The following is a 55,690-nucleotide window of genomic DNA, read 5'->3' on the forward strand; positions in this document are numbered from 1 at the left end:
AGACGGTCATCTCGGTGCGCGGGTCGGTGCCGTAGGCGAGGTGCCGGCCGAAGGGGGCCACATGGGCGCCGTCGACGGTCTCGGTGCCGGGGCGGCCGCTCGGGACGGCGGCCTGGGCGGTGGCGCCGGGCACGAACGCGCCACCCGTGACGGCGCCGAGCGTGACGGCGCCGCCTCTGATCATCGTGCGCCGGGAGAACCTGGCGCGCAGGTACTCGTGCTGCTCGGCCATGGTCATGCGCTCGGCGAGCCGCTCGGGTACGCCCATACGAGGAGTGTCCATGGCGTCCAAAAATCGACGCCTCGGGCAACGGGATTCCGGACGCCCGGTGGACGCATCACGAACAAGCCCTCATGACACGTTCAACGTTCCCCCAAAGGATCCCCTCAGACGCTTGCCCGAAATCGGGCAGAATTCTTGCGAAAGCGTCGCCGGTGCCCCAACATCTAGCGAGTGCACGACGAACTCGTTGATCATCTGACGCGGTCCACCGCCCTCGGGCGGGGCGAGGCGCTGCGCGTGATCCAGGACGTGCTCGCCTACTTCGACGAGACGACCGAGGAGTACGTCCGTCGCCGCCACCGCGAGCTCCAGGCCCAGGGCCTGGTCAACGCGGCGATCTTCGAGCGGATCGAGGCGGATCTCACATACCGCGCGGTGGCCCCGCCGGAGCTCTCGCTCCGGCAGCTGCGGCGCATCGTCTACGGCTAGGAATACGTATCCATGTGCGGAATCGTCGGTTACATCGGGAAGCGTGACGTCGCGCCCCTCCTCCTGGAGGGCCTGCAGCGTCTGGAGTACCGCGGCTACGACTCCGCGGGCATCGTGGTCACCACCCCTTCGAGCGGCCGCCTGAAGATGGTCAAGGCCAAGGGCCGCGTGCGTGACCTGGAGGCCAAGGTCCCGGCCCGCTTCAAGGGCACGACCGGTATCGCCCACACCCGCTGGGCGACCCACGGCGCCCCGTCCGACGTCAACGCCCACCCGCACATGTCGGCCGACAACAAGGTCGCCGTCGTGCACAACGGCATCATCGACAACGCCTCCGACCTGCGCCGCAAGCTGGAGGCGGACGGCGTCGAGTTCCTCTCCGAGACCGACACCGAGGTCCTCACCCACCTCATCGCCCGCTCGCAGGCGACCAAGCTGGAGGACAAGGTCCGCGAGACCATCCGGCTCGTCGAGGGCACGTACGGCATCGCCGTCATGCACGCCGACTTCCCCGACCGGATCGTCGTCGCCCGCAACGGCTCCCCGGTCGTCCTCGGCATCGGCGAGAAGGAGATGTTCGTCGCCTCGGACATCGCCGCGCTGGTCGCCCACACCCGCCAGATCGTCACCCTGGACGACGGCGAGATGGCCACCCTGAAGGCCGACGACTTCCGCACCTACACCACGGAGGGCACCCGCACCACGGCCGAGCCCACCACCGTGGAGTGGGAGGCCGCCTCCTACGACATGGGCGGCCATGACACCTACATGCACAAGGAGATCCACGAGCAGGCCGACGCCGTGGACCGCGTGCTGCGCGGCCGCATCGACGACCGCTTCTCCACCGTGCACCTGGGCGGCCTGAACCTTGACGCCCGCGAGGCCCGGCGGATCCGCCGCGTGAAGATCCTCGGCTGCGGCACCTCCTACCACGCGGGCATGATCGGCGCCCAGATGATCGAGGAGCTGGCGCGCATCCCCGCCGACGCCGAGCCCGCCTCGGAGTTCCGCTACCGCAACGCCGTCGTCGACCCCGACACCCTCTACGTCGCCGTCTCCCAGTCCGGTGAGACCTACGACGTCCTGGCCGCCGTGCAGGAGCTCAAGCGCAAGGGCGCCCGCGTCCTGGGCGTCGTGAACGTGGTCGGCTCGGCGATCGCCCGCGAGGCGGACGGCGGCATCTACGTGCACGCCGGGCCGGAGGTCTGCGTCGTCTCCACCAAGTGCTTCACCAACACCACGGTGGCCTTCGCCCTCCTCGCCCTCCACCTGGGCCGCACCCGTGACCTGTCGGTCCGGGACGGCAAGCGGATCATCGAGGGCCTGCGCAAGCTGCCCGCCCAGATCGCCGAGATCATGGAGCACGAGGACGAGGTCAAGAAGCTGGCCCAGCAGTTCGCCGAGGCCCGCTCGATGCTCTTCATCGGCCGCGTCCGTGGCTACCCCGTGGCCCGCGAGGCCTCCCTGAAGCTCAAGGAGGTCTCCTACATCCACGCCGAGGCCTACCCCGCCTCGGAGCTCAAGCACGGCCCGCTGGCCCTGATCGAGCCTGCCCTCCCGACGGTCGCCATCGTCCCCGACGACGATCTGCTGGAGAAGAACCGCGCCGCCATGGAGGAGATCAAGGCCCGCAGCGGCAGGATCCTCGCGGTGGCCCACCAGCCCCAGGAGAAGGCCGACGAGACGATCCTCGTCCCGAAGAACGAGGACGAGTTGGACCCGATCCTGATGGGCATCCCCCTCCAGCTCCTCGCCTACCACACGGCGCTGGCCCTGGGCAGGGACATCGACAAGCCGAGGAACCTGGCGAAGTCGGTAACGGTGGAGTAGAGGCCCTCTTTTCAGGGGCGCGGGGAACTGCGCGACAAGCCCCCACGCACCCGCACAGGCCGACGAAAGAGGACGGACCCCCACGTGCTGCCACCACGCACGGGGGGTCCGTTTTCATCGCCGGGAAGCCGCCCAACTCCCCAGCCGGCGCAGCTAACCGGTGGCCGTCACACCCCGGCCCGCAGCGCGTCGCGGAATCGCCGTGGGCCAGTGCGCCAGCGCCGCGGTCGCGGCGTACCAGGCCACCGCCCCCGCGGCGACGGCGAACCAGCCGCCCACCTTCACGAGCCCGTCGTTGCCGGCGAAACCGGCGATCGCCATGAGCAACAGGGCGACGAAGAACAGCCCGTACATGCCCTGACCGAGCCGGTCCCCGCCCGCGAGCGTCAGGGACAGCACCACCAGGGCGAACAACAGCAGGAACAGCCCCGCCTCGTTGCCGGAGGCACTGTCGGACACGGCCCAGGTGAACCACAGCGCCCCGAGCACCGAGAACGCCGTACCACCGGCGGCGTCACCCTCCCGCAGGGCCACCAGCCCCGCGACGAAGAGCGCAACGCCGCCCACGTACTGGGCGATTGACACGGCGTCAGCGGCCGACACGCCGTCGATCAGAGCGGTATGCCCCAGCCCGAAGGCCAACAGGGTGATTCCCAGGGCGAGTCGACCGACCACGGTCGTGATTCCGTTTCCCGCGGAGACGTCTTTGTCCACGGCGGGCTCCCTTCGTGCATGTGCAGTTGTGCGGTGTCCCGTATATGCCCTTCACAAGGGCACAAACACCTCTACGCGCGGGTAGATTTGCGCGGTGCACAAGGGAGTTGCCGCAGGAGGCCGCTCCTGCGTGAACGTCAGGGAATGACGATGACGGGCCGCTGCGCCCGCTTGGCGAGCCGCCCCGCGACCGAGCCGAAGATGCGCCCGACGATGCCGTGGGTGGAGCCGACGACGATCGCGTCGGCCTCGTACTCCCGGCCCACCTCTTCGAGTTCGTGGCAGATGTCGCCGCCGCGCTCGACCAGGATCCAGGGCACCTCGGCGAGGTAGTCCGCACAGGCCAGCTCAAGACCGAGCACCTCGGTGCGGTGGTCCGGCACGTCCACGAACACGGGCGGCTCGCAGCCCGCCCACACCGTGGTCGGCAGCCGGTTGGCGACGTGGACGATGATCAGGCCCGACCCGGAGCGATGGGCCATCCCGATCGCGTACGCCAGGGCGCGCTCACTGGACGTGGAGCCGTCGAAGCCGACGACGACCCCGTGCTTGAAGGCGGGATCGCAGGAATGGCGTAGCTCTTCCGCCGCCAGGGGCTCGGCCGCCGTGGGATCGGCGACGGGCCGCTTGCGGTCCGCGGGTTCGAAGAATTCGTGACCGGCCATGGCTGTCTCGGCGTCGTGATCCTTATATGGGGGACAACAGTGTGCGGCGGAGCTGTGTCCGGGAATGGTCTTCCCACCCCCATACCCTCAAGGGTACGGCGGCACGCCTCCTTAGCCCAGATCCCGCTCACGGTGCGTGCGGGTTCCAGGGAGCATGCACGAGGCACCGCCCGTAACGCAATGGTTGCTGCGCTGTACAGGCGGTTTGCACGGGATTCACTCAGCCGTGGGCACGTGCGGCGATCCAGGCCGCCAGTGACCGACGCCCCGGCCACGCGTTGAACTCCGTGAGTCACGCCACAGGGAGCCCCCATGTCCGCACCACGCGCCGCCGCCGAGGCGGACCGCGCGACCCCGCCGCCGCGGGACACCGCGACGGATGTGGTTCGCTGGGCTGCCTTCAGCTGCCTGCTCGTCCCCGTGGTGCTCCTCGGCTACGGCGCCTCTCTGGCCGGTGCCGCCGGCACCGCCCTCGGGCTCGCGGCCGTCACGGGCGCCTGCCGGGTGCTGCTGCGCCAGTCCGAGCGCGGTGCGGCCCGGCTCGCGGCCGAGGACCGGGCACCCCACCGGGGACGGCGCCACCGCACCGGAACGGGGTCGCACCGTGGCGGACGGCACACCGGAGGGGATACACCGGTCGGCTGACCGGTTTCCGCGCACGCGCACATCGGTTTTCAGCCAACTTCTCATAGTGGCGCATCCCCCGGTCCGACCACCCCCCAACCCCCGTTCGACCTGCACGGAAAGGGCCTCAGGGGGTCCGCGCACCCTACGTGGATTGGCCACCTCGACAAGGCGCACTTCCCTGCACGCCCCACGAGTGCAACGCTTCGTGATCGAATGCTTCACGCCAAGTTGCCAAGTCGACAATGTGCCGAGTGACTAACCGGCCACTTCGGCACGACGGCACACAGTAGATTCGATCTTGACTGTCTACGGCGGGGGACTCGTGCAGGACCGAGGGGAAACGTGCAGGAGCGACACAACCGAGGAGCCGCGACCACCGAGGGGGGCTTAGCAGTATGAGCCACGACTCCACTGCCGCGCCGGAAGCCGCGGCCCGGAAACTTTCCGGGCGACGCCGCAAGGAGATCGTCGCGGTGCTGCTGTTCAGCGGCGGCCCCATCTTCGAGAGTTCCATACCGCTGTCGGTGTTCGGGGTTGACCGCCAGGACGCCGGCGTACCGCGCTACCGACTGCTGGTGTGCGGGGGCGAGGACGGCCCGCTGCGGACCACAGGGGGCCTCGAACTCACCGCACCACATGGCCTGGAAGCGATCTCACGCGCGGGCACGGTCGTCGTACCGGCCTGGCGTTCGATCACTTCTCCGCCACCGGAGGAGGCGCTCGACGCGCTGCGCCGCGCCCACGAGGAGGGCGCCCGCATCGTCGGGCTGTGCACCGGCGCCTTCGTCCTCGCGGCGGCGGGCCTGCTGGACGGCCGCCCCGCGACCACCCACTGGATGTACGCACCGACGCTGGCCAAGCGCTATCCGTCGGTGCACGTGGACCCGCGTGAGCTGTTCGTCGACGACGGCGACGTGCTGACGTCGGCGGGCACGGCCGCGGGCATCGACCTGTGCCTGCACATCGTGCGCACGGACCACGGCAACGAGGCGGCCGGGGCCCTGGCCAGGCGGCTCGTCGTGCCGCCGCGCCGCAGCGGCGGGCAGGAGCGCTACCTCGACAGGTCTTTACCAGAGGAGATCGGCGCCGACCCGCTCGCCGAGGTCGTCGCCTGGGCGCTGGAGCACCTCCACGAACAGTTCGACGTGGAGACGCTGGCGGCACGCGCGTACATGAGCAGGCGTACGTTCGACCGCCGCTTCCGCTCGCTGACCGGGAGCGCTCCGCTGCAGTGGCTGATCACGCAGCGGGTCCTCCAGGCGCAGCGCCTGCTGGAGACGTCGGACTACTCGGTGGACGAGGTGGCGGGGCGCTGCGGCTTCCGGTCGCCGGTCGCCCTGCGCGGGCACTTCCGCCGCCAGCTGGGTTCGTCCCCGGCCGCGTACCGGGCGGCGTACCGGGCCCGGCGCCCGCAGGGCGAGCGGCCCCAGGAGACCGAGAACGCGCCGGGCGGTCCCGGGCCCGGCATGCCGGGCCATCCGGGCCACGCGGGGCACCACCCGGGCCAGCCCGGCCAGGTGCCCGCCCCGCTGCACCCGGACCACCCGGTCCCGCTGCAGTCCCGCCGTACGGCGGCGAGTGCGGTGGGCCAGTCGCCGGCCCTGTCGGCGAGCCTGCCCGGGCAGCGCAGCGCGCCGTGATCCGGTAGCCGGGGCCCGTGGGGAGCACGTCTGCCCGCGGGCCCTTCGGCTTTCCCGGCACGGGCGGCCCGGCCGGTGGCGGCGGGCCGTAAGGTTAGACACATGAACGATCGCATGGTGTGGATCGACTGCGAGATGACCGGCCTCTCGCTGTCGGACGACGCGCTCATCGAGGTGGCCGCCCTCGTGACCGACTCCGAGCTGAACGTGCTCGGCGAGGGCGTGGACATCGTCATCCGGCCGCCGGACCAGGCGCTGGAGACGATGCCGGACGTGGTGCGTCAGATGCACACGGCCTCCGGGCTGCTCGAGGAGCTCACCGGCGGCACGACGCTGAAGGACGCCGAGGACCAGGTCCTGACGTACGTGAGGGAGTTCGTCAAGGAGCCGGGCAAGGCCCCGCTGTGCGGGAACTCCGTCGGCACCGACCGCGGCTTCCTGCTGCGTGACATGGCGACGCTGGAGAGCTACCTCCACTACCGGATCGTCGACGTGTCGTCGATCAAGGAGCTGGCGCGCCGCTGGTACCCGCGGGCGTACTTCAACAGCCCGCAGAAGAACGGCAACCACCGCGCGCTCGCCGACATCCGCGAGTCCATCGCGGAGCTGCGGTACTACCGCGAGGCCCTGTTCGTCCCGCAGCCCGGACCGGACTCGGACACCGCGCGGACGATCGCCGCGAAGCACGTCCTGCCTGCTCAGTAGGCAGGACGGGGGGCCGTCGGGCGGCACGGAGAAAGCCGGGCGCGAGCACCCCTTCGGACCCTGTACACTTTTTCTCGGCCGGTCGGGGACATCACTGATCTCCTCCAAGCCGGTCATGGTGGGTGTAGCTCAGCTGGTAGAGCACCTGGTTGTGGTCCAGGATGCCGCGGGTTCGAGTCCCGTCACTCACCCTGAGTATTCAGCCGGTGGTCTCGGAAGAGGCCACCGGCTGAAGCGTTTCCAGGCCTGCGTGTTTCCAGCGCGCCGGTCGAGGGCGCGTCCGCGGGCCGCGGCTACCGTCGGCCCTATGGACGGTGGTCGCCCGGGATGGCGCGCGTGTGTGCTCGGCGGGGCGGTCTTCGCCGTCTGCATGGCCGGCACCACGCTGCCGACTCCCCTCTATCCCCTCTACCAGGCCGAGTTCGGCTTCTCCGAGCTGACGGTCACCGTGGTCTACGCCCTGTACGCGTTCGCGGTGATCGGTGTGCTGCTGCTGGTCGGCAACGCCTCGGACGCCGTGGGCCGGCGTCCGGTGCTGCTGTGCGGTCTGGGCTTCGCGGCGCTGAGTGCCGTCTGCTTCCTGTGCGCCACCGGGCTCGGCTGGCTCTACGTGGGACGGCTGCTGTCGGGACTGTCCGCCGGGCTGTTCACCGGAGCCGCCACGGCGTACGTGATGGAGCTGGCACCCGAGGGCGGTGCCCCCCGGGCCACGTTCGTGGCGACGGCCGCCAACATGGGCGGACTGGGCTGCGGTCCGCTGCTCTCCGGGCTTCTCGCGCAGTACGCGCCCTGGCCGCTGTACCTGCCGTTCGTCACCCACCTCGCGCTGGTGGCCGCCTCGGCCGCCGTCCTGCTGCGGCTCGCGGAGACGGTACGGGAACGGCAGCCGCTGCGCGCCGTACGCCCGCAGCGGCCCAAGCTGCCCGCGCAGGTGCGGGCGGTGTTCGGCCCCGCCGCCACCGCCTCCTTCGTCGGATTCGCCCTGTTCGGGGTGTTCACCTCGGTCAGCCCGGCCTTCCTCGTGGAGTCCCTGGACGTGGACGACCACGCCGTGAGCGGGCTGATCGTCGCGCTGGCCTTCTTCTCGTCGACGGCCGGGCAACTGGCGGTCGGCCGGGTCGGCGTACGGCGTTCCCTGCCGCTGGGCTGCGCGGGGCTCCTCGCCGGGCTCGCGCTGCTCGCCGGTGCGCTGCGGTGGGACCAGATGGGCCTGCTGGTCGCCAGCGCGCTCGTCGGCGGAATCGGTCAGGGCCTGGCGTTCCGCGGCGCCCTGTCCGACGTGGCCGAGGCCTCGCCGGAGCACCAGCGGGCGGCGGTGATCTCGACGCTGTTCGTGGTGGCCTACACGGGCATCTCCGTCCCGGTGATCGGCGTCGGCCTGCTGACCGGGCCGATCGGCCTGGAGGGGGCGGGGCTGGTGTTCATCGCCTGCATGGCCGTCCTGGTCGTGACGGCGGCGGTGTATCTGCTGCGCCGGCCGGAGCCGGCCCGGGTGTGAGGGCGTGGGACCGTGAAGCCCATGGGTGAGCGGGTGGAACGGGTCGACGAGCAGGACCGGGTGCTCGGGGTGGTCGACCGGGACGAGGCGATCCGCGAGGGCTGGCCGCACCGGGTCGCGACCACGGTGTGCCGTGATCCGCGAGGGCGCGTCCTGGTGTACCGCAGGCCGGAGCACGTGTCGCGGTTCCCCGGACACCACGACTGGCTGGTCGGCGGGGCCGTCGAGGTCGGCGAGTCCTACGAGGAGGCCGCGGCCCGGGAGCTGACGGAGGAGCTGGGCGTCCGGGCACGGGTGCGGTTCGTCGTCAAGTTCCTCTGCCGGGGGGCGATCAGCCCGTACTGGCTCGGGGTGCACGAGGCCGTCGTGACGGAGCCCCTGACCCCCGACCCGTCCGAGATCGCCTGGCACGGGTGGCTCGGCGAGGCGGATCTGCGGGAGGCGCTGCGGAACCGGCTGTTCGTGCCCGACGGCCTGGACGTCCTGCGGCGCCACCCCGGCCTCGGCCCGCGCACCGCCGTCACGCCGTAGCCGACTCCCCCGCGCCCGTGGGCCGTTCGCCGGGGCAGGCCCGAACGGCTCCGGAGCGGCGCGTCATGGGCGGGGAGCGTCACGCAGAAGAGGGGAGCGTCAGGAAGAGGACCGGGACACCAGCTCCGTGGCCAGGACCATCTGCCGGCGCTCCAGGCCCCGGGACGCCAGCGGACGGCGGTCGGCGACCTCGGTGAGCAGGAGGTCTATCATCCGGCGGCCCATCTCCTCTATGGGCTGGCGGACGCTGGTCAGCGGCGGTTCCATGTGGCGGGCGATGGCGGAGTCGTCGTAGCCGACGAGCGCCACGTCCTCCGGGATGCGGCGGCCCGCAGCGCGCAGCGCCCGGCGGGCGCCGGCCGCGGTGACGTCGGAGGCGGCGAAGACCGCGTCGATGTCGGGGTGGCGCTCCAGCAGGGCCGTCATGGCCCGGTGTCCGCCCTCCTCCGTGAAGTCCCCCGCCTCGATCAGCCCCTCGTCCACCCCGAGGCCGGCATCACTGATGGCTTCGCGGTAGCCGTCGACACGGCGCTGGGCACCATAGACGTCGAGGCGGCCGGTGATGTGGGCCACCCGGCTCCGGCCCCGGGACAGCAGGTGCTCGACGGCCTGGCGTGCGCCGCCGTAGTTGTCCGAGTCGACCGACGGCAGCGTCTCCGCCGACGAGCGCGGACCGCTGATCACCGCGGGGATCTCCAGCTGGGCCAGCAGGTCGGGCAGCGGGTCGTCCGCGTGCACCGAGACCAGCAGGACGCCGTCCACGCGGTGGGCCGCCAGGTACTGGGCGAGGCGGGCGCGTTCCCGGTCACTGCCCGCGAAGATCAGCAGCAGCTGCATCTCCGTGTCGGACAGCGCCGACCCGACACCCTTCAGCATGTCCGAGAAGTACGGCTCCGCGAAGAACCGGGTCTCCGGCTCGGGGACGACCAGCGCGATCGCGTCCGTACGGTTGGCGGCCAGGGCGCGGGCCGCGGTGTTGGGGACGTAGCCGAGCTCCGCGACCGCCGCCTCGACGGCCGCGCGGGTCGCGTCACTGACCCGGGGCGAGCCGTTGATCACCCGCGAGACGGTGCCGCGGCCGACACCGGCGCGCGCCGCCACCTCTTCGAGGGTGGGCCGGCCACCACTTCGCCCCCGCGCTCCGTGGGTTGCCATGGGCTCCGCCTTCCCGTCCACACCCGCACTCTGCGACTGGCCTGGAATTTAACAGGCTCGTCAGCCGGGTGACTGCCGCCGCGGGCTCGCTGCCCCCCGGCCTTCCGCTTCGGCCGTAGGAGCCGTTACGAGCGGCGTCCGACCGGCTTGATATCGCTGTCCCGGACCTCAATCGAGCCCGTTCCGGGTCCAGTTAACAGCCCGATAACTGAACGCATCTCTCCCTGTCCGGTCCCTTGACACCCCCGCCGCGACCGGGGACTCTTCAACACATCACCGGTGGGAGCGCTCCCACACTACCTGACACATACACAACCCGCACGTTCCCCGCCCGAGCCTGAAGCGCGTAAAACGGTCCGACAATGCAGTTGGCCGGGGGGTCGGCACGTCAGGGCAACAGGAGGACGACATGCGAGCACGCATCCGAACCGCCCGCAAGGCGATGGTCGTCGCGGCCGTCGCGTCGCTGGGCGCCGGGCTGCTGGCCGGCTGTGCCGACGACGGCGGAAGCGACGGCTCGTCGGGCGGCAGCGGCGACAGCGGTGGCAAGACCAAGATCACTCTGGGGCTCTTCGGCACCTTCGGGTTCGAGGAGGCCGGCCTCTACAAGGAGTACGAGAAGCTCCACCCGGACATCGACATCCAGCAGACGGTCGTCGAGCGGAACGAGAACTACTACCCCACGCTGGTCAACCACCTGACCACCAACAGCGGCCTGCAGGACATCCAGGGCGTCGAGGTCGGCAACATCGCCGAGATCGTCAAGACCCAGTCCGCCAAGCTGCTGGACCTCTCCAAGTACGGCAAGAAGAGCGACTACCTGGGGTGGAAGTGGCAGCAGGCCACCACCGAGGGCGGTGAGACCGTCGGCCTGGGCACGGACGTCGGCCCGATGGCCATCTGCTACCGCAAGGACCTCTTCGAGAAGGCCGGTCTGCCCACCGACCGCGAAGAGGTCGCCAAACTGTGGGCCGGTGACTGGAAGAAGCTGGTCGAGGTCGGCGAGGACTACAAGAAGAAGGCTCCGAAGGGCACCACCTTCCTGGACTCCCCCGGCGGTCTGCTCCAGGCGATCCTCAGCAGTGAGAAGGACCGCTTCTACGACTCCTCCGGCAAGGTCATCTACAAGTCGAACCCGGCTGTGAAGGACGCGTTCGACCTCACCGCGAAGGCCGCCGAGGACGGGCTGATAGGCAACCAGACTCAGTTCCAGCCCGCTTGGGACACCACGATCGCCAACAGCAAGTTCGCCGCGATGTCCTGCCCGCCGTGGATGCTCGGCTACATCAAGGGCAAGTCGAAGCCGGACGCCAAGGGCAAGTGGGACGTGGCCGCGTCGCCGAAGTCCGGCAACTGGGGCGGTTCCTTCCTGGCGGTTCCCAAGTCGGGCAAGAACGCCGAGGAGTCCGCGAAGCTGGCCGCCTGGCTGACCGCACCCGAGCAGCAGGCCAAGCTGTTCGCCGTGCAGGGCAGCTTCCCGAGCACCCCGGCGGCCTACGAGTCGGACGCGGTGAAGAGCGCCAAGAACGAGATGACCGGTGACGCACCGATCGGCACCATCTTCGCCGCGGCCGCCAAGAGCAGCCCGGTACAGACGATCGGCCCGAAGGACCAGATCATCCAGCAGGGTCTGACGGACAACGGCGTCATCCTCGTCACCCAGGGCAAGTCGCCCGAGGAGGCGTGGAACACGGCCGTCAAGACCATCGACAACAACCTGGACCAGTGACCGGAATGGCATCCAGGCACGACACCGCCGCGCCCCCCGTGAAGGAGGGGGGCGCGGCCCCGGCCCGCCCGCCGGCCGGCGCGGACACGGAGCGGGCGATGAAGAAGCGCGCCCGGCTCTCCCGTCGCTGGCAACGCGACATGCGGTGGAGCCCCTACGCGTTCGTCTCGCCCTTCTTCCTGCTCTTCCTCGCGTTCGGCCTGTTCCCGCTGCTGTACACCGGCTGGGCCTCGCTCCACCAGGTGGAGCTGACGGCACCCACGGACATGTCCTGGGTCGGTCTGCGCAACTACACCCGGATCTTCGACGACGACTTCTTCTGGAACGCGGCGAAGAACACCCTGACGATCGGCATCATCTCCACGGTTCCGCAGCTGCTGATGGCGATGGGCCTGGCGCACATCCTCAACTACAAGCTGCGCGGCTCCACCTTCTACCGCGTCGTCATGCTGGCCCCCTACGCCACGTCGATCGCCGCCGCCTCGCTGGTCTTCGTGCTGCTCTTCGGCCGCGACTACGGCATGATCAACTGGGCGCTGAACGCGGTCGGCATCGACCACGTCGACTGGCAGAACGACAAGTGGCCGTCCCAGATCGCCGTGTCCAGCATCATCGTCTGGCGCTGGACGGGGTACAACGCGCTGATCTACCTGGCCGCGATGCAGGCGATCCCGCAGGACCTCTACGAGTCGGCGGCACTGGACGGAGCCAGCCGCTGGCGGCAGTTCCTCCACGTCACCCTGCCCTCGCTGCGTCCGACGATCCTGTTCACGGTCGTGGTGTCGACCATCGGCGCCTCGCAGGTGTTCGGCGAGCCACTGCTCTTCGACGCGAACAAGGGCGCCTCCGGCGGATCCCAGCACCAGTTCCAGACGCTCGGCCTGTACCTGTACGAGCAGGGCTGGATCAACCAGCACCTGGGCCGCGCCTCCGCCATCGCCTGGACGATGTTCCTGATCCTCATCGTGATCGGGGTCGTCAACTACGTCATCTCGCGCCGGCTGCGCGCCAGTAGCTAAGGAGAACCGGCCGTGACGACGACCCTGACGAAACCCCCGGCCGACGCGGTCCCGGAGCCGCCGAAGCGCTCACGTGGCATGAAGGCGGCACGCGCGGGCGGGCAGCTGCACGCCGGCCCGCTGGCGTACGTCATCCTTGCCCTCTTCACCGTCATCTCGCTGTTCCCGCTGGTGTGGACAGCTATCGCCGCCTCGCGCGACAACCAGCGCCTGGCGCAGACCCCGCCGCCGTTCTGGTTCGGCTCCGGCCTCTTCGACAAGCTCGAAGTGGCCTGGACGGACGCCAACCTGGGCGAGGCGTTCCTCAACACCACGCTGGTGGCCGGCATCTCGTCGTTCACCATCGTCTTCCTGTCGACGATCGCCGGATTCGCCTTCGCCAAGCTGCGCTTCAAGGGCCGCGGCGCGGCGATGCTGGTGGTGATCGGCACGATGATGGTGCCGCCGCAGCTCAGCATCATCCCGCTGTACATGATGGTCGCGAAGCTCGACTGGACGGACCAGCTCCAAGCGGTGATCTTCCCGTCGCTGGTGAGCGCGTTCGGTGTGTTCTTCATGCGGCAGTACCTGATCCAGGCGCTGCCGGACGAGATCATCGAGGCGGCCCGGGTGGACGGCGCGAGCAGCTGGCGCGTGGTGTGGCACGTGGTGTTCCCGACCGCGCGGCCCGCGATGGCCGTCCTGGGCATGCTGATGTTCGTGCAGACCTGGAACGACTTCCTGTGGCCCTTCCTGGTCCTGACCCAGACCGGCAACCCGACCGTGCAGGTGGCGGTGGCGGGGCTGGGCCGCGGCTACACCCCCGACCAGTCGCTGATCATGGCCGGCGCCCTGCTGGGCACACTGCCGCTCCTGATCGTCTTCGCGATCTTCGGCAAGCAGATCGTCGGTGGCATCATGCAGGGCGCCGTCAAGGGCTGAGTCCTGCTTTCCCAGGGGCCGAGCCACAGCCGCCTCGGCCCCTTCCCCCCTCCCCCCTCCCCCCTCCCCCCTCCACTCGTCGGTCCATACGACCCCCTGGGAGCGCTTCCATGCCTGACTCCGAGTACCCGGCCACTCCGGTGACCTTTCCCCCCGCCTTCCTGTGGGGCGCGGCGACGTCCGCGTACCAGATCGAGGGTGCGGTGCGGGAGGACGGCCGTACGCCGTCGATCTGGGACACCTTCAGCCATACGCCGGGCAAGACCGTCGGCGGCGACCACGGTGACATCGCTGTCGACCACTACCACCGCTACCGCGACGACGTGGCGCTGATGGCGGAGCTGGGCCTGGGCGCCTACCGCTTCTCCATCTCGTGGTCGCGGGTGCAGCCGACCGGGCGGGGCCCGGCCGTGCAGAAGGGCCTGGACTTCTACCGGCGGCTGGTGGACGAGCTGCTGGCCAAGAACATCAAGCCGGCCGTGACCCTCTACCACTGGGACCTGCCGCAGGATCTGGAAGACGCGGGCGGCTGGCCGGAGCGCGACACGGCGTACCGGTTCGCGGAGTACGCGCAGATCGTCGGCGAGGCGCTGGGCGACCGGGTGGAGCAGTGGATCACGCTCAACGAGCCGTGGTGCAGCGCGTTCCTGGGCTACGCCTCCGGGGTGCACGCCCCGGGCCGTACGGACCCGGCGGCCTCGCTGCGTGCCGCGCACCATCTGAATCTGGCGCACGGGCTGGGCGCGTCCGCGCTGCGGTCGGTGATGCCGGCCCGCAACACGGTCGCGATCAGCCTCAACTCCTCGGTGGTGCGGCCGCTTTCGCAGAACCCGGCGGATCTGGACGCGGCCCGCAGGATCGACGACCTGGCCAACGGCGTGTTCCACGGGCCGATGCTGCACGGCGCCTACCCGGAGTCGCTGTACGTGGCGACGGCGTCCCTCACGGACTGGGACTTCGTCCTCGACGGCGACCTGGAGCTGATCAACCAGCCGCTGGACGCGCTGGGCCTCAACTACTACACGCCCTCGCTGGTCTCGGCGGCGGACGCGTCGGCGAAGGCGCCGCGCGCCGACGGTCACGGGTCGAGCGACCACTCGCCGTGGCCGGCCGCGGACGATGTCGCCTTCCACCAGACGCCCGGCGACCGCACGGAGATGGGCTGGACGATCGACCCGACCGGTCTGCACGAGCTGATCATGCGTTACACCCGGGAGGCGCCGGGCCTGCCGCTGTACATCACGGAGAACGGCGCGGCCTACGACGACAAGATCGACTCCGACGGCCGGGTGCACGATCCGGAGCGGGTCGCCTATCTGCACGGCCACCTGTCGGCGGTCCGCCGGGCCATCGCGGACGGCGCGGACGTCCGGGGCTACTTCCTGTGGTCCCTGATGGACAACTTCGAGTGGTCGTACGGCTACGGCAAGCGCTTCGGCGCGGTCTACGTGGACTACGCGACGCTGGAACGCACGCCGAAGACGAGCGCCCTGTGGTACGGCCGGGCGGCGCGGACCGGGGCGCTGCCCGAGGCCGAGGCGGTCTGACCGACGGGGGAACGGGGGTGGGGCGCGGCACGATTAGGGGAGTGCCGCGCCCCGGCCCGTCTCTCAGCGGCGGGCGCCCGACAGGAGCCGCCGCGTCGTCTCCACGCCCCACGGATCCAGGGACAGCAGCCGGTCGCTGGAGGCCATCAGGCCCCCGGTGGACTCCACGTGCGCCGCCCACTGTTCGCGGGTCTCGACCGCCGGGCGGGCCATCAGACAGTCCGGGTCGTTGATCCAGAGGCGGTGATGCTGCCACTGGCGGGCCGCTCCCGTGAACTCGGCCGGGTCCTGGCCGGGTTGGCTGTAGTCATCGGCCTCGGGGCGGCGGTGGGGTGCCGTGTCGGGGCTGACGCGCATCGCGTCGAACAGGCCGACGGAGGCGAGGAGGGGCGCGCCGCAGCCCAGGAGGTAGGCGTCCTCGCCGATGGCGTCGCGGATCAGGCCGATGCCGGCGCGGTAGGCCGTGAGGGCGTCGACGTCCGCGTGGCGTACGCCGTCCAGGGCGCCCGCGTAGAGGAAGTCGGTCTTGAAGTAGTCGTAGCCCTCCGCGCGCAGGGTCGTGAAGACCTCGGTCAGGTAGGCCGCCGCGTCGGGGTGGGTGGTGTCCAGGACGCGCAGGTCGTGGCCCCAGTTGCGGCCGGCGTGTGCGAAGCCGCCGGTGGTGTCGCGGACCAGCCAGTCGGGGTGCGCGGCGGCCAGGTCGCTCGCCGGGTCGACGAGGAACGGGGCCGTCCAGATGCCGGCGCGGCGGCCGCGGGAGCGGATCTTCTCGGCGATGCCGGCGCGGGAGCGGAAGCGGCCGGAGAGGGTGAGCCAGTCGCCGAGGGCCCGCTGGTAGCCGTCGTCGATCTGGACGACGTCGACGGGCAGGTCGAGGGTGTCCATCGCGCGGAGGTTCTCGTGGATGTCGTCCTCGGTGACGCCCGTGAAGTACTCGTACCAGGAGCACCAGACGGTCGGTGCCGGGCGGGGGGCGTCGAGGCCGAGGCCGGTGGCCCACTCGCCCAGGACCGTCTGGATGTCCGGGCCGGTCCACTCCTTCACCGGCCCGTCGGCGCTGATCTCGGCGACCCGGCCGTCCCCGGTGACCAGCCGGATCGACGGCACCTCACGTGTCGGCTCGGCCGCCGCCCACAGCCGGACCGGCGAGCCGTCGCCGGGGTCGAGGGCGAGCAGGCCCTCGCCCTGGAAGGTGCCGGCGGGGGCGGTGACGCCGGGGCGGTAGCAGACCGTGGCCCAGTTGGCGTTGGTCGGGCGGTAGGGCGTTGCGTCCAGGGCGTAGGCGCCGCTGGGGCTCCAGGACTGCCAGCCCTCCTCGTGGACGCGCGCCTTGCGGGGATCGACCGGCACGGAGGCGACCGGGGTGAAGGGGTGGTGCACGGAGGTTCTCTTTCGGGGAGGTGGGTGTCAGCCCTTGTTGGCGCCCAGGGTGAGGCCGCTGACGAACTGGCGCTGGAGTGCGAAGTACACGATCAGGGTCGGGATCGCGGTGAGCAGGGCTCCGGCGGCGACCAGGTTGGGGTCGGTGAAGTACTGGCCGGAGAGGTTGTTCAGCGCCGAGGTGATCGGCATGTTCTCGCCGGTGGAGATGAGGACGATCGCCCAGAAGAAGTCGTTGTAGATCCAGATGGAGAGCAGGGTGGCCAGGGCGGCCATGGCCGGCTTGCACAGGGGCAGCACGATCTGCCAGTACAGGCGCCAGACGGAGGCGCCGTCGACCAGGGCGGCCTCGGTGAGTTCGTGCGGCAGGGAGCGCATGTAGTTGCTCAGCACGAAGGCGCAGAAGCCGGACTGGAACGCCACGTGGATCAGCACCAGGCCGAGCGCGGAGTCGTAGAGCTTGCCGCTCATGGTGATGCCGGGCAGGTCGATCAGCAGGTACAGCCGGTACAGCGGCGTGATGATGACCTGCTGGGGCAGCAGGTTGCCGGCCGTGAACACCAGCAGCAGGAACAGGTTGACCCGGAAGTCGAAGCGGCTGACGTAGAAGGCGACCATCGACGACAGCAGCAGCGTCAGCAGCACGGCCGGGACGGCGATCAGCAGCGTGTTGCCGAAGTAGTGCAGCATGTCCGACTGCTGGAAGGCGTTCGTGAAGTTGTCGAAGGTGAGCTTGTCGGGCCAGGAGACATAGCCCCTGGTGCTGGTCTCCGCGTACGGCCGCATCGCCGCGAGCAGCGCCCACAGCAGGGGGGCGAGCCAGGCCAGGGCGGTGACGACGAGGAAGGTGTGCAGCAGGATCCGGGCGGGGCGGATCGGTGTGCGCTGCGCCCGCGGGCCGCCAGAGTTCGAAGGGGCGGCGCGAAGCGCCACGTGCAGGGTGGTGGGGGGCGACGGGTGGGAGCTCATGCGCGCCGCTCCTTCCGGAAGGTGGCGATCAGATACGGGATGATCACCGCGAGCGAGATCACCAGCAGGACGACGGCGATCGCGGAGCCGTATCCGATGCGGCTGGACTCGCCGATGATGTTGTTGGTCACCAGGATCGACAGCAGTTCGGTGCCCTGGGCGCCCTTGTTGAAGACGAAGACCAGGTCGAACGCGCGCAGCGCCTCGATGATCGTGACGACCAGGACGACGGTGTTGGTCGGGCGCAGGGTCGGGAAGATGACGTTCTTGAACGTCTGCCACTCGCCGGCGCCGTCCAGGGCGGACGCCTCGCGCAGGGCGGGGTCGACGCTCTTCAGGCCGGCCAGGTAGAGGATCATCATGTAGCCGGCGTGCCGCCAGGACGCGGCGACGAGCACGGCCCACAGGTTGAGGTCCGGGTCGCCGATCCAGTCGATGTAGTGGCCGGGCTTGTTGGCGCCGATGATGCTGTTGATCAGGCCCGTGTCCGGGTTGTAGATCAGCTGCCAGACGAACCCGATGACCGCGAGCGACATCACGACCGGCAGGAAGAACGCGGTCTGGTAGACGCGGCTGAAGCGGATCTTCTTGTCCAGCTGCACGGCGAGGAACAGGCCGAAGGGCGTGGGCAGCAGGATGAGCACCACGAACCAGATCACGTTGTGCTCGACGGCGGGCCAGAACTGCGGGTTGCTGGTGAACAGTTCACGGAAGTTCTGAAGTCCGACCCATTTGATGGAGTCGAAGCCGATGCCGTCCCAGGTGGTGAAGGCCAGTGCGATCGAGGCCAGCGCCGTCAGCCACACCAGGGCGACGTGCAGGATCGTGGGCACGCCCGCCATCAGGCCGAGCGTGACGCGGTCGCGGCGGGTGAGCAGCCGCCGGTGCCCGTGGGGCACCTTGGCGGACGGGGACGTGGGGGCGGGCCCCGGAGCCGGCGGGGTGGCCGGCTCCGGAGCCTTCGCGGGGGTGGCGGTCATGTCGTGATCCGAGTCGTCGTTCCGCGTTCGGTCAGGAGGAGGCGAAGATCGTCTTCTTCTGGCGTTCGATCGACGAGAGGATGCTGTCGATGTTCTTCGGGTTGCGGACGAAGTTCTGCAGCGCGGGCTGCATCACGGTCGAGGTGAAGTCCGGGCGGGAGTCGCGGTCCATGAACTGCGTCAGGCTCTTCGCGCCGGAGATCATCTCGAAGGACTTCTTCTGCAGCGCGGTGTAGGAGGAGGTGTCGGCCTTGGTGGAGGCGGCCACCACGCTGGAGTCGGCCTTGAGGTAGATCTGCTCGGCCTCGGGCGTGCCCAGGTACTCCAGGAGCTTGACGGCGCCGGCGTGGTTCTTCGGGGCCTTGGAGAGCATGAAGCCGTCGGTGGGTGCCTCGACGGTGTCCTGCCCGAACTGCGGGTCGATCTCCGGGAAGGCGAAGAAGTCCAGGTCGTCGAGGTCGGCCTTATTGGTGAACTGCTGGCCGACGAAGGTGCCCAGGAGGTACATGCCGGCCTTCTTGGCCACCAGCGTCTGCGCCGCGTCCTGCCAGGTGCGGCCCACCGCGCCCTCCTGGTGGTAGGGCAGGATCTCCGTCCAGTGGTCGAAGACCTTGCGCACCTTGGGGTCGGTCCAGGAGGCCTTGCCGGCCATCAGCTCGACGTGGAAGTCGTAGCCGTTGGTGCGGAAGTTGATCTGGTCGAAGGTGCCCATCGCGGGCCAGGCGTCCTTGTCGCCGAAGGCGATCGGGACGAGCCCGTCCTTCTGCATGCGCTTGCACAGGGCGACGAGGTCGTCCCAGGTGGTGGGGACCTTGTAGCCGTGCTGGGCGAAGACGCTCTTGCGGTAGAACACCGCCCACGGGTACGTGTACAGCGGCACGAAGTAGTACTTGCCGTCGTCGCCCTTGCTGAGCTTCTGCATCGCCTCGGGGAAGTTGCCGCCGATCTTCTGCCACACGTCGTCGATGGGCGTGGCCAGCTTCTTCGAGGCGAAGAACTGCATGCGGTAGCCGGCGAACCAGGTGAACACGTCGTCGGGCGTGCCCTGCAGGTAGGAGTTGATCTGCTCCTGGAACGTGTTGTGGTCCTTGGTGTTCACGTCGACCTTGATGCCGGACTTCTTGGTGAAGGCGGCGTAGATCTCCGCGAACGCCTTCTTCGGCACGGCGTCGGACGAGTTGGAGCCGAGACTGACCGTCTTCGGGTCGGCCGACGAGCCGCTGCCGCCGCAGGCGCTCAGCAGGGGTATGCCGGCGCCGAGCAGGGCCGCGCCGCCCATTCCTCGCAGCAGGGTGCGGCGGCTGGGAGCGGGGAGGGAGAAACCGGAGGGAGAGAGGTCGTGCATGGACGGCTCCTGAAGGCAGGGTTCGGCCACGAGGGTGTGGCGTGAATTCCAGCCGCAATCGACCAGAAATCAACTTGACCGAACACGGTGGCGCAATGACAGCCGCATGTCCGGTCATGCGTCAAGAGCCGTTCCCTTCATTTGTCGAAACGTGACCGTCCTGTGAAGGCCGCCTGCGGGGGGCGGTCAGTGGGACCGGGAGCGGTGGTACGCGGCGGCGAACCTGCCGGGGCGGCGGCGCCGCATCTGCCGGTGCCCTCCGCGCGCGGGAGCACGGCCGTCCAGCTGGATCCAGATCCGCACCTCGGTGCCGCCGAGCACCGATGATCCGAGCCGTACGTCCCCGCCGGTGGACTCCGCGAGCCGGCGCACGATGTCCAGGCCGAGCCCGGTGGAGCCGTCGCTGCCGGAGCCGCGGCCCCGCGCCATCGCGGCCTCGGGGTCGGGTATGCCGGGGCCCGCGTCGGAGACGAGGACGATCACCGCGTCCTCGCCGTTGTGCACGTCGACCGCGAAGGCGGTGCCCTCCGCGGTGTGCCGGAAGACGTTCCCCAGCAGCGCGTCGAGTGCGGCGGCCAGGTCGGCGCGGGCCACGGGTATGCGCACCGGCCGGTCGGCCCCGGCCACCCGCCACTTGCGGCCCTCGTCCTCCGCGAGCGCCGACCAGAACACCATCCGCTCCCGGACCACCTCGGCCGCGTCACACCCGGCGCCCGGGCCGGCCGCGGCCGTCTGCGGTTTGGCCTCCCGGGCCGTACGGATGATGGTGTCGACCTCGCGCTCCAGCTGCTCGACCGCGGTCCGGGTCTGGTCCGCGGCCGGACCCTCCCCCAGTGAGGCGGTGTTGAGCCGCAGCACGGTCAAGGGTGTCCGCAGCCGGTGGGACAGGTCGGCCGCGAGCTCCCGCTCGTTGGCCAGGAGCTGGACGACCTGGTCGGCCATCGAGTTGAAGGCGACCGCCGCGAGGCGCAGCTCGCTCGGGCCCTCCTCGGGCACGCGGGCGCCGAACCGGCCCTCCCCCAGGTCGTGCGCTCCCTCGACCAGGCGCCGCGCGGGCCGGACCATGCGCACGCCCAGCCGGTCGGCGACCGCGACCGAGCCGAGGATCAGCGCCGCCCCGACCCCGGCGAGCACCGCCCAGGCGGTCCCCACGCCGTTGGTGACGTCGGACTCCGGCACGTACACCTCGACGACCGCGATCTTGCCGGTGCTGAGGGCGACCGGCTGGAGCAGTGTCCAGCCGCCGGTGACGCCGGTGGTGGAGGCGCGGCCCAGCTTCCGCACGGCCGCGATGTCCTCGTCGGCGGCGCGGCGGCGCCCCAGATCGAGGGCCTCCCGGCCGTCACCCGCCGGGAGGTGCACGGCCATCCCCGCGTCGGAGCCGGCCGAGGCGACGACCCGCTCCAGCTGGTCGCGGTCGGTGGTGATGGACAGGGCGGGGGCGACGGCCGCGGCCTCCCGCTCGGCGTTGGAGAAGGCACGGTCGCGGGCCATCTCGCGGATGACGAGCCCGAGCGGCACGGCGAAGGCCAGCACGACCATGGTGGTCACCGCCAGCGACACCTTGACCAGGGCCCACCTCATCGTGGCGCCCCCGGTGGTTCGAGCTTCACGCCGACGCCGCGCAGGGTGTGCAGATAGCGCGGGCTGGCCGCCGTCTCGCCCAGCTTCCTGCGCAGCCAGGACAGATGGACGTCGATGGTCTGGTCGTCGCCGTAGGACTGCTGCCACACCTCGGCGAGCAGCTCCTTGCGGGGGACGACGACGCCGGGCCGGCCGGCGAGGAAGGCGAGCAGGTCGAACTCGCGGCGGGTGAGGTCGAGTCGCGCGCCGTCCAGCTCGGCCTGGCGGCGCAGCGGGTCGACGGTCAGGCCGCCGACCCGGATCACGGCGGACGGCTCCCCTTCCCCGGCGCCGGAGCGGGCGCGGCGCAGCACGGCCGCCATCCGGGCCGAGAGGTGCTCGACCGAGAAAGGTTTGGTGAGGTAGTCGTCCGCCCCGGCGTTCAACAGCCGTACGATCTCCGTCTCGTCGTCCCGGGCCGTGGCGACGATCACTGGCACGTCCGTGATCCCGCGCAGCATCTTCAGGGCCTCGGACCCGTCGAGATCGGGCAGTCCGAGGTCCAGGATCACCACGTCGAAGCGGACATGGGCGACCTCGCGCAGCGCCTCCAGCGCCGTCCCCACGCTGCGCACGGTGTGCGAGGCGTCGGTCAGGTGCCGGATCAGCGCCGAGCGTACGAACTGGTCGTCCTCGACCACGAGAACACTTGCCATGCGCCGCACCGTACGCCATCTCGAACAGCCGGGCGCGGGCCTGTGGACAACTCCCCGGCTGTGGACAACTGAGGTGCCGCAGGGCGCCGTTCGCAGGCCACGCGTGGGGCGCGTGAGGCAGTATGGCCCGCGATGCGCAGAGGACTCGTACACGTACTGGCCTGGCTGCTCGCCACGGGCGCGGCGGTCACGCTGTCGTGGTGGGGTGTCCACACGGTGATGGCGGGAACGGCCTACGACCCGCCGCGCGCCTTGCCCGTCAAGGCCGCCGACGCGTCCACGCGGGAGCCGAAGGCGCTGGCCACGCCGGAGCCGGAACGGACGCCTCCGCCGAAGCGGCGGATGCCGAGCACGCCTCCGGCGTCCGCGTCCGGGAAGCCGGCCCCCTCCCCCACGCCGTCCTCGTCCACGTCCTCGCCCGGCACCGCCCCCGCCGCCTCCGGCCGGGTCAGGAGCTACGACACCGACGGCGGCCGGGCGGTCTTCGATCTGGGCAGGACCTCCGCCACGCTCGTCTCGGCGACACCCGGGGCGGGCTGGTCGATGCAGGTGTGGAAGACGGAGTCGTGGATCCGCGTGGAGTTCTCCTCGGGCGCGGACCGGGTGTCGGTGTTCTGCACCTGGCACGACGGGCCGCCGCGGGTGGAGATCGGGACCTACTGAGCGCCGTACGAGGTCATCGGGGCCGCTGGGTGCCGTACACGGTCATCTGAACACCGACGCGGGTGGTGCGGGCGACGCCACCGCCGCGACGTCCGTGACGGGCGCGGCCCCGCCGGTGAAGTCCGTGAGGGTCCTGCCGTGCTCGACGCGGGCGGGGTGCGGGTCGGAGGCGGCGAGGCGAGTCAGCTCGGCGACGGGCAGCGGGTGGTCGGAGGCGACCAGGACCGCGTTCCCGAAGCGCTTGCCGCGCAGCACCGCCGGATCCGCCACCAGCGCGAGCTCCTCGAAACGGGCGGCGGCGGTGGCGATCTGGCCCCGCAGGTGGGCGAGCGGCGGTCCGTCGGCGAGGTTGGCGGCGTAGACCCCGCCGGGCTTGAGGGCCCTGCGCACGTCGTCGAGGAACTCGGTCGAGGTCAGGTGGGCCGGTGTCCGGGCCCCGCTGAACACGTCGGTGATCACGAGGTCGGCCCAGCCGTCCGGCACCTTGGCGAGGCCCTCGCGGGCGTCGGTGGAGCGCACCCGTATGCGCGCGTTCGGATCCAACGGCAGTGCGCGTCGGACCAGTTGGACGAGGGTGCCGTCCCGTTCGACGACCTGCTGGGTGGAGCGGGGCCGGGTGGCGGCGACGTAGCGGGCGAGGGTGAGGGCGCCGCCGCCGAGGTGCACGGCGTGCACGGGCCGGCCGGGCGGGGCGACGAGGTCGATCACGTGCCCGAGGCGGCGCTGGTACTCGAAGGACAGGTACGCCGGGTCGTCCAGGTCGACGTGCGACTGCGGGGCCCCGTCGATCACCAGGGTCCAGGCCCGGGCCCGCTCGCGGTCGGGGATCAGCTCGGCGAGCCCACCGTCGACGCTCTCGACGACGGCTTCCGCACCGGCCTGTCTGCGCCGGCCGCCCTTGGACTTTCCCATGGGGCCATTATCGGGGTGGGCTGTTAAGCAGGACGTACGCTCCGTCGGCCCGGCATGCGGGGACGCGGACGCGTACAGGCGCCGGGGGGTGGTTCAGCGGCAGCCGCGGCCGGGGGGCGTCGGCGGCAGGTGACCGGGGGCTGGCCAGGGCGGCTCAGCGGCGACCGGCCGGGGGCTGGCCGGGGCGGCTCAGCGACAGCCGGCCGGGACCGTCAGCAGCAGGTGGCCGAGGCGGCTCAGCGGCAGCCGGCCGGGGTCGTCAGCAGCAGGTGGCCGGGGCGGCTCAGCGACAGCCGGCCGGGACCGTCAGCAGCAGGTGGCCGAGGCGGCTCAGCGGCGGCCGGCCGGATGCGCCTCAGCGGCAGCTGTCCGCCGCCTTGATCATCCGGGCGGCCTCCCCCAGGGCCTCGCGCAGCACCGCCGGATCGGTCGCGAGGTCCGCCTCGCCGGGCGGCAGCAGCCAGTCCGAGCCCGCCACGGGAGGCTCGGGTGCCAGGGTCTGTCCGCGCCCGTCGGTCTCCGTGCAGGTGCTGCCCGGCACGTCCCACCCGGCGGCCGTCCCCGGCGGCACCAGGAAGCCCAGGGTGTCACCGCCGTCGTCGTGCAGCACGGGTCCCACCGCGTCCCCCGGCCCGCGCCGCAGGATGTCGACCGCCTCCAGCCCCTGCCGCGCCGGCACCCTCACCACATCGCAGCCGGCCGCCGGTGTACCCGGCGGCGTACGAGGATCGTTGATCCGGCTGGTGTCCATCCCGGCCTCCACCACGAAAACCCCTGCTTGGACGAGCGGTCGGGAGTCGGGGGCCTCCCGGTCCGCGATGTTCAACGCGGCAGGGTGTCAACGGCTACGGCGGAAGTCAGCCGCAAAGGATGGCACTTCATGGCAGATCACGGATGAGATATCCGGTTTGTAGCCAAACCCAGCGTGGCGACTCCATCACAGCAGGTACGTTCTTGCCCGCCGGACACGGGGCACCCATGCGGACAACTCGCACCAAGTCGCCTTGAGTCCGGCATGGTTCGACGGTTCGCACGGGAGGACCCGGCCATGGCGTCGTCAACGGTGACCTCGTCTCAACCCCACCGGCCACCACGGCCGAACCTCGTCTTCCGGCGACTGCGCGGACAGCGCTCGCCGGCCGAGTTCGCCGCGGTGATCCGCCGGGCCGGGCTCGAGATCGGCGAGCAGGTCAGCTGTGACGCGCGGTACATCGGCCGGGTCGAGGCGGGCGAGATCCGCTGCCCCAACTACGCGTACGAACGGGTGTTCCTGCACATGTACCCAGGCCGCACACTCACCGACCTGGGGTTCGCGCCCCGCTCGTCGGTACGCGGACGGCGGGCGCGCGACACCGAGGACGCGCCCCTGACGCGCACCGCGAACCCGGCGAACGCCACGAGTGAGACCAGCGGGGCGTGCGAGCCGTATGAAACGCGGAACCCGTACGACCCGTACCACCCGCACGACACCTACGAGGAGAGCGACGTGCTACGTCGCGCGTTCATGACCGGCGGAGGCGCCACGGTGGCCGCCGCCTCACTGGGGCCTGTCGGCCTCGCCCGCGACGCCTCGGCAGCACAGCGCCCCGTGCACCGCGCCGGGGCGAGCGACGCGGGCGCCCTGGAAGAAGCCGTCCGCCGGATCCGGCTGCTCGACGACCGGCACGGGGCGGACGGCCTCTACCGCCGCGCCGCCGCGCCGCTGCGCGCCGCCTACGCCCTGCTGGACGCCGGGACGACCCGGCAGACCACGGCGGACCGGCTGTACTCCGGTGCCGGGGAACTGGCCATCTCCGTGGGCTGGCTGGCCCACGACTCGGGGCGCTTCGACGACGCCCGCTCGCACTACGCGGAAGCCCTCGCGACCGCCCGGATGACCGGCGACCCGGGCCTTGAGGCGCACGCCTTCTGCAACACGGCGTTCCTCGCGCGCGACGCGGGCCGGCCCCGCGAGGCGGTCCGTGCGGCCCAGGCCGCGCAGCGCGTCGCCCGGCCGGTGGGATCGGCCCGGCTGATGTCGCTGCTCGCGCTGCGCGAGGCGGGCGGTTGGGCCGGACTGGCCGACCGCGTCGGCTGCGAACAGGCACTGGCCCGGGCGCAGGCCTTCTTCGAGCGGGGCCCCTCGGACGCCGACCCCGAGTGGATGACCTTCTACGGGGAGGCCGAACTGGAGGGCCTGGAGGCGCAGTGCTGGTCCACGCTCGGCGACTGGCCCCGGGCGGCACGGCACGCGCGGCGCGCCGCCGAGCTGCAGGATCCGCACTTCACGCGGAACATCGCCCTCTACACGGCGGAGCTGGCGGACGACCTCGCGCGCGGCGGCCTGCCGGACGAGGCGGCGGTGGCGGGGATGCGGGTGCTGGATCTCCTGGAGGAGGTCCAGTCGTCCCGCGTCCAGACCATGCTGGCGGCGACCGCGCGGGTGCTGCTGCCGCACCGCAGGGCCTCCGGGGTGTCGGCGTTCCTGGAGCGGCACGCCTCGGCGCCGCGGACGGCCTGAGGGACTGTCGCGGACGTCACGCCCGCCGCGCGACGTCCGGCAGGTCCTGGGCGAGGTGCCCCAGGTCGTTCCAGCTCTCGATCGCCGGCTCCCCGTAGGCCCAGCCCAGCACCGACAGCGACGTCGGGTTCAGCCGGATCCGGGCCGCGAAGTCGATCGGCAGGCCGAGCCACCGCGCCCCGATGGAGCGCAGGATGTGCCCGTGGGCGAAGACCAGGACGTCGCGGTCCTCGGAGCGGGCCCAGGAGACCACCTCGTCGGCCCGGGCCGTGACCTCCGCGAGGGACTCCCCGCCCGGGACACCGTCGCGCCAGATCAGCCAGCCGGGCCGGACGGCCTGGATGTCCGCGGGGGTCATGCCCTCGTACGACCCGTAGTCCCACTCCAGCAACGCGTCCCAGGTACGCGCGCGGTCGCCGAAGCCGGCCAGTTCGCAGGTCTCACGCGCGCGTGCCAGCGGGCTGGTGCGCACCTCGACGCCGCCCAGGCCCTCGTACGGGGCCCGGTGCAGGCGCTCGCCGAGCAGCTTCGCGCCGCGCCGGCCCTCCTCCAGGAGCGGCACGTCGGTCCTGCCCGTGTGCTTGCCGGACAGGGACCACTCGGTCTGTCCGTGGCGGGCCAGCAGGATGCGCGCGGGCATGGGTCACCTTTCCGGAAGAACAACGCAGGAAGAACTACGCAAGGGGAACTCCTCCATCATCGCGCACGCCCCCCGTGGGCAACCCGGGGGGCGATCTCTGCGTCTTTGAGGGCCGGAGGCGCCCCCCGGGGCGGGCGCGCACGCCGTAAAGTGGCACGGCCGAACGGGCTACGCGTGACGACGAAGGGGGAGGACGATCGGATGCAGCACACCGAGACACCGGGCACCGAGGCGGCGGCCCCCGCGCCCAGGCTGCGCTGGTGGACCGAGCTGCCGCTGATCCTGCTGGTGTACGCGTGCTACTCGGCCGGCCGGCTCCTCGCCCGCGGCGACGTCTCCGGCGCCGTCGACCACGGTCTGACGATCCTGCGCTTCGAGCAGGGGCTGTACCTCAACTTCGAGCACCCCCTCAACCGTCTCTTCACGCGCGAGGCCTGGATAGGCATACCCGCTGACTTCTGGTATGCGTCGCTGCACTACCTGGTCACTCCGGCCGTCCTGGTGTGGCTCTTCCGCTCCCGGGCCGTGCGGTACCGCGCCGCGCGGACCTGGCTGATGACGTCCACCCTGATCGGCCTGATCGGCTTCACCCTGCTGCCGACCTGCCCGCCCCGGCTCCTCGACGCGAGCCACGGTTTCGTGGACACGATGGCGCAGTACAGCTCCTACGGCTGGTGGGGCGGCGCGGCGAGCGCACCACGCGGCATGGGGGACATGACCAACCAGTACGCGGCCATGCCGAGTCTGCACGTGGGCTGGGCCCTGTGGTGCGGCGTGATGCTGTGGCGCTTCGGCGGTTCGCGCATGACGAAGACGGCCGCCGTGGCCTACCCGCTGATCACGACGATCGTGGTCATGGGCACCGCCAACCACTACTTCCTCGACGCGGTCGCGGGCGCGGCCGTCATGGGCGTCGGGCTGCTGCTGGCCCCCGTCGTGATGCGCGCCGCGGACCGGGTCAAGGCACAATTCGTGCCGTCGGCCGCACCGGTCGCGGCGGACTCCTCCGCCTCGGATTCCGCACCGGTCGCGGGGGACTCCTCCGCCGCGGGTTCCTCGATTGTCAGTGCCGGATGCCAGACTTCCGCGGGTGAGCGAATTCCACGGCAGCGCGAGTCGCGGTTCGAAGACGGAGCCGAGTCGGGTGCCTCTCCCAAGGACGCGGGGGACGGCGCTCCGGATAGGGGTCTCCCCTGCTCGAGCGCAGTCGAGAGCTTGGGGAAGGCTCGCTGAGCTGCGCGGCGACGTACCCGCGAAGGCGCTGGACGCCCGCGCCTTGGCGGCGCTGGCCGCCAACCCCGGTTGTGCGCGGCGCGCGATCCTCGACGGCGCCGGGGTGAACAAGGCGGCGCTGGCGAGCGCGCTGGGCGCGCCGTCGGCCTTCGGGCAGTCGCAGTTCGCGCTCACCCGGGGCAATGCCTTCGAGGCGAAGGTCAAGGCCGACGGCGGCGCGGAGCTGCTGCGGCTGGTGCACGACAAGCTCGACCGGTCCGCCGAACCGCCCGCCGACGCGCGCGTGCCCGACCTGACGGCGGCCGGTCCCCGGGGGCGCACGGCCCGTACGGAGCTGGAGCTGCGGGAGGCCGCCGCGCACCCGGGCGCGTGGACGCTGCTCGACCATCCGATGCTCGCGCTGGACGTCGCGGGCTCCCCCGCGTTCCTGGAGCCGGACGCGGTGGTGGTGCATCCGGACGGCAGCTGGACGGTCGTGGAGATCAAGTCCTTCCCCCTGCTGGACGGTTCGGCGGACCCGGCGAAGGTCGGGGCGGCGGCCCGGCAGGCGGCGGTGTACGTGCTGGCGCTGGAGGAGGTCGCGGCCCGTCTCGGCGCGGAGGGGGCTCCGGCACCGCGGGTGCGGCACCGGGTGCTGCTCGTCTGCCCCAGGGACTTCTCCAATCTGCCGGCCGCGTCCGCCGTCGACATCCGCAAGCAGCGGGCGGTGACGGCCCGCCAGCTGGCCCGGCTGACCCGCATCGAGGACATCGCCGACGCGCTCCCCGAGGGCACGTGCTTCTCGCCCGAGCTGCCCGCCGAGGAGTTGACGGCGGCTGTGGAGTCGGTCCCGGCGACGTACGCGCCCGAGTGCCTGTCCGCGTGCGAGCTGGCCTTCCACTGCCGGGCCCGGTCCCGCCAGGAGGGCGCGGTGACCGCGCTCGGGCGTCCGCTGCGGGCGGAGCTGGGCGGCCTCACGACGGTCGAGGACGTCCTCGCGGCCGCGCGCGGCGAGGCGGGCGATCCCGACGACCCGGCCGTGGCGGCCCTGCGGCGGGCTGCCGCCCTGCGCGCCGAGGCACTGGAGGCGGCGTGTCGCTGATCTCCACCCTGGCCCGCCTCGAAGCCGTCAGCACGGGCCGTGCCCAGCCCGCCGCCACCGTCCGGCACCGGCATCTCGGCGACCGCCCGCTGGTGTTCGTGCCACTGATCACCGCCGGTGAGGCCGGTGCCCCGCTGGGCGCGCTGGTCGGCACCGACCGGGAGGCGCCGCGTCTGCTGGCCGTACCGCAGCCCCGCGACCGCGACCTCAGGTTCGCGTTCCTGGCCGAACTGGCCGATGTCGTGCTGCCGTACGTCGACTCCTACGCCGGAGCCGTGGAGGCCGCGGAGCGCACCGAGACCGACCCGGAGACCGGCAAGCGCGTCAAGGTCGAGGTCGACCTGTGCGCGGACGCGCCGCAGCTGATCGTGCCGAGCCGCGCGGGCATCGACCTGGTGCGGCTGCTCGGACGCTCGACGCGGTTCCGGCGTACGGCGGAGCAGGATCCGGAGGCTCCCTTTCCGGCGCCGCCGCGGGTGCCGCTGCTCGGGCGGTGGCTGACGCACTTCGGGGAGCGGGCCCGGGTGCCCGGCTCCTCGCTGCTGCTGGCGATGACCGACGTCCTGGGCCGGCACTGGGTGACCGGGCAGTCCACCCTGGAGGACCAGCATCTGGGCGCGCTGCTCGCCTGGATCGACCCGCCGCAGGGCGTCACCGGTGCCGAGGCCGCGCTGCGAGCCGAGCTGGAGCGGGACGCGCAGGGGCAGCTGACGTGCCCGCCCGCCGGCCCGGCGACCGACCCGGCCTTCGACAACAAGCTGCTCGCCCCGGCCATCGAGCGCTACGACCGGGCCCGCACCGCCCTCGCCGCCGCCGAGGACGGCTTGGAGGCCGACGACCGGCTGGGTGCGCTGAGCGCCGCCGAACGGGAGATCCGTGACCTGGTGCTCAGCCGCACCCGGCCCACCTGGGATGCGGTCTGGCGGGGGCTCGACCTGCTGCGGGAGCTGCCCGAGGGGGCGCGGGTCGAGGAGCGGTGGACCCGCGACCGCTGGTCGTTCACCGGACACCGCGACCGGGTGCTGGCCGGGGAGCCCCCGCAGCCGCGCCGCGACGACGCGGTCACCGCGGCGAACAAGCTCGCCACGCGCGAGCGCGAACAGGCCCGGCTGGAGGCGCAGGAGGCCCTCGACGACCCGCTGGTGATGGCGGGCCGGCGGCTGTCCGGGGAGGCGTTCGCGGGTGAGGTCACCGATGTCGTGATGGCGTACAGCGAGGGCAAGCGGCCCAGCCCGCGCCCGTTGGTCACGGTGCGCACGGACGACCGGCCGCATCTCGGCGACCGGACGAAGGTGTACCGGTCGCTGGGCGGGAAACCGCAGTCGGCCGAGTTCGTCGCGGACGAGGAGGACGGCGCGCTCGTCGTCCTGCGGGTCCTCGACAAGATGGGCCGCGGCAAGGAGCCCGAGCCGGGTTCGGTGCCGGAGAAGGGCGACCGGGTCTGCTTCACGCTCTTCGAGCACGAGCAGCGGGGCGGCGCGAAGCTGCCCGACCCGGAGGAGACGCCGTGGACGCACGGCGGGCCGCCCGGCGAGGCGGCCCTGGAGGCCGCCGATCCGGTGACCGAGGAGGATGTGCTGTGACCACGGTGTTCGACCCCTCGGCCGCAGCGGCCCAGGCCACCGACGCGATCCTGCACGACACGCTGCACGGCACCGCGCGCGGTGTCGTCGTGGACTCCCCACCGGGCGCGGGCAAGTCCACGCTGGTGGTCCGCGCGGCCCTGGAACTGGCCGAGGCGGGTCACCCGCTGATGGTGGTCGCGCAGACCAACGCCCAGGTCGACGACCTGGTCCTGCGGCTCGCCGAGAAGAACCCCGAGCTGCCGGTGGGCCGGCTGCACAGCAGCGACTCCGACCCGTACGACAAGGCGCTCGACGAGCTGCCGAGCGTGCGCAAGTCGGCCAAGGCGGGTGACCTGGCCGGGCAGGCCGTGGTCATCTCGACGGCGGCGAAGTGGGCGCATGTGAAGGTCGACGAGCCGTGGCGGCACGCGATCGTCGACGAGGCGTACCAGATGCGCTCGGACGCGCTGCTCGCCGTGGCCGGGCTGTTCGAGCGGGCGCTGTTCGTGGGCGACCCGGGGCAGCTCGACCCGTTCGCGATCGTCGGCAGCGAGCAGTGGGCCGGTCTCACGTACGACCCCTCGGGCTCGGCGGTGACGACCCTGCTGGCGCACAACCCGGACCTGCCCCAGCACCGGCTGCCGGTCTCCTGGCGGCTCCCGGCCTCCGCGGCGCCCTTGGTCTCGGACGCGTTCTACCCGTTTACGCCGTTCCACAGCGGCACCGGCCCCGGTGACCGGAGCCTGGCCTTCGGCGTGCCGTCGGACGGCTCGGGCCCCGACCGGGTGATCGACGAGGCGGCCGAGTCGGGCTGGGGGCTGCTGGAGCTGCCCGCCCGGCACACCCCGCGCACGGACCCGGAGGCGATCCGCGCGGTGGCGGCGGTGGTACGACGTCTGCTGGACCGGGCGGGGGCGGCGACCTCGGAGCGCTCCCCGGCCCCTTCCGCCCTCACCGCCGACCGGATCGCCGTGGGCACGGCCCACCGCGACCAGGCGGCCGCCGTCCGCGCGGCGTTGGCCGGCCTGGGCGTCACCGACGTGGTCGTGGACACGGCGAACCGGCTGCAGGGTCGTGAGTACGACGTCACAGTGGTCCTCCACCCCCTGTCCGGCCGCCCCGACGCCACGGCCTTCCACCTGGAGACGGGCCGCCTCTGCGTCCTGGCCTCCCGCCACCGGCACGCCTGCATCGTGGTCTGCCGAGCGGGGGTCACCGACCTGCTGGACGACTACCCGTCGACGGAGCCGGTGCAGCTGGGGACGGTGGTGAAGTTCCCGGACGGCTGGGAGGCCAACCACGCGGTGCTCGCGCACCTGGCGGAACACCGGGTCGCTTGGCGACCGTGACCGCCGCCCCCTGACGCACCTGCCCCCACCCGACCCACCGCCGACCGGAGGGCGGCACGCCGCCGGAGGCGGCCGATGAACACAGCCCGGACGGCTGGGAGGCCAACCACGCGGTGCTCGCGCACCTGGCGGAACACCGGGTCGCTTGGCGGCCCTGATCCGGCCGGAACACCGGGTCACTGGGCGGCGTCGATGTGGCCGGAACACGGCGTGTCCTGGGAGGCGTGACGAACGCCGGGTGGTGTGGCGGCCGTACCCACTACCGCGATGCCCACTTGCGCGCCCGCGAGACAATGGACGGTGGCCCACTCCACCGGGAGGGCCAGCGCGACGTACGAGGAGGAGAAGACATGGCGGAGTCCACGCCGCGTCGGAACGAATCGCGGCTACGCCCCGCGCCCCTGCTCTTCGAGCCTGCGGAGGCGGCCTCCGACCCTGAGCACTTCTTCGACCTGGAGTCGATCGACGACCCCCGGGCCCTGCTGGCCCGGGCGACGGAGCTGACGCTGGCGTTCCGGGCCGCGGCGGACCGGGCGGTGGAGTTCCAGGCGATGGCGGCGGCGCAGCTGGCCGATCCGCGCAGGTTCGACCGGCTGACGACCGCGGACATCGCCGAGCGGGCCGAGTGGACCGAGGACTACGCCAAGAAGATGGTCGAGTTCGGGCGGGACCTGATGCGGGGCGACGCCGAGGGCCGGGGCCCCGGCGACTCCGCCTGACACGGCACCGCAGGCCCCTTTCCCGATCACCTGGCATATGCCAGGCGGGCAAGATACTCCCTCCCACCCCCTCCTGTCCCGATTTTCCGCAACCCTCGGGAACCGGGCGCTCACGGCGGGTACACCTTGATGCCATGAGCAGCGCATGGAACGCCTCCGATGTCACCCCGGACGGGGCCGCCTGGCTCGCCTCGGCAGGAACGTATCCGCGAAGCACGCTCGCGCTCTGGGAGGAGCGGCCGGACGCCCCGGTCGTGCTGCCCTGCGGGTCGGTCTTCGACGTGGTCAGCGCGCCCGCGATGTTCGGCCGGCGGATGCTCGACCGACTGTGGGACGACGGCCCCGGCTCGGGCCCGGTCGCGCGGTTCCGGGGCCGGATGCTGCTGTTCGCCGCCCCCGGGACGGCTCAGCGGCTCCCCGCGCTGCTGGAGTGGGAGGAGTGGGGCGGCCGGGACAGCCGGGAAGCCACCCGTACGGACGCCGTACCGCCGCTGCTGTGCCACGGCACCGGCGACGCGGTGACCGTCCCGGCGCCGTCGAAGAGCATCTCCCTCACCGTCCGGGCACCATCGGAGAGCATCTCCCCCACGGTCCCGGCGCCATCGGAGAGCATCTCCCCCGCCGTCCGGGCGCCGTCGAAGAGCGCCTCCCCCGCCACTTCGCCGTCCGCCGGGGCCACCGCCCCCGACCGTTCCGCTTCGCGCTGGCTCGTCGCCCCGGACACCCGTCAGCCCTGGCTTCCCGGCCCCGAAGTACTGCTCTGGGCAGCCGTCCGGGCAGCCCGCTCGGCGGTGCGGATTTCGATTTTTCCTCCCGCCGACCAGGATGCTAAGGTCTACGACGTCAGCAGGCGCCGCTAGCTCAGTTGGTTAGAGCAGCTGACTCTTAATCAGCGGGTCCGGGGTTCGAGTCCCTGGCGGCGCACAGACGGTGATAGGGCCCCTCGCGAGAGCGAGGGGCCCTATCACGTTCTCCGAACAAGCCCGTCACTGCCCCACCGCGATCTTCACCGTCCACGCCCCCGAAGCCGTGCGCCCCTCCACTTCCACCCGCACTCCCTCCCCCGGCACCGTGAAGCTCTCCCCGATGCCGATGGGCGCGTCCGCGAGGGGCGGGTAGACGGAGTCCTCCCAGCACGCGTCGGTGCGCGGGTGGGCGTCGATCACCTCGATGGGCCCGCCCCCGGACTGCGCCCCGCCGCGCACCCGGTACACGAGCACCCCCTGCCGGCAGGCGGCCACGTCGTTGCCCACCGGGCCCCGCACCTCCAGGGCGAGCACACTGTCCGGCCCCGTCCGCACCACCGCGAGCTTGGTGCCCCGCCCGAGCCCGAAGGGCTGCGCCCCCGCGGCCCCCGTCGTCGGCATCCCCGCCCCCGCCGCCAGCGGCTCCAGGGTCAGCCGGGCGGGCCCGGCGTCCTGCACGCACCGCACCTGCCGCGGATCCAGCCAGCCCAGCTTCCACTTGTGCCAGGCGAAGAGGTCGGGGGCCAGTCCGAACTGGCTGCCCATCAGGTCCCAGTCGCCGACGTGCGTGTCCCAGTCGCCCTTGCCGTCCGCGGGGCGGTGGTACAGGTCGGGCAGGTCGAACACGTGCCCGGTCTCGTGGGCGAGGACGAGCCGGTCCGGCGGATGCTGTTCGAACACCGTGACGATCCGGCGCAGCTCGGTGCCGTCGGCCCGCAGCGGGCTGGTCAGGTTCACCACCTTGGTCGCGTCGGAGTCCACGCCCGGCGCGTCCGGGTCGGCGACGAAGTACACGACGTCGTAGCGCGAGAAGTCCACCCGCGGGTCGGCCACGGAGAGCGCGTCACGCAGGTACGCCGCCCGGTGCTCGGGCTTCCAGTCGCGCTGTATGGCGTACGCGGTGGACGGCTTCGGCATCTGGATCCAGTGCCGCAGCGCGTGCGGGCGCAGCGTGAAACGGCCGTAGGACGCGCGTTCGAAGAAGTGGGTGGTGGCCGGGAAGTGGTCCGCGGTCAGCTCCTGCGGCGTGGTCAGCGGGTAGGCGTCGGGGAAGGACAGGAAGACCATCACCGCGTTCAGGGACCGGGCCGGGCGCGGATAGGCGGCGTTCCAGGTGTCCAGGCCCTCCGAGTGGTGGGCGTCGGTCCGGGTCAGGGCGCAGGGCGTGGCGGAGTCGAGCCCTGCCGCCGAGGGACCGGCACCGAGGGAGGTGGCGGCGAGCGCGGACATGGTGGTGAACACGGCCGCGGTACTGCGCAGTCGGGCGCGCGGAAACGGACGCGGCACGGGTACCTCCGGGTACGGTTCGCGGAACACCGCACCCAGCCTGTGATGATTTGTCGTACCGCGCCCTGTTTGCCTGCACCGGTCGGGTGAAGGGGCCGAAAAATCACGGAAGCCGACACCCCCGAAGCACTCACAGAACGTCACAACTGGTCGGGGGCCTGAAGAAGCCGTCCAGGTGCGCGCAGAAACGATCTGGCAGAAGGGCCGGTTGGCCGGGGAGACTGGACACCGGCTGGAAGGCCCTGGGGCCAGCCTCTATGATCGGCACACTTTCCTGACCTTTCCTGCACGAACAGAGATCGAATACATGCGGGAGCGAGCGGTGAGCGGAACCTCCGAAGGGCCGGCGCCCGCGGCAGACCTGGACCGGCCGGTCGTCACAGAGAGTGAGATCGACACGTCTCCCCGTACCGAGCCCCCGTCCCGGCAGCCCTACCGCTCGGTCTTCACGGCCGCCCCGCTCGCCATGGCGGTCGTGGACCGCGAGGGCACGGTCGCCAGCGCCAACGACGCGCTCGCCGCGCTGCTCGGCGGCAGCCCGGACTCACTGGCCGGGTCCGTCGCCGCCGACCTGGTCGACCTCTCCTCCGACGCCCGCACCTGGCACGCCTACCGCGAGGTGCTGCGCGGACGGCAGTCCCGGCTGCGCTGCACGCGCCGGCTCAAGCACCCGGACGGGCACTCGCTGTGGGTGCAGGTGACGGTCGCCCCGCTGCCCGCCGAAGACGGTGTGCTGCTGTCGGTGGCCGACATCAGCGCCCGCCGGGAACTCCAGGCCCGGTTGCGGCACTTGCAGATGCACGACCCGGTGACCCGGCTGCCCAACCGCACCCTGTTCTTCGAGCGGCTGTCGGCCGCGCTGGAGGCGGAGTCGTACGAGCAGAGCGGCACGGGCCGGATCGGGCTGTGCTACCTGGACCTGGACGGCTTCAAGGCCATCAACGACACCCTCGGCCACCGCGTCGGGGACCGGCTGCTGGCCGCCGTCGCCGAGCGCCTGACGCGCTGCGCGGACGAGGCCGGCCAGACGCGGACCAGCATCCCGCTGGTGGCCCGGCTGGGCGGTGACGAGTTCGCGCTGCTCGTCGAGGACTCCACCGGCACCGAACAGCTGGCCGAGCTGGCCGAGTCGGCGCTGCGGGCGGTCCAGGACCCGTTCGACATCTCCGGGCAGCGGCTGTCGGTCTCGGCGTCGATCGGCGTCGTGGAGCGGCACGCGGCCGGCACCACCCCCACCGCTCTGATGCAGGCCGCCGACACGACGCTGTACTGGGCGAAGGCCGACGGCAAGGCCCGCTGGACGCTGTTCGACCCGGAGCGCAACGCGCACCGCATGACCCGCCAGGCCCTCGCCTCCACGCTCCGGCCGGCCATCGACCGGGGCGAGTTCCGGCTGGAGTACCAGCCGCTGGTCGGCATGGAGGACGACCGGCTGCACGGGGTCGAGGCCCTCATCCGCTGGAACCATCCCCAGTTCGGCGTACTGACGCCGAATCGGTTCATCGGACTCGCGGAGGAGGACGGTTCGATCGTCCCGCTGGGCCGCTGGGTGCTCCGTACGGCGTGCGGGCAGGCCCGTCGGTGGCAGCTGGACCACCCGGACGAGCCGCCGATCTTCGTCAGCGTGAACGTGGCGGTGCGGCAGGTCTGGGACTCGGACCTGGTGGCGGACGTGGCCGAGACCCTGGCCGAGACCGGGCTCGCCCCGCATCTGCTCCAGCTGGAGCTGACCGAGTCGGCCGTGATGGGCTCGGCGGGGCGCCCGCTCCAAGCCCTGAAGGCGCTCAGCGACATGGGCGTGCGGATCGCCATCGACGACTTCGGCACCGGCTACTCGAACCTGGCGTACCTGAGCCGGCTGCCGGTGTCGGTGCTGAAGCTGGACGGGTCCTTCGTACGCGGCTTCCAGTACGACGACCGGGAGGCGGCCGCTCGTGCCAACCCGGCCGACGAGGTCGTGGTCGAGGCGATGATCCAGCTCGCGCACCGGCTCGGGCTGACCGTCACGGCCGAGTGCGTGGAGACCTCGGCGCAGGCGACGCGGCTGCGGAGCATCGGGTGCGACACCGGACAGGGCTGGCTGTACTCCCGTCCGGTGTCGCCGGACCGCATCTCCGAACTGCTGGGCACGCCGGACGTTCAGGCGGGCGTCGGCAACCCGTAGGCGTCGGCGATGAGTTCGTAGGAGCGCAGGCGGACGTCCCCGCCGTGCGCGTTGGCCGTGATCATCAGCTCGTCGGCGCCGGTGCGCTTGGCGAGGTCGTCGAGGCCCGAGCGGACCTCGTCGGGGGTGCCGTGGATGACGTTGGCGTTCCAGGAGTCGACGAAGTCGCGCTCCATGGGGCTGAATTCGTAGGCCTCCGCCTCTTCGGGGCTGGGCACGAGGCCGGGGCGGCCGGTGCGCAGCCGGACCATGCTGAGAGCCGCCGCCAGCACCTGCCTACGGGCCTCCTTCTCCTCGTCGGCGGCGAGCGCGGAGACGCCGATGAGGGCGTACGGCTCGTCGAGCACGGCGGAGGGCTGGAAGGACTCCCGGTACAGGTCCAGCGCCGGGACGGTGTTCTGCGCCGAGAAGTGGTGGGCGAAGGCGAACGGCAGCCCGAGGGCACCGGCGAGGCGGGCGCTGAAGCCGGAGGAGCCGAGCAGCCACAGCGGCGGGCGGTGCGGGGACTGGACGCCGCCGGGGGACGTGGCCTGCACCGGGCCGGGGACCGCGTGGATGCGGCGGTACGGGTGCCCGTCGGGGAAGTCGTCGTCGAGGAAGCGGGTCAGCTCGGCGAGCTGCTGCGGGAAGTCGTCGGCGCCCTCGTTCAGCCGTTCCGTGCGGCGCAGGGCGGCGGCCGTGGCGCCGTCCGTGCCGGGGGCCCGGCCGAGGCCGAGGTCGATCCGGCCCGGAGCCATGGCCTCCAGCGTGCCGAACTGCTCGGCGATCACGAGCGGGGCGTGGTTGGGCAGCATCACACCGCCCGAGCCGAGCCGGATGCGGTCGGTGTGGGCGGCGAGGTGGGCCAGGATCACGGCCGGGGACGAGGAGGCCACGCCCGGCATGGAGTGGTGCTCGGCGACCCAGTACCGGTGGAAGCCGCGGTGCTCCGCGAGGCGGGCCAGGTCGACGCTGGTGCGCAGGGCGTCGGAGGCGGTGCGGCCGGCCCCCACGGTGACCAGGTCCAGTACGGAGAGGGGGACCGGGGCACTGCCCTGTGCCGCGCCGCGTATCTCGTCGCCGCGTGTCTCGTCTGCCGCCACGGTGGGGTGCCTCCTGCTGTGTGCCGGTGCTGTCGTCGTTCCGGCTCTAACAGGGGACTGTCTCCGGTTATTCCCGGCCGCTGCGCCCGGGACCGTCAGGCGGCCTGCTCCCAGTCGCTGCGGGTGCTGTCCTGCGGGGGCGTGCGCTGCGCCTTCTCGCGGGCTCGCAGGACGGTCCACGCGAGGGCGGCCAGGCAGGTGAACCACCAGGGCAGCGGCCACACGGCACCCCACCAGCGGAGGCGGGGGTGGAGGGAGGCGTCCGCGGCGGCCGAGGCCATGGCCGCGGCCAGGCTCCAGCACAGCAGGCGCCCGGACAGCTGGACAGCGCTTGCAGAGGATCTGAACGGGCCCGATTCGGCCATCGGAGAGTCCTTCACGGCATGACTGGCTGCGGACGTGGTCAGTGTGCACGCGATGGACAGCAGAAGGGGAACGCGCTTTCGGTCAACCCGCGTGTCGCCCGATGCGGCGGAGTTGAGCATTCCTCAGCATTGAGCGGGGAGTTGGAGCATGTATGCCCCACTGTGCACCGAAGAAGGGGTAGGACCGATTCCGGCCCACATGGAGGACGCGTTCGAGGGCACGGCACCCGTTTTCGGCCGCACCGGGGCACTCGGACTTCATGAGGAATGGTGCGTACCGGGTGGCGCGAGCGGCCGGATGCCTCAGAGCGACGTTCGCACCTCCTCTTCGCCCCCCTGCGGGTCTGCCGCAGGGGGGCGAAGAGCAGGCTTGCCGTCTCACACCTGGACGATCGGCTCCCGTGTGAAGAGCGCCCCCAGTTCCGGCGCGTTCACCCGCCGGTCCGCCAGGCGCAGGCCCTCCCAGACCGTGACCTGGTTGGCGGTGAGGATCGGCTTGCCGAGTTCCTTCTCCAGGGCCGGGATGTGGGCCGCGGTGTGCAGGGCCGTGTCGGGCAGGAGGAGGGCCTCGGCGTCGGGGTGGTCGGAGTTGCGGGCGAGGGCGAGGAGTTCGGCCTCGCCCCACGTGCCGACCTCGGCGGCCGTGATGATGCCGGAGCTGTTCACCGACACGACCTCCACGTCGGCCGCGCGCAGGAACTCGGCGAAGAGCTGCGCCACGTCCTCCGGGTACGTCGCTCCGATCGCGACCCTGCGCGCCCCGAGCTCCCGCACCGCGTGCGCGAACGCGAAGGACGTGGACGAGGCCGGCAGCCCGGCGGTCTGGGCCAGGGCGCGGACCTGCTCCTGCGCGCCGTCCCAGCCGTAGACGAAGCTGCCGCTCGTGCAGGCCCACACCACGGCGTCCGCACCGGCGTGCCGCAGTTCCTGGACGCCCGCCGCGAGCCGGCCGGCGGAGCCCATCTCGAGCAGCGCGTCCACCCGGTGCGCGTCCTCACCGATGTCGGTGTGCACCAGGTCCACCCGGACGTCGCTGCCCAGCAACTGCTCGATGCGCGGATAGTCGTCCTCGGCGGAGTGGCCCGGGTAGAGAAATCCCAGTGCTGTCATGTCCAGCCTTCCTGCTGCTGCTCTTCTTCCGGCAGTACGGGACCGGGGTCCACCCCCGGTACTGCGGGACCGGAACGCGCCGCCGGATTGATCAGCGCTTGGTACGGTCCCACCGCACGGGTACCCAGTCGGCGCAGTGCCGCCCACATCGTCACTTGGTTGGCCGAGATCACAGGGATGCGCAGCTCGGCCTCCAGCTGGGGGATCACGTCGTACGTGGGCAGGTTGGTGCAGCTGATGAACAGCGCGTCGGCGTCGCCGCGGACGGCCTGCCGGGCCATGTCCACCACCTCCCGGTAGGGGACCTTCCAGATGTGCCGGGTCAGCCCCATGAAGGCGCAGCCGGAGATCGTGACGCCGGCCTGGGCGACGTAGGCCTCCAGCGACTGCGTCACCGAGACCGTGTACGGCGTCACCAGCGCCACCCGGCGTACGTCCAGCTCCACCAGGGCCTCCAGCAGCGCGCCGGAGGTGGTGATCGCCGGGACGGCGCCGGCCCGGCTCATCGCCTCGCACATCGCCCGCTCGCCCATCATGCCGCCGACGAAGCTGCCCGACGTACAGGCGTAAGCGATCACCTCGGGGGCGATGGCGTTGAGCGTGCGGACCGCCTCGCTCAGCGTCTCGTGCTCACTGACCAGCCGGGCCAGGTCGAGACTGACCTCGACCGGCACGAACGGTGTGCGGGTCATATGGAGCGAGACGTCGTCCGGCACCCAGCGCCACAGCTCGCGGTCGAGTGCGAAGTCGAAGGGGGCGACGACGCCGACCCCGCGCTGCGGGCTGGGCCCGCCGAGAAATGAGACGTCCATGGCAGGCACCGGCCTCACGCTGGGCAAGAGTGTGCAACGGATCGTGGGAACGCCCGTGTTGACGACGGTAGGTTCGGGTGCGAGCGTGGTCAATCCGCCCGGATCACTCCTTGGTCAACACCGGGTTAACTCGTCGTCACCGGCAAGCCCCCCGCGGCGGGCCGGCACCGCCGTACGGCTGGAGAAACGGCTGCTCATGCCCACCCCCACCCTGCTCGTCCTGGACGCCGAACCCCTCCCCCGCCTCGGCCGCCTCACCGGCCGCGCCCGCATCGAACACACGGACGCGGCGGGGCTCGCCGAGCGCCTCCCGCGCGCGGATGTACTCCTGGTGTGGGACTTCACCTCGCGCGCCGTGCGGGACGCGTGGCCCGGCGAGGGTCCGCGGCCACGCTGGGTGCACACGGCGAGCGCCGGCGTGGACCATCTGATGTGTCCGGAACTGGCCGCTTCCCACACGGTGGTGACGAACGCGCGCGGCATCTTCGACCAGCCGATCGCGGAGTACGTCGCCGCGCTCGTGCTGGCGATGGCCAAAGACCTGCCGAGGACGCTGGAGTTGCAGCGGGAGCGGACCTGGCGGCACCGCGAGTCGCTCAAGATCGCCGGGGGCCGGGCCGTGGTGGTGGGCTCGGGGCCGATCGGCCGGGCGATCGCGCGCACGCTGGGGGCGCTGGACATCACGACCGCGCTCGTGGGCCGCGCTGCGCGCTCCGGCGTGCACGGCCCGGAGGACCTGGACCGGCTGCTGGCCCGCGCCGACTGGGTGATCGCGGCGGCGCCGCTCACGGAGGAGACGCACGGGATGTTCGACGCCCGCCGCTTCGGCCTGATGCAGCCGTCCGCCCGGTTCGTCAACATCGGCCGCGGCCAGCTCGTCGTCGAGGACGCGCTCGCCGAGGCGCTGGCCGAGCGCCGGATCGCGGGCGCCGCCCTCGACGTCTTCGAGGCCGAACCGCTGCCCGCCGAGAGCCCGTTGTGGCAGGCCCCGGGCCTGATCGTGTCCCCGCACATGAGCGGCGACACCATCGGCTGGCGCGACGAACTCGGCGCCCAGTTCGTGGAGCTGTACGAACAGTGGGCGGCTGGGGAGCCGTTGAAGAACGTGGTCGACAAGCAGCGTGGGTACGTACCTGGTCACTGACGTTCCTGGGAGGGTGCATGACCGAGCTCACCGAGCTGACCGCCGTACGGCTCCTCGACGGCTACCGCAAGGGCGAGTGGGGGCCCGTGGAGGCGACACGGGCGGCGCTGGAGCGGGCCGAGGCGATCCAGCCGGAGGTGAACGCCTTCGTCCGGCTGACCGCCGAAGAGGCTCTGGAGCAGGCCCGGGAGTCCGAGGAGCGATGGCGGCGCGGTGAGCCACGGGGTCTGCTCGACGGGGTGCCGGTCACCGTCAAGGACATCCTGCTGCAGCGCGGGGCGCCGACCCTGCGCGGGTCGAGGGCCGTGGATCCGGCGGGGCGGTGGGACGAGGACGCGCCGTCCGTGGCCCGGCTGCGCGAGCACGGGGCGGTGTTCATCGGCAAGGCGACGACGCCCGAGTTCGGCTGGAAGGGCGTGACGGACTCACCGCTCAGCGGGATCACCCGCAACCCGTGCGACCCCTCGCGCACCGCGGGCGGGTCCAGCGGCGGCAGTGCGGCGGCCGTGGCGCTCGGCGCGGGACCGCTGTCGCTGGGCACGGACGGTGGCGGCAGCGTCCGCATCCCGGCGTCGTTCTGCGGGATCTTCGCGCTGAAACCGACGTACGGGCGGGTGCCGCTCTACCCGGCCAGCGCGTTCGGCACGCTGGCGCACGTCGGGCCGATGACCCGGGACGCGGCCGACGCGGCGCTGCTGATGGACGTCATCGGCCACCCGGACTCGCGCGACTGGTCGGCGCTGTCCGCTCCGGCCGGTCCGTACACGGACGGTCTGGCGGGCGGGGTGCGCGGGCTGCGGGTGGCGTACTCGCCGTCGCTGGGCGGGCAGGTCGCGGTGCAGCCGGCGGTCGCGAGGGCGGTGCGGCGGGCGGTGGAGCGGCTGGCGGAGCTGGGCGCGTACGTCACGGAGAGCGACCCGGATCTGACCGACCCGGTGGAGGCCTTCCACACCCTGTGGTTCAGCGGGGCGGCCCGGGTGACGCAGCACCTGGGCCCGCACCAGCGGGAGTTGCTGGACCCGGGCCTGCGGGAGATCTGCGCGCAGGGGGCCCGCTATTCAGCACTGGAGTATCTGGCCGCGGTGGACGTGCGGATGGACCTGGGACGCCGGATGGGCCGCTTCCACGACGCCTACGACCTGCTCGTCACGCCGACCATGCCGCTCACGGCGTTCGAGGCGGGCGCCGAGGTGCCGAAGGGATCCGGCCATCGGCGGTGGACCGGCTGGACCCCGTTCACCTACCCGTTCAACATGACGCAGCAGCCCGCGGCGAGCGTGCCGGTCGGCGCCGACGCGGACGGTCTGCCGATCGGGCTGCAGCTCGTGGCCGCCCGGCACCGGGACGATCTGGTGCTGCGGGCGGCCCACGCGCTGTACGAGGCCGGGGTGGCTTCCGCCGGCCGGCCTAGGCCCTCCGGAAGCTGAGCGACTCCCCCGCCGCTCCCGACCTCCACAGGTCGTTGCACGCCTCGGCCATGGTCTCCAGGCCGTCGACGACCTGGCCCCAGACGATGCCGGGGACCCAGCCGACATCGCCGTTCAGCAGCAGGTTGTTGCGCTCGTAGAACAGGGCCAGGTCGACGAGCGTGGTCCCGGCGCGGACCTCGCGGTCGTAGCCGTAGGACTTGGTCCCCAGCTCCGCCCCGGCGAAGGTGAAATAGCACAGATCGCCGGGAATGGGGGTGATGGTCGGGTTTTCCAGTGGTGGCTCGGTTTGGGCGAAAGGCGGGAAAAGGGCGTAGATCTCGTTGCGTGCGTACTTCGCGTGGTAGACGTCGCCGGCCAGCGGGAGGGAATCCCAGACGGCCGCGCAGGTGATGGGCGCGCGGTCGTCCAGCAGCCTGGCCGTGCAGGTCACGTCGCGCTTGACCAGCGAGACTTCGATGTAGCGATCAGCCATGCCCTCCATGGGAGTGCCCACCGCCGCTCAGGTCAAGAGCGCACGGGGTAAGTGCGGGGCTTGAAAAGACCGGAATAACTCGGAGGCGGTCGGGTAGCTGCGCGCCCATGGCTCCACCACAGAGAAGCCCACACAGAAGCACCACACGAAGTCCCGAACCCATATCCGGGCCCTCCTCCGGGCCCGCACGCCGGTCGCTGCTCGCGGGGGTCGCGGCGCTCGGCGCGCTGGGCGCCGCCGGATGCAGCAGGGTCGCCACCGCGTCGGACGTCAAGGGCGGCGATCTGCTCGACCGGCTCCGTGCGGCGGGCGTCGTCCGCCTCGGCATCGCGGGCGAGATCCCGTTCGGCTTCATCGACAAGAACGGCGAACTGACCGGCGAGGCGCCGGAACTGGCCAAGGTGATCTTCAAGCGGCTCGGCGTCGACCGGGTGCAGCCCGTTCCGACCGAGTTCGGCTCGCTCATCCCGGGCCTGAACTCCCAGCAGTTCGATGTCGTGGCCGCCGGGATGTACGTCAACCCCGAGCGCTGCGAGCAGGTCATCTTCGCCGACCCCGACTACCAGATGCTCGACTCGTTCATCGTGCGCAAGGGCAACCCGAAGGGGCTGCACAGCTACAAGGACGTCGTCGCGAAGAAGGCCAAGTTCGCCACCGGGACCGGCTACGCCGAGATCCAGTACGCCGTCGAGGCGGGGTACGAGGAGAGCGAGATCCTGATCGTCCCGGACCAGGTCGCGGGTCTGAACGCGGTCGAGGCGGGGCGCGTGGACGTGTTCGCCGGTACGGCGCTGACCACCCGTGAGGTGGTGAAGAAGTCCGCCAAGGCGGAGGCGACCAAGCCCTTCACACCGATCGTGGGCGGCAAACCGCATGTCGACGGAGGCGCCTTCGCGTTCCGGCCGACCGAGACGAACCTGCGCGACGCCTTCAACGTGGAGCTGCGCAAGCTCAAGAAGAGCGGCGAACTGTTCCGCATCCTGCGGCCTTTCGGTTTCACCAAGGCCGAGATGACGGACATGACCGCGAAGGAGCTCTGCGGCGGATGACCTCGGGACTCTGGGAACTCGTACTCAAGGGTGTCTGGGTCACGATCCAGCTCCTCGTCTGCAGCGCCCTGCTGGGCGCCGCGGTGTCCTTCGTCGTCGGCGTGGCGCGCACCCACCGGCTGTGGATCGTCCGCTTCCTCGCGGGCGTCTACACCGAGGTGTTCCGCGGCACGTCGGCGCTGGTGATGATCTTCTGGGTGTACTTCGTGCTGCCCATCGCCTTCGGCTGGCAGCTGGTGCCGTTGTGGGCGGGCACCCTCGCGCTCGGCCTGACCTACGGGGCGTACGGCTCCGAGATCGTGCGCGGCGCGCTGAACGCGGTGGACCCGGCGCAGAAGGAGGGCGGGATCGCCCTCAGCTTCACGCCCTGGCAGCGGCTGCGGCTGATCCTGCTGCCGCAGGCCGTGCCGGAGATGATTCCGCCGTTCTCCAACCTGCTGGTCGAACTGCTCAAGGGCACCGCCCTGGTGTCCATCATGGGCATGGGTGACCTGGCGTTCAGCGGCAACCTGGTGCGCCTGGCACTCCAGGAGAGCGCGGAGATCTACACGATCGTGCTGCTGATCTACTTCGTGATCGCCTTCGCACTGACCCGCGGCATGCGCGGCCTGGAGCGCAAACTCAAGGCCGGCACGGGCAAGGCCGTCGGGAGCACGCCCGACCAGGAGCTGGACCGTCCGCAGACCACCGGTGTGGGAGGTGCAGTCGCATGAAGTGGGACTGGAGCGCTGTCAGCGGCTTCATGCCGTACTTCTGGGACGGTCTGCTGGTCACCGTGCAGATCCTGGCCCTCGGTTCGCTGATCTCGTTCGCGCTGGGCCTGGTGTGGGCGCTGCTGATGCGGATGCCCTCGCGCTGGGTGACCTGGCCGGTCGGCGTGGTCACGGAGTTCGTCCGCAACACCCCGCTGCTGGTGCAGCTGTTCTTCCTCTTCTACGTACTGCCCGAGTGGGGCCTGACCTTCTCGGCGCTGACGACCGGCGTCTTCGCGATCGGGCTGCACTACTCGACGTACACGATGCAGGTCTACCGGGCCGGTATCGAGGCCGTGCCGGTCGGCCAGTGGGAGGCGGCGACGGCACTGAACCTGCCGCTGCACCGGACGTGGTCCGCGGTGATCCTGCCGCAGGCCGTGCGCCGGGTCGTCCCCGCGCTCGGAAACTACGTCATCTCCATGCTCAAGGACACTCCGATGGTCATGGCGATCACGGTGCTGGAGATGCTCGGCCAGGCGCGCCTGTACTCGCAGGAGCACTTCCAGTTCACCGAGCCGCTGACGGTGATCGGCGTGGCCTTCATCGTCATTTCCTACCTGGCCTCCCTTGCCCTGCGAGCCCTGGAGCGACGCCTTGCCCACTGACACTCTCCCCAATCCCGGGACCGATCCCGAGAAGAACCCCGCCCAGAGCACCGGCGAGCTGATCCGGCTGGAGCAGGTCACCAAGCGGTTCGGGAGCAACACGGTCCTGGACCACCTGGACTTCTCCGTCGACGCCGGCAAGCACGTCACCCTGATCGGGCCGTCCGGATCCGGCAAGACGACGATCCTGCGGCTGCTGATGACCCTGCTCAAGCCCGACGAGGGCACGATCACGGTCGACGGGCAGCAGCTGTTCCCGGCCTCCGACAAGCAGGTCCGCGAGGTCCGCAAGAAGATCGGGATGGTCTTCCAGCAGTTCAACCTGTTCCCGAACATGACGGTGCTGCGGAACATCACCGAGGCGCCGGTAACCGTCCTCGGCATGTCGAAGGACGAGGCGGTGGAGCGGGCCAAGGGCCTGCTGGACATGGTGGGCCTGGCCGACAAGTGTGACGCGCACCCGGCCCAGCTCTCCGGCGGCCAGCAGCAGCGGGTGGCGATCGCCCGGGCCCTGGCGATGCGCCCGCAGGTGCTGCTCCTGGACGAGGTGACCTCCGCGCTCGACCCCGAGCTGGTCGCGGGCGTCCTCGACGTCCTCAGGGACATCGCCCGCTCCACGGACATCACGATGCTCTGCGTGACCCACGAGATGAATTTCGCCCGGGACATCTCCGACCAGGTGCTGATGTTCGATTCGGGCCGGATCATCGAGTCGGGATCGCCGGAGAAGATCTTCAGCGACCCGGAACTGGACCGGACACGGGAGTTCCTCAGCGCAGTGCTGTGACTACGGCCCGTGACCAGGCACAACATTCGACCCCTCGCGCGAGGGAGGACTGGGGCATGCTTCTGGCATATGCCAGAGTGTCATTGCCCCAGTCCGGGGCCCCTGGAATCTTGTCAACCCCCGCTCCCCGCAAGCCCTTTGCCGGTTAACCTGGAAGAGGTTCACTGACCGGATTACGGCCCTACAGCAAGCGCAGGGGGAGACCACCGTGGCGCTGAAGCACGAGCCGACCACCCCGTACCACTCGGCCCAGGAAGCCCTGCGCGTCCTGGAGACGGTGGCGCGCGGTTCCAGCGGTGTCACCGACGCCGAGATATCCCGGCACACCGGCATCACGCCGGAGCGGCTGACCGCGCTCCTGCGCATGCTGCGCCGCGAGGGCTACGTGGAGCAGATCGCCGAGGGCGCGTACGTCACGGGCGAGACCCTGGCCCGCCTCGGCTCCGCCCAGCACCGCGAGCAGGCCCTGCGCGACAAGCTCCAGCGCACCCTCGACCGGCTGCGCGACTCGGTCGGCGCCGCCGTCTACATGAGCCGGTACGTCGACGGCGAGATCAGCATCACCCAGTACGCCGACAGCCCGGCCGCGCCCAAGGTCAACGAGTGGGTCGACTTCCGCTCCTCGGCCCACGCCACGGCCATCGGCAAGAGCCTGCTCACCCAGCTCGACCACGCCGGGCGCCGCGACCACCTCGCCCGGCACAAGATGGCCCGCCTCACCTCGCGCACCATCACCAGCGACCGGCTCCTGCTCTCCCGCCTGGAGGCACAGCCGCCCACGGTGCCCGTCCTGGACCTCCAGGAGTACGCGGTCGGCACGGTCTGCGCGGCCGTCCCGGTCACGGCCGGCTCCTCCGTGGGCTGCCTCGCCCTGTCCCTCCCGCTCGAGCACGCCCACCGCCTGCGCCAGGCCGCCGACGCCCTCAACCGCCACGCGGCCCCGGTGCTGCTCTCCATGGCGATCTAAGACCTGTCGCAGCCCTCGCTCGGGTGGTCCGGAGCACCCCTCGGCATTGGGTAGTATTTTCTCCGTCGCCCGCCGCGGAACACAGTTCCAGCGGCCGGCGGGAGTCATGCGCCGCTAGCTCAGTTGGTTAGAGCAGCTGACTCTTAATCAGCGGGTCCGGGGTTCGAGTCCCTGGCGGCGCACGGATGAGGGGCCTCTCGTGGGAGCGAGAGGCCCCTCGGCGTTTTCGAGATCGCCGTCGGTCAGCCTGCGGTACGTGCACTCCCCCGGCCTCCGCCACCACACCGGGTCCGGGCAGCGGAGGGCCTCCCCGCGCAGCTCCGCCCGGCGGATCTTGTGGGTGGCCGTCACCGGCATCCGCTCCACCACCCGCACGAACCGGGGCGCCATCTTCGTCCCCAGGTCCGGCTGGGCGAGCAGGAACTCCGCGAAGGAGAGCGGGTCGAAGGTGCCGGCGAGCGTGGCCATGACCTGGTCGCCGGTGACCGGATCCGGTACGGCGTACACGCACACCGCCTCCGCACCCTCGTAGCGGGCCAGGATGTTCTCGATCATCGCGGCCGCCAGGTTCTCCCCGTCCACGCGGAGGCGGTCGTCGGTGCGTCCCGCAAAGTAGAGGTAGCCGTCGGTGTCGCGGTAGAAGAGGTCGCCCGTCCAGTACCAGCCTCCCCATCTGCGGCGTTCCGCCTCCGCCCGGGGATTGCGCCAGTAGCCCTCGAAGGGGCTGGGGCCGCGGTTGACCAGTTCGCCGATCGCCTCGTCCCCGTTGAGCAGCCGCCCCGCCCCGTCGAAGACTCCCGCCGGGCACTCCTCGCGGGTCTCCGGGTCGAGGACGACGAGCCCGGGCGCCGCCCGACCGACCGCGCCCGGCGGGGTGCCCGGCGACCAGGGGATCGCCGCCCCGCCCTCCGACGAACCGTAGCCCTCCACCAGCCGCACCCCGAACCGCCGCTCGAAGGCCGCCGCGTCCGCCGCTCCCGCCTCCGTGCCGAAGCCCAGACGGAGGGGGGTGTCCCGGTCGTCCGCTCGCGGCGCGGTCGCGAGGACGTACTGGATCGCCCGGCCCACGTACGTGAAGTACGTCGCCCGGTACCGGCGCACGTCCGGCAGGAAGCCGGATGCCGAGAAGCGGCGGCGCAGCGCCACCGTCGCACCGGTCACCAGCGCGGGTGCCCAGTCGGCGATCACCGCGTTGCCGTGGAACATCGGCATGCAGACGTAGTGGACGTCGTCGGGGGACAGGGAGAACTGGGCCGCCAGGGAGCGCCCGGCGGCGGCCAGGCGGCCCTGGGAGCAGAGCGCGGCCTTGGGGGCGCCCGTCGAGCCGGAGGTGAAGTAGAGCAGGAAGCGGTCGCGCGGGGTGGCGCGGGAGGGGTCCGGGCGGGCGTCCGCGTAGCGGGTGAGGAGCTCGGTGTACTCCGCCGTGTCCGTCACCAGCAGGCGCACGCCCGGCAGGTCCAGGCCCGCCAGCAGCGGCAGGTGGGCCCGCTCGGTGATCAGGACGCGGCACTCGGTGTGGAGGATGTCGCGGGCGAGTTCGGGACCGCGCCGGGTGGGGTTGACCCCTGCGACCGCGGCCCCGGCCAGGGCCGCCGCGCCGAGCCACAGCGGGAACTCGGGGGTGTTGTCGAGCAGCACGCCGAGGTGGGGTTCGGCGGTCGGCGTGAGGAGGTCCGTGAGGAGTGCCGCGCGGGCCGCGGCGCCCGCCGCCACCTCGTGGTGCGTCAGCGTCCGGTCCTCGCAGCGCAGGCCGGGGCGGGGGTCGCCCCAGCGGGCGGCGATGAGTTCCGCGACCGTGCTCGCCCGTGAGTCCATAGGCGCGCACGGTAGTTGACGCCCCGTCAGATGTGGAGAGACGCGGCGCCACGGGTCACGGCGTCACGGACGTCTGGCTGTCGACGCTGAAGACGAAGTCGCCGTACGGGCCGAAGGTCTGGCTGTACGCGGTGACGAAGCCGGCGCAGAAGACGACGATCACACCGAGGAACGCCAGGATGCCGAGGGCGCTCACCGCCTGCCTGGCCCGGCTGGGCGCCTGGGCCGTGGCCACGACCTGGCGGCCGTCGGTGTAGTAGACCGTGACGTAGTCGCCCTCGACGGTCGTCGCGGGGCCGCCGTCCTCCTCGAAGCGGATGACCCGGCCGTCGTGTGCGATGAACTCGTAGACGTGGTGGAGGGTGGTGCGGACCGAGGTGTCGCCGTGGCCGCCGTGGACCGTGGTGAAGGTCCGCAGGCAGCGGCCCTCGGCCGTCAGGCCGCTGTTCCAGGCGCCCCGGATCTGCAGCCAGCGCCGCACGACGCGGTGGGCCATGAAGAGGGCCAGGACCATGATGAGGCCGGGCACGACGTAGAAGATCACGTCCATCGCGCATCCCCCGGGGTAGATGCGCCGGACCCGAGCGGCCGGCGTGGGAGGAACCTACCCACCCCGGCCGCACCGGTGACTCAAGAGAACCTCAGAGGTTCAGAAGGTCACGTCCGAGCAGGCGTAGAACGCGTTGGCCGTGTCGGCGATCGTCCATACGGCCACGATGACGTGACGCCCGCTCAGCCCGGTCGGCAGCCTGCCGCTGTGGGAGAGCGTGGAGGGCGGGCGCTGCCCGTTGTAGGGCACCGTGAAGAACGGGGTGAGGTTGAGGTCGGACCGGGCCAGGTTGTGGTTCTGGTTCCAGCCGGGCTTGGTGACGTAGTACTTGAAGTCGGTCGTGGCGTGCATGGCCGTGAACTGCCAGCGGAACGTGTAGTTCTGGCCGCCCGTCACCTTCGTGGCGGGCCAGGCGCCGCCGGACGGGGTGCGCGGTGCGCTGAGCTGGCTGAAGTGGCCGAGCCCGGCGTTGCATATCTGCCCGTCGGCCGGGCCGGAGCCCGGGAAGCCCTTCGGGCCCTCGACGCTCTGCGGCTCCCACTGGATCGAGCCGCAGTTGGTCACGGTGCCGTTCTGGCAGAGCTTCTGCCGGCTGATGGGGAGGTCGGTGTAGCCGTGGCCGCTGGCACCGCCGGAGGAGAGCACGAGGGCTCCGGTCGTGGCCAGTCCCACCGCGGCTGCGGACAACTTGGTCCTTGTACGCATGCTGCCGCTCCTGGAGAACGTGGGGGAAGTTCGGTGAGCCGTGCGTGTAGGTCTAGACCAAGTTCGAGATTATGGGCGGTTGTTGAACATGTCCATACCAATCACGGGGCTGTTTCACCCCGGCCGGCGCAGAACGCCACCGTCAGGTCCTTCACCAGCGCCTTGCGCTCGTAGTCGTCGAGTTCCACCAGGCCCCGCACGGTCAGCCGGGTCACCGTGTCCTCCACCGAGTCCACGACCGAGGTGAGCACGCTCGCCCGGTGCTGGGCGTCCAGCGCGGCGATCCGGCGGCGGTGCATCGCGGCGGCGACCTCGGGGGCGTACTCCACGCGCACCGGCTGCACGGAGAACACCTCCAGGCCGACCGGGGCCGCGTCCGCCGCCACCAGTCGCGTCAGCGCCTCGCCCGCCGCGTCCCCGGCTCCCCGCGGCCCGCCCGGCATCTCCACCGGCACCCGGGCCAGTCCCGCCTCGACGCACTCGCGCAGATACGCCTCGTGGTCCTCGACGCCCAGCATGGCCCGGGCGGTGTCCCGCACCCGCCACACCACCAGGACGACCACCCGCAGCGCGACCCCGCTCCCGTCGGCCGCGGGCACGGGTTCGCTGCGCCAGTGCCGCAGCCGCACGTCCACCCGGCGGCGCAGCAGCAGCGGATTCACCCACAGCAGGCCGGAACGCCGGACGGTCCCGCGGTAGCGGCCGAACAGGTCCAGCACCCAGGCCCGCCCGGTGCGGCCCCGGGCGAGCCCCCCGAGCCCGAACAGCCCGAGCGCCCCGGCCCCGGCGTACGCCGCCCACTGCGCGAGCCCGAGCCCGGCCCCGGCGTACCCGGGCAGCCGCAGCGCCTGCCCCACGAGCGGCGGGAGCACCCCTGCCCACCAGGAGGTCGCCACGCACCCGGCGGCGCCACAGGCTCCGGCCAGTACGCCCACCGCGCCGGGCAGCACCCGCGCGGGCCGTTCCGCCAGGTCGGGATCGACCTGCGGCACCGGGCGTTTCGGGGCGACGACCGCCGGGCGTCGCAGGCGGGGTTGCTCCCCCGTGCCCTGCCTTCGGCCGACGACCGCCGGCTTCAGCGGCACCGGCGCCGGTTCGGGGTCGTCGCGGAACAGCAGGTGGACGGGGATCTCGGTGGTGGCCTCGTTCTGGATGAGCCGGGCGGGCCGGAACGGTCCGTCGGCCGGTCCGTCGGGCTCGGACGGGTGGGAAGTGGTCGTACTCATGCGTGCCTCCAGCCTCCGCGCCAGATGCGTCACAACAGTGGTCGGTGAGGGACCGCCCGGAAGGGCCGAGGGCGGACCGAGGGGCCTACGAGAAGAGGCGGCGCCAGGTCTCCGGCCCCGGGTAGCCGTCGGCCGCGCCGCCCCGCCAGCCCTGGGTGCGCTGGAAGGCCTCGACGGCCCGCCGGTCCGCCTCGCTCCAGATCGGCCCCGGCCCGACCCGGTAGAACCTGCCGAACCCCTTCCGTACGAGCTGCTCGCCGAGCTGGGTGACGTAGGTGTTGTTCGCGCCGGGGCGGAACATCGCCCGCCCCGGGTAACCGGGGACGCCGTGGGAGGCGGGCGGCGGGCCGACCGCCCCGTCCTTCACGTCCTTGCCCTTGCCGGTGACCAGCAGCTCCCAGGTGTGCGGGCCGGGCAGGCCGTCGGCCTCCGCGCCGGTCCAGCCCTGCGCCGTCTGGAACGCCCGGGTCGCCCGCCGGTCGGCGTCGGTCCAGCGCGGCCCGGGGCCCGACGCGTAGGAGCCGCCGGCCCCGCGCGCGACGAGCATGCGGCCGAGCTGCGTGACGTACTTGTTGTTCGCGCCGGGGCCGAAATACGCCGCTCCCGGGTACGGCGTGGCGGCCGGGGCGCCCGGCTGGCCGCCGTCCTTGCCGGGGACCGGCTCCTCCAGGGTGACGCCCTTGTAGCGGTAGGGCACGTACCGGTCGGAGTTGTTCCAGTAGGCGTACGGGGTCGACTGCCGGCGGGTGTGCGGGCGGGTCTGCTCATAAGCGGTGTAGGAGGTGTGCGAGGCGTCCGTCCAGCCGCCGAAAAGGGTGACGTGCGAGCCTTGCTCGGGGTCGGACGCATTGTGGAACAGCAGAATGTCGCCCGGCTGGAGTTCCTCCTTGGAAATCTTCTGCCCGTACTGCGCGAGGCTGCCCGTCCATTCGTTTCCGGGCAGCTTCCAGGCCATCGAGACATAGCCGGAGCAGTCCTGCCGGTAACCGTCGGACCAATAGGCACTCATGCTGTAGGGCACTTTCGCGGCGACCCAGGTCTTGGCCCGGTTGATGATCTCCGTGCGGGTGATGGCGGTGGGTTTGGGGGCGACCGGGGGCTTGGCCGGACGGCCTCCGGGGCCGTGCAGCGGGGCCGTGGCGCCCTGAGGCGTGTCGGGCTCGTCACCTGCGGGGATGCCCGGTCGGTGGGGTGCGTGCGGGGCGGCCGCGGCCGGGACGGCATGGCCCGCGCCGAGTGCGGCCGAGGCGACGGCGGCCAGGGCGAGAGCCCGGTGCGCGGCCGGATGGGCTCCGGCGCGGCCCGCCCAGGAATGCGGCAGGGCGCGGCGCCAGTGGACGCAGCCGGGGCAGTCGCAGTCGCTCGCGGGGTCGATTTCCTCGAATACCGGAGACTCCATGCGATACCCCTCACACTTCCGGCGGAAAATGCGGCGCCCGTGCACCGGAGGGCGCGCGTCGTCAGTTTCGCAACTGTCTTCCGCACGCGCATGCTGACGGTCCGAATGATGTACACGGCCGCCCTGTGGGGCCCCCTCCCGGGCCCGGGCAGGTGGTCCGGAGCACCTTCGGACGTCCTGTAGAGTTACGACGTCAGCAGGCGCCGCTAGCTCAGTTGGTTAGAGCAGCTGACTCTTAATCAGCGGGTCCGGGGTTCGAGTCCCTGGCGGCGCACTGTGCCGGTGGCGGCTTGTGTTCGCGGACAACGCGAACGCAAGCCGCCATCGTCGTTTCCGCTCGGCTCCGCCGCGCGCCGTGGGGGCTCCGCCACCCACACCCCCGCCCTTCGGCATCACCCCGACCGGGAACAGAGGCCCGGCCGAACCTCTCCCTGGCCGGAACCCGGCCCACCGCGCGATTGGCCGGATACCCTCTCGCCATGGCAGCGCGTGACCTACAGGAGCGGATCAAGAAGCTCATCATCGACCGCCGGCTGGCCTCCGGGGCCCCGCTGCCGACCGAGCCCGAGCTGATGGAGTACCTCGGCGCGAGCCGGAACTCGGTGCGGGAGGCGCTGAAGGCGCTCCAGGCGATGGGCATCGTGGAGATCCGGCACGGCTTCGGCACCTACGTCGGCCCGATGTCCCTGGCCCCGATGATCGAGGGCCTCGCCTTTCGCACGGTCGCCGGGCACTACCGGGGCGAGGACTCCCTGCTCCAGCTGCTGGAGCTGAGGGAGGCGGTGGAGACGGGGCTCGCGTCCCGGCTCGCCGGCCGGATACCGGAAGCGGACCTCGTTGAACTGGACGCGCTCGTCGACCGTATGGAAGAGCAGGCCGCACGGGGAGCCGGGCTCGCCGAGACCGACCGGGCCTTCCACGCCACCCTCTACCGGGGGCTGGACAACGTGCTGCTGTGCGAGGTCCTGGAGGCGTTCTGGGACGCCTTCCACCGGGTCCGCACGGACCTCGGGGGCGAGCCGCAGGACCCGAAGGTGACCTGCCGGCAGCACCGGGAGATCCTCGACGCGGTGCGGTCCGGGGACTCGATGCGAGCGGAGGAGGCCATAAGAGAGCACTTCGGCAACATCCGCGCCCGCCTGTCCACAACGGCTCCACAGGGTCCCCACACCCACCACAATGAACGCGTTTGACCGGTAATCACCGTGTTCGCACCTTGCGATCATGATGAACGCCGTAGAACCCTGGTCTTCTGGTTGCACAAGGTGCCGCGCGTTCGCGGCAGTTGGGGGGATCCGGAACCGGTTGCGGCGTGGGCGGGGGGTAGGGGCCCCGATCATGAACCGATGCCAAGGGGGGCATCATGCAACCGGAAGGTCGCGTTGCCGTGTCTATAGGGTGTGGATGACGTGGTGACTGCGATCCACCACTGATACGTCTGTGAAGGTCGAGGGGGACCTGGAGCAGACGGTAAGAAGCTACGAAACACGCGGTTGTCCGCGTGTGGGGGGATGACTCATGACGTCGAGGCCCACGGGTGCCCGGCAGGACCACGACCCGTCCCAGACCACCCAGCTCAGGGTGCCGTCGCACCGGATGAGCACCACGGGGACGTTCCGACGGATCAAGAAGACGCTGCCGAGATACGACTACGAGCACTACAGCCGGCTCGCGGGTCCCCTCACCCAGCCGGATCCGCACAAGCCGTACAAGGTGCAGTACCGCTCGCTCATCTCGCAGGAACCGCACCGCATCCGCGTCGCCCTGATGCTGGCCGCCGCCCCGGTGCTGTCCCTGGTGCTGCTGTTCTGGCTGCTCCAGCCCGAGCACTGGACCGAGCGCGACTACCCCGCCTTCGACTGGCTGCCCGCGCTCGACATGGTCATGCTCGTCTCGATCGGCCTGATCGAGTTCTTCCGCTGCATGAACGTGCTGTCCAACGCGCACGCCACGCTGGTGGCCCGCGACCCGATCCCGGTGGTGCCCGAGACCGGCACCAGAGTGGCCTTCCTCACCTCCTTCGTGCCCGGCAAGGAGCCGCTGGAGATGGTGACGAAGACCCTGGAGGCGGCCGTCAGGATCCGTCACCGGGG

Annotated in this window: 53 protein-coding genes and 4 tRNA genes (2 of these 57 only partly in view); 33 read left to right on the top strand and 24 right to left on the bottom strand. The window is 71.6% G+C overall.

Features of this window, described 5'->3' with window-relative positions:
- A protein-coding gene (locus tag QOL88_RS14325; RefSeq protein ID WP_179878863.1) for a purple acid phosphatase family protein crosses the window boundary here: on the bottom strand, positions 1-268 show its start. 1,292 nt of this gene lie to the left of the window's left edge; 268 of the gene's 1,560 nt are visible here — the first part of the coding sequence; it begins with the start codon at positions 266-268; its stop codon lies beyond the left edge, outside the window.
- 186 nt (positions 269-454) lie between these two features.
- Here QOL88_RS14325 and QOL88_RS14330 point away from each other — a divergent pair, with 186 nt between their 5' ends.
- The gene (locus QOL88_RS14330) at positions 455-712 is read left to right on the top strand and encodes a hypothetical protein (protein WP_097216809.1); all 258 of its coding nucleotides are present in this window, start codon (positions 455-457) and stop codon (positions 710-712) included.
- 12 nt (positions 713-724) lie between these two features.
- The gene (glmS, locus tag QOL88_RS14335) at positions 725-2,542 is read left to right on the top strand and encodes a glutamine--fructose-6-phosphate transaminase (isomerizing) (RefSeq protein ID WP_097216810.1); all 1,818 of its coding nucleotides are present in this window, start codon (positions 725-727) and stop codon (positions 2,540-2,542) included.
- A gap of 153 nt (positions 2,543-2,695) precedes the next feature.
- Here the strand turns inward: glmS and QOL88_RS14340 are convergent, their stop codons facing one another.
- Complete coding sequence (locus tag QOL88_RS14340) at positions 2,696-3,256, bottom strand: GPR1/FUN34/YaaH family transporter (protein WP_097216811.1); 561 nt, start codon at positions 3,254-3,256, stop codon at positions 2,696-2,698.
- A gap of 137 nt (positions 3,257-3,393) precedes the next feature.
- Positions 3,394-3,921, bottom strand: coding sequence for a universal stress protein (locus QOL88_RS14345; RefSeq protein ID WP_097216812.1), 528 nt, complete (start codon positions 3,919-3,921; stop codon positions 3,394-3,396).
- Between the two features lie 312 nt (positions 3,922-4,233).
- Here QOL88_RS14345 and QOL88_RS14350 point away from each other — a divergent pair, with 312 nt between their 5' ends.
- The 6 genes from QOL88_RS14350 to QOL88_RS14375 all read left to right on the top strand — a co-directional run bounded on the left by QOL88_RS14350 (position 4,234) and on the right by QOL88_RS14375 (position 8,922).
- A complete protein-coding gene (locus QOL88_RS14350; protein ID WP_097216813.1) occupies positions 4,234-4,566 on the top strand; it encodes a hypothetical protein in 333 nt (110 codons plus the stop codon).
- A 377-nt stretch (positions 4,567-4,943) separates the two neighbouring features.
- Positions 4,944-6,188 carry a helix-turn-helix domain-containing protein gene (locus tag QOL88_RS14355; RefSeq protein ID WP_097216814.1) on the top strand — a complete coding sequence of 415 codons (1,245 nt, stop codon included), beginning with the start codon at positions 4,944-4,946 and terminating at the stop codon, positions 6,186-6,188.
- Between the two features lie 102 nt (positions 6,189-6,290).
- Positions 6,291-6,893 (top strand): oligoribonuclease, encoded by a 603-nt coding sequence (gene orn, locus QOL88_RS14360; protein WP_097216815.1) that lies wholly within the window; start codon positions 6,291-6,293, stop codon positions 6,891-6,893.
- Positions 6,894-7,011: 118 nt separating this feature from the next.
- Positions 7,012-7,084, top strand: a tRNA-His gene (locus QOL88_RS14365).
- 116 nt (positions 7,085-7,200) lie between these two features.
- Complete coding sequence (locus QOL88_RS14370; RefSeq protein ID WP_097216816.1) at positions 7,201-8,391, top strand: MFS transporter; 1,191 nt, start codon at positions 7,201-7,203, stop codon at positions 8,389-8,391.
- Between the two features lie 21 nt (positions 8,392-8,412).
- Positions 8,413-8,922 carry an NUDIX hydrolase gene (locus QOL88_RS14375; protein ID WP_097216817.1) on the top strand — a complete coding sequence of 170 codons (510 nt, stop codon included), beginning with the start codon at positions 8,413-8,415 and terminating at the stop codon, positions 8,920-8,922.
- A 99-nt stretch (positions 8,923-9,021) separates the two neighbouring features.
- On the opposite strand, the gene QOL88_RS14380 is transcribed toward QOL88_RS14375, so the two are convergent.
- On the bottom strand, positions 9,022-10,077 hold the full coding sequence (locus tag QOL88_RS14380) for a LacI family DNA-binding transcriptional regulator (protein ID WP_097216818.1): 1,056 nt from the start codon (positions 10,075-10,077) through the stop codon (positions 9,022-9,024).
- A 409-nt stretch (positions 10,078-10,486) separates the two neighbouring features.
- On the opposite strand from QOL88_RS14380, the gene QOL88_RS14385 reads away from it, so the two are divergent.
- From QOL88_RS14385 to QOL88_RS14400, 4 genes are all read left to right on the top strand, one after another.
- Positions 10,487-11,806, top strand: a complete 1,320-nt coding sequence (locus QOL88_RS14385; protein ID WP_097216819.1) for an ABC transporter substrate-binding protein — start codon at positions 10,487-10,489, stop codon at positions 11,804-11,806.
- Between the two features lie 5 nt (positions 11,807-11,811).
- Positions 11,812-12,825, top strand: coding sequence for a carbohydrate ABC transporter permease (locus QOL88_RS14390; protein ID WP_097216820.1), 1,014 nt, complete (start codon positions 11,812-11,814; stop codon positions 12,823-12,825).
- Between the two features lie 12 nt (positions 12,826-12,837).
- Positions 12,838-13,746, top strand: coding sequence for a carbohydrate ABC transporter permease (locus QOL88_RS14395; RefSeq protein WP_097216821.1), 909 nt, complete (start codon positions 12,838-12,840; stop codon positions 13,744-13,746).
- A gap of 110 nt (positions 13,747-13,856) precedes the next feature.
- A complete protein-coding gene (locus tag QOL88_RS14400) occupies positions 13,857-15,293 on the top strand; it encodes a GH1 family beta-glucosidase (RefSeq protein WP_097216822.1) in 1,437 nt (478 codons plus the stop codon).
- 63 nt (positions 15,294-15,356) lie between these two features.
- Here the strand turns inward: QOL88_RS14400 and QOL88_RS14405 are convergent, their stop codons facing one another.
- The 6 genes from QOL88_RS14405 to QOL88_RS14430 all read right to left on the bottom strand — a co-directional run bounded on the left by QOL88_RS14405 (position 15,357) and on the right by QOL88_RS14430 (position 22,246).
- Entirely contained in the window at positions 15,357-16,673 is a 1,317-nt protein-coding gene (locus QOL88_RS14405) for a glycoside hydrolase family 36 protein (RefSeq protein WP_097216823.1), read from the bottom strand.
- Positions 16,674-16,700: 27 nt separating this feature from the next.
- Positions 16,701-17,642, bottom strand: a complete 942-nt coding sequence (locus tag QOL88_RS14410) for a carbohydrate ABC transporter permease (protein WP_257027770.1) — start codon at positions 17,640-17,642, stop codon at positions 16,701-16,703.
- On the bottom strand, positions 17,639-18,622 hold the full coding sequence (locus QOL88_RS14415; protein WP_097216824.1) for a carbohydrate ABC transporter permease: 984 nt from the start codon (positions 18,620-18,622) through the stop codon (positions 17,639-17,641). The genes QOL88_RS14410 and QOL88_RS14415 overlap by 4 nt, the downstream gene beginning before the upstream one ends.
- A gap of 31 nt (positions 18,623-18,653) precedes the next feature.
- Positions 18,654-19,967 carry an ABC transporter substrate-binding protein gene (locus tag QOL88_RS14420; RefSeq protein ID WP_097216825.1) on the bottom strand — a complete coding sequence of 438 codons (1,314 nt, stop codon included), beginning with the start codon at positions 19,965-19,967 and terminating at the stop codon, positions 18,654-18,656.
- Positions 19,968-20,153: 186 nt separating this feature from the next.
- The gene (locus tag QOL88_RS14425; protein ID WP_097216826.1) at positions 20,154-21,551 is read right to left on the bottom strand and encodes a sensor histidine kinase; all 1,398 of its coding nucleotides are present in this window, start codon (positions 21,549-21,551) and stop codon (positions 20,154-20,156) included.
- Complete coding sequence (locus QOL88_RS14430) at positions 21,548-22,246, bottom strand: response regulator transcription factor (RefSeq protein ID WP_097216827.1); 699 nt, start codon at positions 22,244-22,246, stop codon at positions 21,548-21,550. The genes QOL88_RS14425 and QOL88_RS14430 overlap by 4 nt, the downstream gene beginning before the upstream one ends.
- Before the next feature lie 132 nt (positions 22,247-22,378).
- Here QOL88_RS14430 and QOL88_RS14435 point away from each other — a divergent pair, with 132 nt between their 5' ends.
- Complete coding sequence (locus tag QOL88_RS14435; RefSeq protein ID WP_097216828.1) at positions 22,379-22,909, top strand: hypothetical protein; 531 nt, start codon at positions 22,379-22,381, stop codon at positions 22,907-22,909.
- Positions 22,910-22,951: 42 nt separating this feature from the next.
- Here the strand turns inward: QOL88_RS14435 and QOL88_RS14440 are convergent, their stop codons facing one another.
- Both QOL88_RS14440 and QOL88_RS14445 read right to left on the bottom strand, forming a co-directional pair.
- Complete coding sequence (locus QOL88_RS14440) at positions 22,952-23,821, bottom strand: spermidine synthase (RefSeq protein ID WP_097216829.1); 870 nt, start codon at positions 23,819-23,821, stop codon at positions 22,952-22,954.
- A 355-nt stretch (positions 23,822-24,176) separates the two neighbouring features.
- Positions 24,177-24,572, bottom strand: coding sequence for a hypothetical protein (locus QOL88_RS14445; protein ID WP_179879110.1), 396 nt, complete (start codon positions 24,570-24,572; stop codon positions 24,177-24,179).
- A gap of 297 nt (positions 24,573-24,869) precedes the next feature.
- On the opposite strand from QOL88_RS14445, the gene QOL88_RS14450 reads away from it, so the two are divergent.
- A complete protein-coding gene (locus QOL88_RS14450) occupies positions 24,870-26,321 on the top strand; it encodes an NsdA family TPR-like regulatory protein (RefSeq protein ID WP_097216831.1) in 1,452 nt (483 codons plus the stop codon).
- A gap of 16 nt (positions 26,322-26,337) precedes the next feature.
- Here QOL88_RS14450 and QOL88_RS14455 read toward each other — a convergent pair whose 3' ends face one another.
- The gene (locus QOL88_RS14455) at positions 26,338-26,961 is read right to left on the bottom strand and encodes a histidine phosphatase family protein (RefSeq protein WP_097216832.1); all 624 of its coding nucleotides are present in this window, start codon (positions 26,959-26,961) and stop codon (positions 26,338-26,340) included.
- Positions 26,962-27,162: 201 nt separating this feature from the next.
- On the opposite strand from QOL88_RS14455, the gene QOL88_RS14460 reads away from it, so the two are divergent.
- The 7 genes from QOL88_RS14460 to QOL88_RS14490 all read left to right on the top strand — a co-directional run bounded on the left by QOL88_RS14460 (position 27,163) and on the right by QOL88_RS14490 (position 33,832).
- A complete protein-coding gene (locus QOL88_RS14460) occupies positions 27,163-28,194 on the top strand; it encodes a phosphatase PAP2 family protein (protein WP_097216833.1) in 1,032 nt (343 codons plus the stop codon).
- Complete coding sequence (locus QOL88_RS14465) at positions 28,106-29,275, top strand: hypothetical protein (RefSeq protein ID WP_373559284.1); 1,170 nt, start codon at positions 28,106-28,108, stop codon at positions 29,273-29,275. Before QOL88_RS14460 ends, QOL88_RS14465 begins: the two co-directional genes overlap by 89 nt.
- Complete coding sequence (locus QOL88_RS14470; RefSeq protein ID WP_097216834.1) at positions 29,266-30,858, top strand: amino acid adenylation domain-containing protein; 1,593 nt, start codon at positions 29,266-29,268, stop codon at positions 30,856-30,858. The genes QOL88_RS14465 and QOL88_RS14470 overlap by 10 nt, the downstream gene beginning before the upstream one ends.
- The gene (locus QOL88_RS14475) at positions 30,855-32,189 is read left to right on the top strand and encodes an AAA domain-containing protein (RefSeq protein ID WP_097216835.1); all 1,335 of its coding nucleotides are present in this window, start codon (positions 30,855-30,857) and stop codon (positions 32,187-32,189) included. The genes QOL88_RS14470 and QOL88_RS14475 overlap by 4 nt, the downstream gene beginning before the upstream one ends.
- A 350-nt stretch (positions 32,190-32,539) precedes the next feature.
- Positions 32,540-32,908 (top strand): DUF8844 domain-containing protein, encoded by a 369-nt coding sequence (locus QOL88_RS14480; protein WP_097216836.1) that lies wholly within the window; start codon positions 32,540-32,542, stop codon positions 32,906-32,908.
- A gap of 134 nt (positions 32,909-33,042) precedes the next feature.
- Positions 33,043-33,768: a bifunctional DNA primase/polymerase gene (locus tag QOL88_RS14485; protein WP_097216837.1), complete on the top strand. Its 726-nt coding sequence runs from the start codon at positions 33,043-33,045 to the stop codon at positions 33,766-33,768.
- Positions 33,759-33,832 (top strand) — tRNA-Lys (locus QOL88_RS14490). Before QOL88_RS14485 ends, QOL88_RS14490 begins: the two co-directional genes overlap by 10 nt.
- Before the next feature lie 62 nt (positions 33,833-33,894).
- Here QOL88_RS14490 and QOL88_RS14495 read toward each other — a convergent pair.
- The gene (locus tag QOL88_RS14495; RefSeq protein ID WP_097222992.1) at positions 33,895-35,160 is read right to left on the bottom strand and encodes a M6 family metalloprotease domain-containing protein; all 1,266 of its coding nucleotides are present in this window, start codon (positions 35,158-35,160) and stop codon (positions 33,895-33,897) included.
- 307 nt (positions 35,161-35,467) lie between these two features.
- On the opposite strand from QOL88_RS14495, the gene QOL88_RS14500 reads away from it, so the two are divergent.
- Complete coding sequence (locus tag QOL88_RS14500) at positions 35,468-37,324, top strand: putative bifunctional diguanylate cyclase/phosphodiesterase (protein ID WP_097216838.1); 1,857 nt, start codon at positions 35,468-35,470, stop codon at positions 37,322-37,324.
- Here the strand turns inward: QOL88_RS14500 and QOL88_RS14505 are convergent.
- The 4 genes from QOL88_RS14505 to QOL88_RS14520 form a co-directional block, all read right to left on the bottom strand.
- A complete protein-coding gene (locus tag QOL88_RS14505; protein ID WP_097216839.1) occupies positions 37,300-38,406 on the bottom strand; it encodes an LLM class flavin-dependent oxidoreductase in 1,107 nt (368 codons plus the stop codon). The two genes, QOL88_RS14500 and QOL88_RS14505, sit on opposite strands and share 25 nt — an antisense overlap.
- A 95-nt stretch (positions 38,407-38,501) precedes the next feature.
- Positions 38,502-38,771, bottom strand: a complete 270-nt coding sequence (locus QOL88_RS14510; protein WP_097216840.1) for a hypothetical protein — start codon at positions 38,769-38,771, stop codon at positions 38,502-38,504.
- A 378-nt stretch (positions 38,772-39,149) separates the two neighbouring features.
- Positions 39,150-39,881 (bottom strand): maleate cis-trans isomerase family protein, encoded by a 732-nt coding sequence (locus QOL88_RS14515; protein ID WP_097216841.1) that lies wholly within the window; start codon positions 39,879-39,881, stop codon positions 39,150-39,152.
- Positions 39,878-40,693, bottom strand: coding sequence for a maleate cis-trans isomerase family protein (locus QOL88_RS14520; protein WP_097216842.1), 816 nt, complete (start codon positions 40,691-40,693; stop codon positions 39,878-39,880). Before QOL88_RS14520 ends, QOL88_RS14515 begins: the two co-directional genes overlap by 4 nt.
- A gap of 196 nt (positions 40,694-40,889) precedes the next feature.
- Here QOL88_RS14520 and QOL88_RS14525 point away from each other — a divergent pair, with 196 nt between their 5' ends.
- Entirely contained in the window at positions 40,890-41,837 is a 948-nt protein-coding gene (locus QOL88_RS14525; RefSeq protein ID WP_097216843.1) for a D-2-hydroxyacid dehydrogenase, read from the top strand.
- 17 nt (positions 41,838-41,854) lie between these two features.
- A complete protein-coding gene (locus QOL88_RS14530; protein WP_097216844.1) occupies positions 41,855-43,264 on the top strand; it encodes an amidase in 1,410 nt (469 codons plus the stop codon).
- Here the strand turns inward: QOL88_RS14530 and QOL88_RS14535 are convergent.
- On the bottom strand, positions 43,245-43,739 hold the full coding sequence (locus tag QOL88_RS14535) for a DUF3830 family protein (protein ID WP_179878864.1): 495 nt from the start codon (positions 43,737-43,739) through the stop codon (positions 43,245-43,247). The two genes, QOL88_RS14530 and QOL88_RS14535, sit on opposite strands and share 20 nt — an antisense overlap.
- Before the next feature lie 107 nt (positions 43,740-43,846).
- Here QOL88_RS14535 and ehuB point away from each other — a divergent pair, with 107 nt between their 5' ends.
- The 6 genes from ehuB to QOL88_RS14565 all read left to right on the top strand — a co-directional run bounded on the left by ehuB (position 43,847) and on the right by QOL88_RS14565 (position 48,084).
- Complete coding sequence (gene ehuB, locus QOL88_RS14540; RefSeq protein ID WP_257027772.1) at positions 43,847-44,788, top strand: ectoine/hydroxyectoine ABC transporter substrate-binding protein EhuB; 942 nt, start codon at positions 43,847-43,849, stop codon at positions 44,786-44,788.
- Positions 44,785-45,501: an ectoine/hydroxyectoine ABC transporter permease subunit EhuC gene (gene ehuC, locus QOL88_RS14545; protein ID WP_097216846.1), complete on the top strand. Its 717-nt coding sequence runs from the start codon at positions 44,785-44,787 to the stop codon at positions 45,499-45,501. The genes ehuB and ehuC overlap by 4 nt, the downstream gene beginning before the upstream one ends.
- Positions 45,498-46,148 (top strand): ectoine/hydroxyectoine ABC transporter permease subunit EhuD, encoded by a 651-nt coding sequence (gene ehuD / locus QOL88_RS14550; RefSeq protein WP_097216847.1) that lies wholly within the window; start codon positions 45,498-45,500, stop codon positions 46,146-46,148. The genes ehuC and ehuD overlap by 4 nt, the downstream gene beginning before the upstream one ends.
- Positions 46,138-46,935: an ectoine/hydroxyectoine ABC transporter ATP-binding protein EhuA gene (ehuA, locus tag QOL88_RS14555; RefSeq protein WP_097216848.1), complete on the top strand. Its 798-nt coding sequence runs from the start codon at positions 46,138-46,140 to the stop codon at positions 46,933-46,935. Before ehuD ends, ehuA begins: the two co-directional genes overlap by 11 nt.
- Before the next feature lie 208 nt (positions 46,936-47,143).
- Positions 47,144-47,902, top strand: a complete 759-nt coding sequence (locus tag QOL88_RS14560; protein ID WP_097216849.1) for an IclR family transcriptional regulator — start codon at positions 47,144-47,146, stop codon at positions 47,900-47,902.
- 108 nt (positions 47,903-48,010) lie between these two features.
- Positions 48,011-48,084, top strand: a tRNA-Lys gene (locus tag QOL88_RS14565).
- Here QOL88_RS14565 and QOL88_RS14570 read toward each other — a convergent pair.
- The 5 genes from QOL88_RS14570 to QOL88_RS14590 all read right to left on the bottom strand — a co-directional run bounded on the left by QOL88_RS14570 (position 48,050) and on the right by QOL88_RS14590 (position 53,597).
- Positions 48,050-49,717, bottom strand: a complete 1,668-nt coding sequence (locus tag QOL88_RS14570) for a long-chain-fatty-acid--CoA ligase (protein ID WP_097216850.1) — start codon at positions 49,715-49,717, stop codon at positions 48,050-48,052. The genes QOL88_RS14565 and QOL88_RS14570 overlap by 35 nt on opposite strands.
- A 55-nt stretch (positions 49,718-49,772) precedes the next feature.
- Entirely contained in the window at positions 49,773-50,267 is a 495-nt protein-coding gene (locus QOL88_RS14575) for a DUF3592 domain-containing protein (RefSeq protein ID WP_097216851.1), read from the bottom strand.
- Positions 50,268-50,366: 99 nt separating this feature from the next.
- Entirely contained in the window at positions 50,367-50,972 is a 606-nt protein-coding gene (locus QOL88_RS14580; protein WP_030837979.1) for a lytic polysaccharide monooxygenase auxiliary activity family 9 protein, read from the bottom strand.
- Between the two features lie 101 nt (positions 50,973-51,073).
- Positions 51,074-52,198: an SPFH domain-containing protein gene (locus QOL88_RS14585; RefSeq protein WP_097216852.1), complete on the bottom strand. Its 1,125-nt coding sequence runs from the start codon at positions 52,196-52,198 to the stop codon at positions 51,074-51,076.
- A gap of 85 nt (positions 52,199-52,283) precedes the next feature.
- Positions 52,284-53,597: a peptidoglycan-binding protein gene (locus QOL88_RS14590; protein WP_097216853.1), complete on the bottom strand. Its 1,314-nt coding sequence runs from the start codon at positions 53,595-53,597 to the stop codon at positions 52,284-52,286.
- Between the two features lie 200 nt (positions 53,598-53,797).
- Between QOL88_RS14590 and QOL88_RS14595 the strand changes: the two genes are divergently transcribed.
- The 3 genes from QOL88_RS14595 to QOL88_RS14605 form a co-directional block, all read left to right on the top strand.
- A tRNA-Lys gene (locus tag QOL88_RS14595) sits at positions 53,798-53,871 on the top strand.
- Positions 53,872-54,076: 205 nt separating this feature from the next.
- Positions 54,077-54,790 (top strand): FadR/GntR family transcriptional regulator, encoded by a 714-nt coding sequence (locus QOL88_RS14600; RefSeq protein WP_097216854.1) that lies wholly within the window; start codon positions 54,077-54,079, stop codon positions 54,788-54,790.
- A 325-nt stretch (positions 54,791-55,115) separates the two neighbouring features.
- Positions 55,116-55,690, top strand: partial view of a glycosyltransferase family 2 protein gene (locus QOL88_RS14605; RefSeq protein WP_097216855.1) — the start only. It continues 1,426 nt past the right edge of the window; only the first 575 of its 2,001 coding nucleotides appear in the window; the start codon lies at positions 55,116-55,118; the stop codon falls past the right edge of the window.

The organism is Streptomyces sp. Ag82_O1-12 (assembly GCF_900182715.1).
In the GTDB taxonomy this organism is placed as follows: domain Bacteria; phylum Actinomycetota; class Actinomycetes; order Streptomycetales; family Streptomycetaceae; genus Streptomyces; species Streptomyces massasporeus.

Coding starts and splice junctions, on each gene's coding strand:
- QOL88_RS14420 (WP_097216825.1), bottom strand. CDS start 19,967: ATGCACGACCTCTCTCCCTCCGGTTTCTCCCTCCCCGCTCCCAGCCGC.
- QOL88_RS14400 (WP_097216822.1), top strand. CDS start 13,857: ATGCCTGACTCCGAGTACCCGGCCACTCCGGTGACCTTTCCCCCCGCC.
- QOL88_RS14575 (WP_097216851.1), bottom strand. CDS start 50,267: ATGGACGTGATCTTCTACGTCGTGCCCGGCCTCATCATGGTCCTGGCC.
- QOL88_RS14455 (WP_097216832.1), bottom strand. CDS start 26,961: ATGCCCGCGCGCATCCTGCTGGCCCGCCACGGACAGACCGAGTGGTCC.
- QOL88_RS14580 (WP_030837979.1), bottom strand. CDS start 50,972: ATGCGTACAAGGACCAAGTTGTCCGCAGCCGCGGTGGGACTGGCCACG.
- QOL88_RS14600 (WP_097216854.1), top strand. CDS start 54,077: ATGGCAGCGCGTGACCTACAGGAGCGGATCAAGAAGCTCATCATCGAC.
- QOL88_RS14425 (WP_097216826.1), bottom strand. CDS start 21,551: ATGAGGTGGGCCCTGGTCAAGGTGTCGCTGGCGGTGACCACCATGGTC.
- QOL88_RS14585 (WP_097216852.1), bottom strand. CDS start 52,198: ATGAGTACGACCACTTCCCACCCGTCCGAGCCCGACGGACCGGCCGAC.
- QOL88_RS14375 (WP_097216817.1), top strand. CDS start 8,413: ATGGGTGAGCGGGTGGAACGGGTCGACGAGCAGGACCGGGTGCTCGGG.
- QOL88_RS14410 (WP_257027770.1), bottom strand. CDS start 17,642: ATGAGCTCCCACCCGTCGCCCCCCACCACCCTGCACGTGGCGCTTCGC.
- ehuD (WP_097216847.1), top strand. CDS start 45,498: ATGAAGTGGGACTGGAGCGCTGTCAGCGGCTTCATGCCGTACTTCTGG.
- QOL88_RS14385 (WP_097216819.1), top strand. CDS start 10,487: ATGCGAGCACGCATCCGAACCGCCCGCAAGGCGATGGTCGTCGCGGCC.
- QOL88_RS14520 (WP_097216842.1), bottom strand. CDS start 40,693: ATGGACGTCTCATTTCTCGGCGGGCCCAGCCCGCAGCGCGGGGTCGGC.
- QOL88_RS14380 (WP_097216818.1), bottom strand. CDS start 10,077: ATGGCAACCCACGGAGCGCGGGGGCGAAGTGGTGGCCGGCCCACCCTC.
- QOL88_RS14485 (WP_097216837.1), top strand. CDS start 33,043: ATGAGCAGCGCATGGAACGCCTCCGATGTCACCCCGGACGGGGCCGCC.
- QOL88_RS14570 (WP_097216850.1), bottom strand. CDS start 49,717: ATGGACTCACGGGCGAGCACGGTCGCGGAACTCATCGCCGCCCGCTGG.
- ehuC (WP_097216846.1), top strand. CDS start 44,785: ATGACCTCGGGACTCTGGGAACTCGTACTCAAGGGTGTCTGGGTCACG.
- QOL88_RS14350 (WP_097216813.1), top strand. CDS start 4,234: ATGTCCGCACCACGCGCCGCCGCCGAGGCGGACCGCGCGACCCCGCCG.
- QOL88_RS14460 (WP_097216833.1), top strand. CDS start 27,163: ATGCAGCACACCGAGACACCGGGCACCGAGGCGGCGGCCCCCGCGCCC.
- QOL88_RS14510 (WP_097216840.1), bottom strand. CDS start 38,771: ATGGCCGAATCGGGCCCGTTCAGATCCTCTGCAAGCGCTGTCCAGCTG.
- QOL88_RS14535 (WP_179878864.1), bottom strand. CDS start 43,739: ATGGCTGATCGCTACATCGAAGTCTCGCTGGTCAAGCGCGACGTGACC.
- QOL88_RS14445 (WP_179879110.1), bottom strand. CDS start 24,572: ATGGACACCAGCCGGATCAACGATCCTCGTACGCCGCCGGGTACACCG.
- QOL88_RS14415 (WP_097216824.1), bottom strand. CDS start 18,622: ATGACCGCCACCCCCGCGAAGGCTCCGGAGCCGGCCACCCCGCCGGCT.
- QOL88_RS14440 (WP_097216829.1), bottom strand. CDS start 23,821: ATGGGAAAGTCCAAGGGCGGCCGGCGCAGACAGGCCGGTGCGGAAGCC.
- orn (WP_097216815.1), top strand. CDS start 6,291: ATGAACGATCGCATGGTGTGGATCGACTGCGAGATGACCGGCCTCTCG.
- ehuB (WP_257027772.1), top strand. CDS start 43,847: ATGGCTCCACCACAGAGAAGCCCACACAGAAGCACCACACGAAGTCCC.
- QOL88_RS14390 (WP_097216820.1), top strand. CDS start 11,812: ATGGCATCCAGGCACGACACCGCCGCGCCCCCCGTGAAGGAGGGGGGC.
- QOL88_RS14430 (WP_097216827.1), bottom strand. CDS start 22,246: ATGGCAAGTGTTCTCGTGGTCGAGGACGACCAGTTCGTACGCTCGGCG.
- QOL88_RS14525 (WP_097216843.1), top strand. CDS start 40,890: ATGCCCACCCCCACCCTGCTCGTCCTGGACGCCGAACCCCTCCCCCGC.
- QOL88_RS14370 (WP_097216816.1), top strand. CDS start 7,201: ATGGACGGTGGTCGCCCGGGATGGCGCGCGTGTGTGCTCGGCGGGGCG.
- QOL88_RS14345 (WP_097216812.1), bottom strand. CDS start 3,921: ATGGCCGGTCACGAATTCTTCGAACCCGCGGACCGCAAGCGGCCCGTC.
- QOL88_RS14530 (WP_097216844.1), top strand. CDS start 41,855: ATGACCGAGCTCACCGAGCTGACCGCCGTACGGCTCCTCGACGGCTAC.
- QOL88_RS14590 (WP_097216853.1), bottom strand. CDS start 53,597: ATGGAGTCTCCGGTATTCGAGGAAATCGACCCCGCGAGCGACTGCGAC.
- QOL88_RS14355 (WP_097216814.1), top strand. CDS start 4,944: ATGAGCCACGACTCCACTGCCGCGCCGGAAGCCGCGGCCCGGAAACTT.
- QOL88_RS14480 (WP_097216836.1), top strand. CDS start 32,540: ATGGCGGAGTCCACGCCGCGTCGGAACGAATCGCGGCTACGCCCCGCG.
- QOL88_RS14500 (WP_097216838.1), top strand. CDS start 35,468: ATGCGGGAGCGAGCGGTGAGCGGAACCTCCGAAGGGCCGGCGCCCGCG.
- glmS (WP_097216810.1), top strand. CDS start 725: ATGTGCGGAATCGTCGGTTACATCGGGAAGCGTGACGTCGCGCCCCTC.
- QOL88_RS14515 (WP_097216841.1), bottom strand. CDS start 39,881: ATGACAGCACTGGGATTTCTCTACCCGGGCCACTCCGCCGAGGACGAC.
- QOL88_RS14435 (WP_097216828.1), top strand. CDS start 22,379: ATGCGCAGAGGACTCGTACACGTACTGGCCTGGCTGCTCGCCACGGGC.
- QOL88_RS14450 (WP_097216831.1), top strand. CDS start 24,870: ATGGCGTCGTCAACGGTGACCTCGTCTCAACCCCACCGGCCACCACGG.